At 72.1% G+C, this 57671-nt stretch carries 45 protein-coding genes and 1 tRNA gene (2 of these 46 only partly in view); 14 read left to right on the top strand and 32 right to left on the bottom strand.

The window, feature by feature from the left end; genetic code table 11:
- Positions 1 to 52, bottom strand: the start of a protein-coding gene (locus OG252_RS39860) for a superoxide dismutase (protein WP_329342303.1). It extends 884 nt beyond the left edge of the window; 52 of the gene's 936 nt are visible here — the first part of the coding sequence; the start codon lies at positions 50 to 52; its stop codon lies beyond the left edge, outside the window.
- 254 nt (positions 53 to 306) lie between these two features.
- Here OG252_RS39860 and OG252_RS39855 point away from each other — a divergent pair, with 254 nt between their 5' ends.
- Entirely contained in the window at positions 307 to 2037 is a 1731-nt protein-coding gene (locus OG252_RS39855; protein WP_329342301.1) for a S8 family peptidase, read from the top strand.
- A gap of 98 nt (positions 2038 to 2135) precedes the next feature.
- Positions 2136 to 2693, top strand: a complete 558-nt coding sequence (locus OG252_RS39850; RefSeq protein WP_329342299.1) for a hypothetical protein — start codon at positions 2136 to 2138, stop codon at positions 2691 to 2693.
- A 100-nt stretch (positions 2694 to 2793) separates the two neighbouring features.
- On the opposite strand, the gene mshC is transcribed toward OG252_RS39850, so the two are convergent.
- From mshC to OG252_RS39830, 4 genes are all read right to left on the bottom strand, one after another.
- Positions 2794 to 4023 carry a cysteine--1-D-myo-inosityl 2-amino-2-deoxy-alpha-D-glucopyranoside ligase gene (gene mshC, locus OG252_RS39845; RefSeq protein WP_329342297.1) on the bottom strand — a complete coding sequence of 410 codons (1230 nt, stop codon included), beginning with the start codon at positions 4021 to 4023 and terminating at the stop codon, positions 2794 to 2796.
- A 94-nt stretch (positions 4024 to 4117) separates the two neighbouring features.
- The gene (locus OG252_RS39840) at positions 4118 to 4948 is read right to left on the bottom strand and encodes an SCO1664 family protein (protein ID WP_266442495.1); all 831 of its coding nucleotides are present in this window, start codon (positions 4946 to 4948) and stop codon (positions 4118 to 4120) included.
- Positions 4912 to 5502 carry a DUF3090 domain-containing protein gene (locus OG252_RS39835; protein ID WP_266442492.1) on the bottom strand — a complete coding sequence of 197 codons (591 nt, stop codon included), beginning with the start codon at positions 5500 to 5502 and terminating at the stop codon, positions 4912 to 4914. Before OG252_RS39835 ends, OG252_RS39840 begins: the two co-directional genes overlap by 37 nt.
- Positions 5503 to 5559: 57 nt before the next feature.
- Entirely contained in the window at positions 5560 to 6246 is a 687-nt protein-coding gene (locus OG252_RS39830; RefSeq protein WP_266442490.1) for a histidine phosphatase family protein, read from the bottom strand.
- A gap of 62 nt (positions 6247 to 6308) precedes the next feature.
- Here OG252_RS39830 and OG252_RS39825 point away from each other — a divergent pair, with 62 nt between their 5' ends.
- On the top strand, positions 6309 to 7304 hold the full coding sequence (locus tag OG252_RS39825; RefSeq protein WP_266442488.1) for a magnesium and cobalt transport protein CorA: 996 nt from the start codon (positions 6309 to 6311) through the stop codon (positions 7302 to 7304).
- A 10-nt stretch (positions 7305 to 7314) separates the two neighbouring features.
- Here OG252_RS39825 and OG252_RS39820 read toward each other — a convergent pair whose 3' ends face one another.
- Together OG252_RS39820 and OG252_RS39815 are read right to left on the bottom strand one after the other, a co-directional pair.
- Positions 7315 to 8103, bottom strand: a complete 789-nt coding sequence (locus OG252_RS39820) for a ferritin-like domain-containing protein (protein ID WP_329342292.1) — start codon at positions 8101 to 8103, stop codon at positions 7315 to 7317.
- A gap of 238 nt (positions 8104 to 8341) precedes the next feature.
- A complete protein-coding gene (locus OG252_RS39815) occupies positions 8342 to 9397 on the bottom strand; it encodes an LLM class F420-dependent oxidoreductase (RefSeq protein ID WP_329342290.1) in 1056 nt (351 codons plus the stop codon).
- Positions 9398 to 9585: 188 nt separating this feature from the next.
- Between OG252_RS39815 and OG252_RS39810 the strand changes: the two genes are divergently transcribed.
- Positions 9586 to 10569, top strand: a complete 984-nt coding sequence (locus OG252_RS39810; protein ID WP_266442481.1) for an aldo/keto reductase — start codon at positions 9586 to 9588, stop codon at positions 10567 to 10569.
- Positions 10566 to 12779, top strand: coding sequence for an ATP-dependent DNA helicase (locus OG252_RS39805; RefSeq protein WP_266442478.1), 2214 nt, complete (start codon positions 10566 to 10568; stop codon positions 12777 to 12779). The genes OG252_RS39810 and OG252_RS39805 overlap by 4 nt, the downstream gene beginning before the upstream one ends.
- A 100-nt stretch (positions 12780 to 12879) precedes the next feature.
- Here OG252_RS39805 and OG252_RS39800 read toward each other — a convergent pair whose 3' ends face one another.
- Complete coding sequence (locus OG252_RS39800; RefSeq protein ID WP_266442475.1) at positions 12880 to 13590, bottom strand: hypothetical protein; 711 nt, start codon at positions 13588 to 13590, stop codon at positions 12880 to 12882.
- Positions 13591 to 13637: 47 nt separating this feature from the next.
- On the opposite strand from OG252_RS39800, the gene OG252_RS39795 reads away from it, so the two are divergent.
- Positions 13638 to 13826, top strand: coding sequence for a DUF5703 family protein (locus tag OG252_RS39795; RefSeq protein ID WP_005485166.1), 189 nt, complete (start codon positions 13638 to 13640; stop codon positions 13824 to 13826).
- 101 nt (positions 13827 to 13927) lie between these two features.
- On the opposite strand, the gene OG252_RS39790 is transcribed toward OG252_RS39795, so the two are convergent.
- The 3 genes from OG252_RS39790 to OG252_RS39780 form a co-directional block, all read right to left on the bottom strand.
- Entirely contained in the window at positions 13928 to 14695 is a 768-nt protein-coding gene (locus tag OG252_RS39790; RefSeq protein ID WP_329342284.1) for a chaplin, read from the bottom strand.
- Between the two features lie 228 nt (positions 14696 to 14923).
- Complete coding sequence (chpH, locus tag OG252_RS39785; RefSeq protein ID WP_266442470.1) at positions 14924 to 15157, bottom strand: chaplin ChpH; 234 nt, start codon at positions 15155 to 15157, stop codon at positions 14924 to 14926.
- A gap of 157 nt (positions 15158 to 15314) precedes the next feature.
- The gene (locus OG252_RS39780) at positions 15315 to 16640 is read right to left on the bottom strand and encodes a M20/M25/M40 family metallo-hydrolase (protein ID WP_266442467.1); all 1326 of its coding nucleotides are present in this window, start codon (positions 16638 to 16640) and stop codon (positions 15315 to 15317) included.
- A 212-nt stretch (positions 16641 to 16852) separates the two neighbouring features.
- On the opposite strand from OG252_RS39780, the gene OG252_RS39775 reads away from it, so the two are divergent.
- The 3 genes from OG252_RS39775 to OG252_RS39765 all read left to right on the top strand — a co-directional run bounded on the left by OG252_RS39775 (position 16853) and on the right by OG252_RS39765 (position 22640).
- Positions 16853 to 16937 (top strand) — tRNA-Leu (locus OG252_RS39775).
- A gap of 279 nt (positions 16938 to 17216) precedes the next feature.
- Entirely contained in the window at positions 17217 to 21092 is a 3876-nt protein-coding gene (locus OG252_RS39770) for a Pls/PosA family non-ribosomal peptide synthetase (RefSeq protein ID WP_329342282.1), read from the top strand.
- A 204-nt stretch (positions 21093 to 21296) separates the two neighbouring features.
- Positions 21297 to 22640, top strand: a complete 1344-nt coding sequence (locus OG252_RS39765) for a M1 family metallopeptidase (RefSeq protein WP_266442462.1) — start codon at positions 21297 to 21299, stop codon at positions 22638 to 22640.
- A gap of 16 nt (positions 22641 to 22656) precedes the next feature.
- Here OG252_RS39765 and OG252_RS39760 read toward each other — a convergent pair whose 3' ends face one another.
- The 20 genes from OG252_RS39760 to OG252_RS39665 all read right to left on the bottom strand — a co-directional run bounded on the left by OG252_RS39760 (position 22657) and on the right by OG252_RS39665 (position 52525).
- Entirely contained in the window at positions 22657 to 23538 is an 882-nt protein-coding gene (locus OG252_RS39760) for a peptidoglycan-binding protein (RefSeq protein ID WP_329342279.1), read from the bottom strand.
- Complete coding sequence (locus tag OG252_RS39755; protein ID WP_329342277.1) at positions 23538 to 25088, bottom strand: DUF6519 domain-containing protein; 1551 nt, start codon at positions 25086 to 25088, stop codon at positions 23538 to 23540. The genes OG252_RS39760 and OG252_RS39755 overlap by 1 nt, the downstream gene beginning before the upstream one ends.
- 77 nt (positions 25089 to 25165) lie before the next feature.
- Positions 25166 to 27343: a hypothetical protein gene (locus OG252_RS39750; RefSeq protein ID WP_329342274.1), complete on the bottom strand. Its 2178-nt coding sequence runs from the start codon at positions 27341 to 27343 to the stop codon at positions 25166 to 25168.
- Complete coding sequence (locus OG252_RS39745; protein ID WP_329342272.1) at positions 27343 to 31137, bottom strand: putative baseplate assembly protein; 3795 nt, start codon at positions 31135 to 31137, stop codon at positions 27343 to 27345. Before OG252_RS39745 ends, OG252_RS39750 begins: the two co-directional genes overlap by 1 nt.
- Positions 31134 to 34256 (bottom strand): putative baseplate assembly protein, encoded by a 3123-nt coding sequence (locus tag OG252_RS39740; protein ID WP_329342271.1) that lies wholly within the window; start codon positions 34254 to 34256, stop codon positions 31134 to 31136. The genes OG252_RS39745 and OG252_RS39740 overlap by 4 nt, the downstream gene beginning before the upstream one ends.
- Positions 34253 to 34654 carry a GPW/gp25 family protein gene (locus tag OG252_RS39735; protein WP_266442446.1) on the bottom strand — a complete coding sequence of 134 codons (402 nt, stop codon included), beginning with the start codon at positions 34652 to 34654 and terminating at the stop codon, positions 34253 to 34255. The genes OG252_RS39740 and OG252_RS39735 overlap by 4 nt, the downstream gene beginning before the upstream one ends.
- Positions 34651 to 34986: a hypothetical protein gene (locus OG252_RS39730; protein WP_266442443.1), complete on the bottom strand. Its 336-nt coding sequence runs from the start codon at positions 34984 to 34986 to the stop codon at positions 34651 to 34653. The genes OG252_RS39735 and OG252_RS39730 overlap by 4 nt, the downstream gene beginning before the upstream one ends.
- 87 nt (positions 34987 to 35073) lie before the next feature.
- Positions 35074 to 35610 (bottom strand): phage baseplate assembly protein V, encoded by a 537-nt coding sequence (locus OG252_RS39725; protein ID WP_307673645.1) that lies wholly within the window; start codon positions 35608 to 35610, stop codon positions 35074 to 35076.
- 45 nt (positions 35611 to 35655) lie between these two features.
- Complete coding sequence (locus OG252_RS39720) at positions 35656 to 36795, bottom strand: hypothetical protein (protein WP_266442436.1); 1140 nt, start codon at positions 36793 to 36795, stop codon at positions 35656 to 35658.
- On the bottom strand, positions 36788 to 37168 hold the full coding sequence (locus tag OG252_RS39715) for a hypothetical protein (protein ID WP_266442433.1): 381 nt from the start codon (positions 37166 to 37168) through the stop codon (positions 36788 to 36790). Before OG252_RS39715 ends, OG252_RS39720 begins: the two co-directional genes overlap by 8 nt.
- Before the next feature lie 10 nt (positions 37169 to 37178).
- On the bottom strand, positions 37179 to 37865 hold the full coding sequence (locus OG252_RS39710) for a hypothetical protein (RefSeq protein WP_266442431.1): 687 nt from the start codon (positions 37863 to 37865) through the stop codon (positions 37179 to 37181).
- 18 nt (positions 37866 to 37883) lie between these two features.
- Positions 37884 to 38570, bottom strand: a complete 687-nt coding sequence (locus OG252_RS39705) for a hypothetical protein (protein WP_329342267.1) — start codon at positions 38568 to 38570, stop codon at positions 37884 to 37886.
- 14 nt (positions 38571 to 38584) lie between these two features.
- Positions 38585 to 45340, bottom strand: coding sequence for an eCIS core domain-containing protein (locus OG252_RS39700; RefSeq protein WP_329342266.1), 6756 nt, complete (start codon positions 45338 to 45340; stop codon positions 38585 to 38587).
- Positions 45337 to 45621 carry a hypothetical protein gene (locus OG252_RS39695; protein WP_266442420.1) on the bottom strand — a complete coding sequence of 95 codons (285 nt, stop codon included), beginning with the start codon at positions 45619 to 45621 and terminating at the stop codon, positions 45337 to 45339. The genes OG252_RS39700 and OG252_RS39695 overlap by 4 nt, the downstream gene beginning before the upstream one ends.
- Positions 45612 to 47603 carry an ATP-binding protein gene (locus OG252_RS39690; RefSeq protein ID WP_329342264.1) on the bottom strand — a complete coding sequence of 664 codons (1992 nt, stop codon included), beginning with the start codon at positions 47601 to 47603 and terminating at the stop codon, positions 45612 to 45614. The genes OG252_RS39695 and OG252_RS39690 overlap by 10 nt, the downstream gene beginning before the upstream one ends.
- A gap of 33 nt (positions 47604 to 47636) precedes the next feature.
- Positions 47637 to 48491: a DUF4255 domain-containing protein gene (locus OG252_RS39685; RefSeq protein ID WP_329342262.1), complete on the bottom strand. Its 855-nt coding sequence runs from the start codon at positions 48489 to 48491 to the stop codon at positions 47637 to 47639.
- Between the two features lie 58 nt (positions 48492 to 48549).
- Positions 48550 to 49299: a hypothetical protein gene (locus tag OG252_RS39680; RefSeq protein ID WP_329342260.1), complete on the bottom strand. Its 750-nt coding sequence runs from the start codon at positions 49297 to 49299 to the stop codon at positions 48550 to 48552.
- On the bottom strand, positions 49292 to 50035 hold the full coding sequence (locus tag OG252_RS39675; protein WP_329342258.1) for a T4 family baseplate hub assembly chaperone: 744 nt from the start codon (positions 50033 to 50035) through the stop codon (positions 49292 to 49294). The genes OG252_RS39680 and OG252_RS39675 overlap by 8 nt, the downstream gene beginning before the upstream one ends.
- Positions 50036 to 50067: 32 nt before the next feature.
- Positions 50068 to 50592, bottom strand: a complete 525-nt coding sequence (locus OG252_RS39670; protein ID WP_266442404.1) for a phage tail protein — start codon at positions 50590 to 50592, stop codon at positions 50068 to 50070.
- Between the two features lie 64 nt (positions 50593 to 50656).
- Positions 50657 to 52525 (bottom strand): phage tail sheath subtilisin-like domain-containing protein, encoded by a 1869-nt coding sequence (locus tag OG252_RS39665; RefSeq protein WP_266442402.1) that lies wholly within the window; start codon positions 52523 to 52525, stop codon positions 50657 to 50659.
- Between the two features lie 371 nt (positions 52526 to 52896).
- Here OG252_RS39665 and OG252_RS39660 point away from each other — a divergent pair, with 371 nt between their 5' ends.
- Complete coding sequence (locus tag OG252_RS39660; protein ID WP_266442400.1) at positions 52897 to 53319, top strand: YchJ family protein; 423 nt, start codon at positions 52897 to 52899, stop codon at positions 53317 to 53319.
- A gap of 45 nt (positions 53320 to 53364) precedes the next feature.
- Here OG252_RS39660 and OG252_RS39655 read toward each other — a convergent pair whose 3' ends face one another.
- Positions 53365 to 54066, bottom strand: a complete 702-nt coding sequence (locus tag OG252_RS39655; RefSeq protein WP_266442398.1) for a FadR/GntR family transcriptional regulator — start codon at positions 54064 to 54066, stop codon at positions 53365 to 53367.
- Positions 54067 to 54209: 143 nt separating this feature from the next.
- Between OG252_RS39655 and OG252_RS39650 the strand changes: the two genes are divergently transcribed.
- From OG252_RS39650 to OG252_RS39635, 4 genes are all read left to right on the top strand, one after another.
- A complete protein-coding gene (locus tag OG252_RS39650; RefSeq protein ID WP_266442395.1) occupies positions 54210 to 54728 on the top strand; it encodes a gluconokinase in 519 nt (172 codons plus the stop codon).
- 65 nt (positions 54729 to 54793) lie between these two features.
- On the top strand, positions 54794 to 56191 hold the full coding sequence (locus OG252_RS39645) for a GntP family permease (protein ID WP_266442392.1): 1398 nt from the start codon (positions 54794 to 54796) through the stop codon (positions 56189 to 56191).
- Between the two features lie 10 nt (positions 56192 to 56201).
- Entirely contained in the window at positions 56202 to 56960 is a 759-nt protein-coding gene (locus OG252_RS39640) for an SDR family oxidoreductase (protein ID WP_266442389.1), read from the top strand.
- Positions 56961 to 56976: 16 nt separating this feature from the next.
- A protein-coding gene (locus OG252_RS39635; protein ID WP_266442387.1) for an L-idonate 5-dehydrogenase crosses the window boundary here: on the top strand, positions 56977 to 57671 show its 5' portion. The gene runs 331 nt beyond the window's last position; the window shows 695 of its 1026 coding nt (coding positions 1-695); it begins with the start codon at positions 56977 to 56979; its stop codon lies beyond the right edge, outside the window.

Below are 57671 nucleotides of genomic sequence, written 5' to 3'. Positions count from 1 at the left end.
CGGCCGTGGTGAGCAGTCTTCGACGTGCGAAGGAATGGTCTGCGGGTGCCACTGGACGTCCTTCTGCGTGAGGGCCGGCCCGTGGCCGGCCGTGCGGTCAACAGACGCTCCCACCCCATCACATGCCCCTCGCCTCCGCAGGCTACGGCCGGATTGTGACGTGACATCTGTTTCAGGACGGATTGCACACGGTACCCAATTCAACTTACCTCAAACCGAGTTGGCCAACACAGGGGTGGACGGGCCGCCGTGGGAGTGCTTGGTTGGGGCCCGAAGGCGCACCCGCACGGACGAAGGGAGCACCCCATGACCGAGCAGGGACAGCCGCCGCAGGGCCCGGGAGCGTCCGGCCCGGGGCCCGACGGATCGGGATTCAATTATCGAGGAGCCGAGCAGGAACTGGTCGTCGTCGCACGTCCCGAGGCCCGGCTGCGGGCCGGCGCCGAGGGCGTCCGCTCGGCGGCGGGCGCCGACGTGTCGGCCCTCAACATGTTCCTCAGTGATGAACAGCTCGCTTTGGAACCGCTGTTCGGCAGCGAGGAGCGGCTCCAGCAGTCCGCCGCAGCGGGCCCGGAGGACGTGCCCGACCTGGCGCTCTTCTACCGGGTGCGCGGCGGGCAGAACCGCGCCCAGGAGTTGCGGGCCCGGATCGCCGCGCTGCCGGGCGTCGACACGGCGTACGTGAAGCCGCGCGCCGTACCGGCCTCCCTCGGGCAGATCGGGGAGGACACCCGGCGGCTGAAGGAAGGGGCGCCGGTCACCCCCGACTTCACCGGCCGTCAGGGGTATCTGCGGCCCGCGCCCGAGGGCATCGACGCCTACTGGGCCTGGCAGCGGCCCGGCGGCACCGGCCAGGGCGTGACGGTGATCGACGTCGAGGGCGCCTGGCAGCTGGGCCACGAGGACCTGGCCGCCAAGCTCGCCGGCGTGGTCGTCGGCACCCCGCTGACCGACCTCGCCTGGCGCAACCACGGCACCGCCGTGATCGGCGTGATCGGCGGCGACCGGGGTGAGCACGGCGTCACCGGCATCGCGCCGGACGCGGTGACCGCGGCGGCGTCCTTCCAGGACATCGGCACCGCGGCCGCGATCCACGCGGCGGCCGACCGGCTCGCCCCCGGCGACGTCGTGCTGGTCGAACTGCAGCGGCCCGGACCGCGGTTCGACTTCGAGGAGCGCGACGACCAGCGCGGGTACATCGCGCTGGAGTGGTGGCCGGACGACTTCGCGGCCGTCCGGTACGCGACCGCCAAGGGTGTCCTCGTGGTGGCGGCCGCGGGCAACGGCGGCGAGTCCCTCGACGACGGGGTGTACGAGCGCCGCCCGGACGAGTTCCCCCAGTGGTGGCGGGGCCCGTTCAACCCGTCCAACCAGTCCTCCGGCGCCGTCCTGGTCGGCGCGGGCGCCCCGCCGCCCGGCACGCACGGCCGCGACCACGGCCCGGACCGCTCCCGGCTGGCGTTCTCGAACTACGGCGCCCGCGTGGACGCCCAGGGCTGGGGCCGCGAGGTCACGACCACCGGCGGCTCCTGGGACCGGCCCGGCGACCTGCAGGGCGGGCCCGAGGAGATCGCCTGGTACACGGACACGTTCTCCGGGACCTCCTCCGCCTCCCCGGTGGTGGTCGGCGCGCTGGCGGCGCTGCAGGGCATGCTGAAGGCGGCCGGCCAGCCGCCGATGTCCCCCGAACGCGCCCGTTCGGTGCTGCGGGCCACCGGCTCCCCGCAGCAGGACGCGCCGGGCCGGCCCGCCTCCCAGCGGATCGGCAACCGGCCCGACATCAGGGCGGCGGTCACCCGGCTGCTGCCCGAGGCGGTCGGCTCGGGCCGGGCCGAACGGTACTGGGACGAACTGCTGCCGTATCCGCGCGAACTCCCGCCCCGGCTCCGGCTGTTCGTGGCCGGCGGCTGGCGCAGCCTCAACCACCCGTCCCCCGAGATCCGCCAGGCGGTGCACACCGCCTTCGCGGGGGGACGGCCGGACGTCCAGGTCTGGTTCTCGGACGACGAGATCGTCGGCCTCGTCATCGCAGGCTGACGGTTCCTCTTCCATCCGGTCCACCCGGTCCACCCGGTCCACCCGGTCCACCCGTTCCACTCATTCCACCCGTTCCATCCATGGAAGGTGGCACACGCATGAGCATCAACCCGCAGATGAGTCAGCAGGGACAGCAGGGCCAACAGGGACAGCAGCAGGGGCAGTTCCCGAGCACGTCCCCGTACCAGCAGCAGAACCAGCCGTTCGGCATGGGCGGCGGCATGGGCGGCGGCACGCTCGAGCAGCTCCAGCAGCTGGGCCAGCAGCAGCCGTTCCAGCAGTTGCTGCAGCAGCTCGCCCAGACCCAGTTCGGCCAGGGGCAGCAGGAGCAGCAGTCACGGCAGGCCGAGCAGCAGATGCAACAGCAGTTGCAGCAGCTCGCGCAGACCGTGGTCCAGCAGGTGATCCAGCAGGTCCAGGCGCAGTCCCTCGCCTCCGGCGCGGCGGGCGGCTTCATCGACGTCGTCCACCCGCTGCAGGGCCAGCCCCAGCAGATCTTCCTGCGCATCGACGGCCAGTTCCGGGTCCTCAACAATCCGACCCCGCAGATCCACCAGCAGATCCAGGAGGCCTTCGCCTTCGGCCACCAGGTGATCGGCGTCTGGGACACCCAGTCGCCGAACGTCCTGCGGAGCGTGCGGATCCAGCGGATCTGACCGGCTCCTGAAGGGACCCACCCGGAAGAACGGGAGGGGCGCTTCCCCCGCGGGGGAAGCGCCCCTCTCTCGTGTTCCTCGGGTCGTGTGTCCTGCGGCGCTACAACGCCACGCCCAGCAGCGCGTCGACCGCACGCGACACCACACCCGGCGCGCCTTCGTCCGTACCGCCCCGCTCGCTCTGGAGCGTCACCCACCGGTCCACGGCGGTCAGCGCGGCCGGCGCGTCCAGGTCCGCGGCGAGGGCCTCCCGGATCTCCTCGACGAGCGCCTCGGCGGGCGGACCGTCGGGCCGGGAGACGGCGGCACGCCAGCGGCCGAGCCGGTCGAGGGCGTCCTGGAGGACCTGGTCGGTCCACTCCCAGTCGGCCCGGTAGTGATGGGCGAGCAGCGCGAGCCGGATGCCGGCGGGGTCGACGCCCTCACGCCTGAGCTGCGAGACGAAGACCAGGTTCCCCTTGGACTTGGACATCTTCTCGCCGTGCAGCGCGACCATGCCGGCGTGGACGTACGCCTTGGCCATGGGGAACTCGCCGGTCAGCACCTGGGCGTGCGAGGCGCCCATCTCGTGGTGCGGGAAGGCGAGGTCGGAGCCGCCGCCCTGGACGTCGAAGCCCATCCCGAGGTGGTCGAGGGCGATGGCGACGCACTCGATGTGCCAGCCGGGCCGGCCGCGCCCGAGCGAGGCGCCGTCCCAGCTGGGCTCGCCCTCACGCGCGGCCATCCACAGCATCGGGTCGAGCGGGTTCTTCTTGCCCGGCCGGTCGGGGTCGCCCCCGCGCTCGGCGGACAGCAGCCGCATGGCGGCGGCGTCCAGGTTGGACACCCTGCCGAAGTTCGGGTCGGACTCGACGGAGAAGTAGACGTCCCCCTCGAGTTCGTAGGCGGCACCCGCGTCCCGCAGCCGCTCGACGAGCGGCACGATGCCGGGTATCGCCTCGACCGCGCCGATGTACTGCCGCGGGGGCAGCATCCGCAGGGCGGTCATGTCCTCGCGGAAGAGGGCCGTCTCCTTCTCGGCGAGGGCGACCCAGTCGATACCGTCGCGCTCCGCCCGCTCGAGCAGCGGATCGTCGACGTCGGTGACGTTCTGGACGTAGTGAACCTGCCGCTTGTTGTCGAGCCACACGCGCTGGACGAGGTCGAACGCGTTGTAGGTCGCCGCGTGACCCAGATGGGTCGCGTCGTACGGCGTGATGCCGCAGACGTAGATACGGGCGACGGGACCGGGGTCGAGGAGGACCGAACCGCCGGTCGCGGTGTCGTGGATCCTCAGGTCGCGGCCCTGACCAGGCAGGGCGGGGACCTCGGAAGCGGGCCAGGCATGCATGTCATGAGCCTAACCGGACGGATGTTCCGTATACGAACCGGACCGGGCCGGATGGCCGGTAAGGCGTTCTTGCGCGCTACGGGCCATTGTGCAGCTATACCGGCGGCCAGGGAATGGCCGGCCACTCCCCGCTCGGCTCCGGATGCTTCCCCGACGCCAGCAGCGCGTCCACCCGCGCGCGCGTGGCGTCGAGTTCCACGGCTGTGATCAGGCGGGTCAGCGTGGTGGCCAGGGTCCCGCCCTCCGCCAGCGCCTCCTTGAGGCCTTTGAGGACGTCGACCGCCTCACCCGTCAGCGGCTCCCCGGCCCACCCCCACAGCAGCGTCCGCAACTTGTTCTCGGCGTTGAAGGTGACCCCGTGGTCGATGCCGTACAGCCGGTCCCCGGCGGCGGGCAGGAGGTGGCCGCCCTTGCGGTCCGCGTTGTTGATCACGGCGTCCAGCACGGCGAGCCGGCGCAGCCGCTCGTCGTCGGCGTGCACGAGCAGCGCGGTCCGTCCCTCCCCGACCTCGGCGAAGCCGATCGCCTTCCAGCCGGGCTCCGGCTCCTGAGCGTCCACGAGCGCGAGCAGCTCGGCCCCGGGCGTCACCTCGATCCACAGCTGGCACATGCCCTCGCCGTACGGCCCGTCCCGCAGCACGGTGTGCGGTACGAGCCCCCAGCCGGTCGCCTCGGAGACCTCGTACGCGGCGACCTCACGCTGGGCGAGGGTCCCGTCGGGGAAGTCCCACAGGGGCTGCTCGCCGGCGACCGGCTTGTAGATGCAGGCGGCCTCCTGCCCGTCGCGCGTGACCGTGCAGTAGAGCGCCGCGTTGGACGCCTCGCGGATGCGGCCGCGCACGGTGAGCTCGCCCTCGGCGAGGAGTTCGGCAGGTGTCGCCCCGGTCGTCACGCTCCGCGGCGGTATCCGTTCTGGCGCGGACATACGTGTCCTTCCGGGTCGAGCGGGAGGCTGCACAGCGGGCACGGCGGCCGCCCGGCGTTGACGACGTCCAGGGCCCGCTTGGCGAAGGCTCTCGCCTGCGCGCCGGTGAGCCGGACCCGCAGCATCGGGGGACCGTTCTCCTCGTCCTGGAGGAGACGCTCCTCGGCCTCGGCGAGGTCCTCCTCGGAGTCGGCGTCGAGCTCCACGAGGGCCTGCGCCTCGACGATCATGCGCTGTTCCTCGCCGTCCCAGGCGAGGGCCATGGTGCCGACCCGGAACTCCTCCTCGACGGGGGTGTCGAGAGGGCGGGTGTCGGCGACTTCGGTGGGTACCACCGCCGGGACGGCGGCGCTGCCGCCACTACGGCGTACGACCTCGTCCAGCAGCTCGTCCATGCGCTCGGCGAGCGCGGCCACCTGGGTCTTCTCCAGGGCCACGCTGGTCACCCGGGGGCCGGCCGTGGCCTGGAGGAAGAACGTACGGCGTCCGGGCAGTCCGACCGTACCGGCCACGAAGCGCTCCGGGGGGTCGTAGAGGAACACCTGACGGGACACGTCCTGTCTCCATTGAAATCGTGGGTGTGAACCGCTTCACCCTACTGCGCCCGACGATCACGGTGCGCCCGCACCACCCCCGACGGTGGCCTCGTCGGCCGGAGGCTCCTCGCGCGGCGCCAGGGACCGGAAATCGCCGGTGTCGCCGAGGCGGACGAGAAACGGCCTCAAGCGGGTGTAACGGATCGCGGTGATGGAACACGGTTCAACGGAGATCCGCTGGAAGAGGTCGAGATGAAGTCCGAGTGCGTCCGCCACCAACGACTTGATGATGTCGCCGTGGGAGCACATGAGGTAGACGGCGTCCCCGCCGTGGTCGCGCTCCACGCGCGCGTTCCACTCGCGCACCGCTTCGGCGGCGCGGGTCTGCATCGACCGCATCGACTCGCCACCGGGGAAGGCGGCCGCCGACGGGTGCGCCTGCACGACCTCCATCAGCGGCTCGTCCGCGAGTTCGGCGAGCTTACGGCCGGACCAGTCGCCGTAGTGGCACTCCCCGATCCGCTCGTCGGTGTGCGCGGTGAGGCCGGGGCGGGCGTCGAGCAGCGGCCGGATCGTCTCCTGGCAGCGCTGCAGCGGGCTGCTGACGACCTCGGAGATCGGCAGCTCGGCGAGCCGCCCGGGCAGCGCGGCGGCCTGCGCGGCGCCACGCTCGTCGAGGGCGACACCGGGCGTCCAGCCGGCGAGCAGTCCCTCGGTGTTGGCGGTGGAACGTCCGTGCCGGACGAGGATCAACGTGGGCATGCGGCCCAGCGTAGGCGTACGCCCGAGTGCGAGGGCCCGGGGGCCGAAGGAGAATGCGCCGCGTGATCGTCGACTGTGCCATTTACCGGGACGGACACCGCACGGAGGGCCCCGAGGATCTGTCCGACGCCCTGGCCGAGGCCCGGGCGGCGCACGGCTTCGTCTGGATCGGTCTGCACGAGCCGTCCGAGAAGGAGTTCGACCACGTCACCCAGGAGTTCGGCCTGCATCCGCTGGCGGTCGAGGACGCCCTGAAGGCCCACCAGCGGCCCAAGCTGGAGGTCTACGACGACTCGCTGTTCCTGGTCCTCAAGCCGGTCGTGTACGAGCCGCAGAGCGACGCCGTGTCCACCGGCGAGGTCATGCTCTTCCTCGGCGACTCGTTCGTGGTGACCGTCCGGCACGGCGAGGGCTCCCCGCTGGGTGCCGTACGGCATCGCATGGAGCAGGAGCCCGAGCTGCTCGGCAAGGGCCCCACCGCCGTGATGTACGCGGTCGCCGACGCCGTCGTCGACCACTACCTGGACGTGGCGACCGAGTTGCAGACCGACCTGGAGGAGCTGGAGACGGAGGTGTTCTCGCCCGACGGCGGCGGCTCGCGCCACACCGCGTCCCGGATCTACACGTTCAAGCGCCAGATCCTCGAGTTCCGCCGGGCGAGCGGCCCGCTCGCGCTGCCGCTGACCCGCCTCGCGGGCGTGGGGCAGTTCGGCGGGACGGTGCCCTTCGTGAACGACAGGGCGCAGCCCTTCTTCCGTGACGTCAGCGACCACCTCACGCGCGTGAACGAGTCCGTGGAGGGCCTGGACCGGCTGGTCTCGGACGTCCTGTCCGCGCATCTGGCGCAGATGAGCGTCCGGCAGAACGACGACATGCGGAAGATCTCCGCGTGGGCGGCCATGGCCGCGGTCCCCACGATGATCGCGGGGATCTACGGCATGAACTTCGAGCACATGCCGGAGCTGCGGTGGGTGTGGGCGTATCCGGCGGTGATCGGGCTGATGGCCGCCCTGGAGGTGCTGCTGTACCGGCTGTTCAAGAGCCGGGGGTGGATGTAGCGGGTCCGGTTCAGGCGAACTCGGGGGCCGAGGGCGCGGGGCCGCCCAGGGCGTTTCGGCGTTCCGGCATCCGCAGGGACACCATCCGGCGCCAGCCCGCCACGCGTTCGTACGCGTACACCGCGTGGATGCCCGCCGCGAGCACCGCCGACTTCGTCCTCGACCAGCCGAGGATGCGGCCCATGTGGGACATGACGGCGAGGCTGACGTCCCGGTAGATGCGGATCTCCGCGAGCGCGCTCTCCCGCAGTGTCCGCTGGATCGCGCGGCCGTGCCCGGCGGCCGCGAAGCGCAGGAGCTCCTCATGGCAGTAGGCGAGGTGGTTGTCCTCGTCGCTGGAGATCATCCTGACCGCGCGGCCGAGGTCGGGATGGTCGGCGAAGTGCTTGCGCAGCAGGTCCATCTGCTCCGAGGCGCGCTGCTCGGTGACCCTGCTGTGGGCGAGGTAGGTGACGATGTCCTGCACGGTCAGCGGCTCGTCGCTCTTCAGCTTCTCGTGGGCGAGTCCGATGCCGTGCTTCTCCAGAAGCATCGTGTAGTCGGTCTCGGGCGGGACGGGGACGGGTTCGAGAGCGCGTTTCTTCATCAGGGCGTTGAAGATCCGCCCGTGCTTGTCCTCGTCCGCTCCGTGCCGGGTGATCTTGGGGGCCAGTTCGCGCTCGCTCGCGGGGACGAGCGCCGCGATACGGGCGTTCTCCCAGCCGCCCTGCGACTCCCCGCTCGCCGCGATGGAGCAGAACAGCCGGTAGGACTCGTCGTTGTCGAGGATCTCCTGGAACAGACTCTTGGCCGAAAGCATCGTCAGCACCTCTCCGCAGGACTCTCCGCAGGTTCCGCAAAGAACGAGTCAAATGCGGCGAGAGGGGTGCTGCAACAGCTGTGTCGGACAACTCCGCCAAAAGGAGGACCTCCGGGGTCGCTCCTGGGGCGTAACCGGGAGGGTCCGGGCGCGTTGTTCCGCGTGACGGCCGTGGCGGGGAAGACCCCCGAGCCCCCACCACGGCCGCGGAAACCTCCGGTGGTCGAACCGGCTGCTCCTACGCGAGGCCGGCTCGCTCCAGGGCCTCGGTGCCCGCGCGCAGGGACGCGATCCGCTCGTCGAGGGTGAAGCCCGCGGGGGCGAGGGTGAGCGTGGTGACTCCGACCGCGGCGTACGCCTGCATCCGGTCCGCGATGCGGTCGACCGAGCCCAGCAGTGTCGTCCGGTCGATCAGGTCGTGCGGAATGGCGGCGGCCGCGCCCTGTTTGTCGCCGGACAGGTACTTGTCCTGGATCTCGGCGGCCTCCTGCTCGTAGCCCATGCGCCGGGCGAGCTGGTTGTAGAAGTTCTGCTTGCTGCTGCCCATGCCGCCGACGTACAGCGCGGTGTACGGGCGGAAGGTGTCGGCGAGCGTGGTCACGTCCTTGTCCTCGCCCACGGCGAGGGGCACGGTCGGGCAGATGTCGAAGCCGTCGAGGGTCTTGCCGGCCTTCTCGCGTCCCGCGCGCAGGTACTTGATCGCCGTGTCCTCGAGGTGGTCGGCCGAGGGGAAGATCAGCAGCGCGCCGTCCGCGATCTCGCCGGTCTGCTCGAGGTTCTTCGGGCCGATGGCGGCGATGTACAGCGGGATGTGCTCGCGCTCCGGGTGCACGGTGAGCTTGAGGGGCTTGCCGGGGCCGCCGGGCAGGGGCAGCGTCCAGTGCTCGCCCTCGAACGACAGCCGCTCGCGGGTCATCGCCTTCCGTACGATCTCGACGTACTCGCGGGTGCGGGACAGCGGCTTGTCGAACTTGACGCCGTACCAGCCCTCCGAGACCTGCGGGCCCGAGACGCCGAGGCCGAGGCGGAAGCGGCCGCCGGAGAGCGAGTCGAGGGTGGCGGCGGTCATCGCGGTCATCGCCGGCTGGCGGGCCGGGATCTGGAAGATGGCCGAGCCCACGTCGATGCGCTCGGTCTTCGCGGCGACCCAGCTGAGTACGGTGGCCGCATCCGAGCCGTAGGCCTCGGCGGCCCAGCAGACGGCGTATCCGAGCCGGTCGGCCTCCTGGGCGACGGCCAGATTGTCCGCGTCCATGCCGGCACCCCAGTAGCCGAGGTTGATCCCGAGCTGCATGCCGAATCCCCTTACCGATCAGTAACGTCCCTTGCCGGGAGACCTTAGCGTGCGGGCGGGGGCGGGCGCCTGGGGGTGTGTCCCGGCCGAGCCCTCGGGGACGCCCGGATCAACGCCCGTGTCCTCGGCGGAAACTGGTTATCCACAGGCCCCCACGCGACAGGTTCTGGCCAGTAATCTCGGCGTTCATGGAGCAGAGGCATCTCGGCCGCACCGGCCTGCGTGTGTCCCGGATCGGGCTCGGCACTCTCACTTGGGGCCGGGACACCGACGAGCACGACGCCGCGGACCTCTTGAAGACGTTCTGGGAAGCGGGTGGGAGCCTCGTCGACACGGCGGACGTGTACGGCGACGGGGAGGCGGAGTATCTGCTCGGACGTCTCATAGAAGGCCTCGTGCCGCGCCGGGACCTGGTCATCTCGACGAAGGCCGGCAGCGTGCCGGATCCCGACCGCCGGTTCGACGGCTCGCGCGGGCACCTGCTCTCCGCGCTGGACGCCTCGCTGGCCCGGCTCGGCACGGACTACGTCGACGTGTGGCACATCCACGCCTTCGACCCGGACACCCCGCTTGAGGAGACCCTCCAGGCGCTCGACCTGGCGGTCAGCAGCGGACGGGCCCGGTATGCCGGGGTCTCGAACTTCTGTGGCTGGCAGCTCGCCAAGGCCGCGACCTGGCAGATCTCCGCGCCGGGCACGCGGACCCGGCTGGCGAGCACGCAGCTGGAGTACTCGCTGCTCCAGCGCGGCGTCGAGCGCGAGGTGCTGCCGGCCGCCCTGGACCTGGGCATCGGCATGCTGCCCTCGTCGCCGCTCGGCCGGGGCGTGCTCACCGGCAAGTACCGGCACTCCACGCCGGCCGACTCGCGGGGCGCCTCGGAGCATCTGGCGCCGTTCGTCGCGCCGTACCTCGACGACACGGCGAGCCGCATCGTGGACGCCGTGACGACGGCGGCGGACGGGCTCGCGGTGACCCCGATACAGGTGGCCCTGGCATGGGTGCGCGACCGGCCGGGCGTGGCCGCGCCGATCGTCGGCGCGCGCAACGCGCAGCAGCTCACGGCGGCATTGTCAGTGGAGGCCCTTAGTCTTCCTGACGAGATCTGCCGGGCGCTCGACGATGTGTCGGCGCCCGTGCACCGCTATCCCGATCACGACTGGAGCACGCTGTGAGCACGGAGCCGGAGCCCGCTGAGGACGCAGAGGCCACAGAGGTCGCCGAGCCCAGGACGCCGGGCGCCGCGGCGGAGGGCACCGCCCCCGAGGCAGCTGTCGCCGAGGGCGCGACCGCCCCGGAGCCCGCGACCGGCGAGGGCGACGCCGAAGAGGCGAAGAAGCTGTCCGAGGCCGAGGCCGAGCTGGCCGCCCAGCGGCTGGAGCGGGAGCGGATCGAGAGGCGGAAGGCCGAGAAGCAGGGGCCCATTCCCGCCGGGACCAAGCTCAGTGGGAAGGCCGCGGACCTCCTGGCGGCCGTACGGGCGGTGGAGAGCGGTGAGAAGCCGGTGGCCGCCGTCTTCAGCGAGCCCGAACCCGCACCGCGCCGCACCGCACCGCAGCCTAGGCAGCAGCCGGTGTCGGCCGGCCCGGTGGTGGCCCCCGCGGCCCCCGCGCCGGAGAACATCGAGTCCGTCACCCGGGTGCTGACCGAGGGCGGTGCACCTGACGCGCTCGCACCGCAGGTCGCCGCGGCCCTCGGGGAGGGTGCCGACGAGCAGTTGCGGGCGGACCCCTGGCAGTTGCTGCGGGTCGCGGGCGTGCGGCCCGAGCAGGCCGACGGGTTCGCGCGGGCACTGCTCGGCGCGGAGTGCGCTCCGGACGACGAGCGGCGCGGCCGTGCGGTCACCGTCTGGCTGCTGGAGCAGGCCGCCCTCGCCGGGCACACCGCCCTGGAGATGCCGGCGCTCACCGCCGCGCTGGCCCAGCGGGCCGTGCCGGATCCGGATGCGGCCGTGCAGGACACGATCGCCGAGGGCGACGCCCTGGTCTTCCAGGACGCCCTGGACGAGCCCGGGGCGCCGGCCCAGCGGGAGCGGGACCCGAAGGCGGAGGCGGAGGGGGACGATGAGGTCGAGGAGCGCCCGGTGCGTGTCCTCGTCGGTCTGGAGCGGTACGCCCTCGCGGAGGAGAGCCTCGCCGACGGCCTGGCCCGGCTGGTCAACTCGGTGCCGAAGGAGGATGGTTCGGCCGCGGACTGGGAGCAGGCGGCCGCCGCGGCCGGGGGCTCCGCCGCCGAGCTGATCCGGGCGGTCGCGGGCCACGGTCTGGTCCTGCACACGGGCGGCGAGGCCTCCCTGGCCGAGCCGGCCCTGCTGCTGGGCGCGGCCCGTGGGCTCGGGCTGCGTGCCTGGGCCGCCGCGCACGGCCCGGTCGGCCGCGACCGCTTCGCGGCGCAGGTCGCCCGTGCCGAGGTACCGGAATCCGATGAGCCCGCTGTCGCCACCGTCGCCGGGCTGCTGTCCGGTGCCGAAGGGCCCGGCCGGGACGCCGACGGGGCGCTGGATCTCGACCTGCTCGTGGTGCTCGACGCGCCGCAGCTGGACGTCGAGACGGCGGCACTCCTCACCGAGTCGTTGGCGGACGGCGCCCGGCTGGTGCTGGCCGGGGATCCGGCGGTGCTGTGGTCGGTGGGTCCCGGGCGGGTGTTCGCGGATCTGCTGGCCGCGCGGATCTGCCCGCAGATCGCCTCCCGGCGCCCGGACCCGGGTCCGCTGGGCGAGCTGGTCTCCGGCATCGGCATCGGCGAGCTCAACCAGGTCGAGGCCCCCGGCAAGGAGGTCGTGATCGTCCCGGTGCGGGACGCGGGCGAGGCCGTGCACCGGACCGTGCAGCTCGTCGCGGACTCGGTGCCCCGGGCGATCGGGGTGCCCGCCGAGGAGACCCAGGTGATCACGCCGGGTCACGGCGGCGCGGTCGGCACCCGGGCGCTGAACGTGGTCCTCAAGGAGCGGCTCAACCCCGGCCCCGGGCGTTTCGGCGGCTTCGACCCCGGCGACCGGATCGCCTACTCCCCCGCGCCGGGCCGTACGCTGCCGGGCCGTGTGGTCAAGGCCGACGCCGACGGGCTGCACCTGTCGTGCGCCGGCGAGGCCGTCGTCGTACCGCAGGATCGGGTGGAGCAGTCCGTGCGGCACGGGTGGGCGCTGACCGCGCACCAGGCGGTGGGCTCGCGGTGGCCCGCGGTGGTCGTGGTGCTGCCCGGCGACGCCGTGCAGGTGCTCAGCCGGCCCTGGGTGTACACGGCGTTCGGCCGGGCGGACCGCCACCTGTCCGTGGTCCACGGCGTGGACCAGGCACTGGCCCGTGCCGTGGCCGAGATCCCGGCGAAGCCGCGCACGACCCGCCTGCCCGCGCTGCTCGCTCCGCAGATCCCGACGGCCGGCTGACCGGGCGGCCCCGCACACGAGGACGGCGGCGGTCCCGGAGAGCCTGCGTGGCCTCCGGGACCGCCGCCGCGGTCACAGCCGGTGCGCGGTGCGGGTCAGCTCACCGATCCGCGTCCAGCCGCTCCAGGTCCTCGTCCTCCGCGTCGTCGATCTCCCGCACGTCCGCGTCGTCAGCGTCGTCGGCGTCGTCCTCGTCGTCGATGTCGTCCACGTCCTCGTCGAAGACCGCGCTGACGTCGAAGCGGCACACCACCCGCTGCGGATCGATCTGCTCGAACGGTGCCTCCAGCCACTCCCCGGGCTCCGCCGTCTCGTCCGCCGCCGTCACCCAGAGCGTGGAGTCGCCCTCCTCCAGGCCGAACTCCTTGTGCCGGGAGGCGATCTCGTCCGCCTCGAACTCGCCGAACAGGATGCCGAGCGCCCCGTGCACCGTGCTCGAGGCCTCCCCGCTCTCGTCGTAGTCCGCCGCCTCGACCCGCTGGGCCTGCGCCAGCAGCCGCTGGGGCTCCACCACGGCGTAGTCGCGGCGGATCAGCACGCTGAGGGCGTTCGGCTCCTCCGGGCCGACGTACGGGGGCAGTGAGTCTTCCGCGCCGGGGATCTCGAAGGGCGTGACCTCGTCATAGCGGTCGTAAAGGAGCTCGTCGTACGCCTCCGCGGCCGCGGCCAGCTCGTTGAACGCCTCGTATACGGCCGGGTCGTCCTCCCCGGACCGGCGTTCGACCGCGGCCAGGTGGCGGTCGAGCGCGGTCTTGACCGCCTCGGCGGCGGCGCGTACCTCGGCAGCCGTGGGCTGCGCAGCATCAGACATAGTGCAGACGCTATCCGTACCGGGCCCCAGACCGCACAATAGATGCGATGCCGGAATACGAATTTGTCGACGTGTACGTACCGCGCGGGGTTTCCCGCAAGGACGCGACACGCCTGCTGACGGACCATGCCGAGTACGGACACTGGGAGTTGGACCGCCTGAGCCTGCTGCGCGACGGCAGCCGCAGGGTGCGGCTGCGCCGGCGGATCATCCGCCAGGTCCGCGCCACGTGGTGATCTGAGGCGACCGAAACGGAGCGGGCCCCACCGCGGCAGGGCCCGCTCCGTAGCACGCACCGCGGGGGAGATTCGCGGTGACGTGACTTTCTTGCCCCGGTTTACGCCGAGGCGCGCGCCTTGCGGTAGAGCGTCACTCCCGCCAGCAGCGCCCCCGCGCCCACGGGGAGCGCGAGACCCATCGGCAGGTCACTGCCGGTGTGCGCGAGCTGTGCGGCCGCTCGCGGCTGGGTGAACGACTGGGCACCCGGCTGGTTGGGGTGCGAGCCGACCGGCGTCTCGACGCCCGGGCCGGGCGGCGGTGTGTTCGGGGCGCCGGGGCGGCCCGGCTCCACCGGGTTGCCCGGCTGCTCGGGGCTGCCGGGCGGCGTCTCCTGACCGCCTTCATCAGGCTCGGTCCCGCCGGAACCGCCCTCGTTCGCACAGTCGTTGGCCGTGGTGGAGTTGCCGATCCCGATGACGTCGACGCTGTTGCCGCAGACGTTCACCGGTGCGTCGATCGGCGCCTCGACGTGGTTGCCGGAGCCGACGCCCGGCGAGCCGCCGGTGTGCCCGCCCGCCTCCGAGCCCCCGGAGCCGGAGTCGCCGTACCCACCGGAGGAGCCGCTGCCACCACCGCTCTTGACGCCGGTGTTGACGCACTTGTTGCCCATCGCCGGGTTGAGGAGCCCGACGACGTTGACCGTGTTGCCGCAGACGTTGACCGGCGCGTTCACCGGCGCCTGCACCGAGTTGCCCGACAGCACGCCGGGCGAGTTCGTGCTCGATCCGCTCGCCCCCGAGTCCGCGTGTGCCGCACCACCGGTGGCGGCGATCACGCCGGTGGCGGCGGCCACGGTCATCAAGCCTTTGCGGGTGACCTGTCGCATTGCTGAATCCCTGCCTTCGACCTTGTCCCGAATTCCCGAAGTTCGCATTCTCGACGGTCGGGTTCCCGATTCTCAAGTTTTCGAAGTCCGGGTTCCGGCATTCGAGTTCCGACGTTCGGGTTCTCGCCGTTCGAAAAGAATCGTTCCGAAAAGGCCGGTCGGCCCCGGAGCGCATGGCGCGCGCTCCGGGGCCGACGGGCTCAGCCCCTCACGGGGCGAGGCACAACGTCACTTGTTGATGCAGGTGTTGCCGAAGGCGGGGTTCAGCAGCCCGATCACGGAGACCGTGTTGCCGCAGACGTTCACCGGGATGTGAACGGGAACCTGGACGACGTTCCCGGAAAGGACACCCGGGGAGTGCACGGCCGCACCCTGGGCACCCGAGTCGGCGACGGCCATGCCCGCGCCCGCGAGAACCAGACCACCAGTGGCAACGGCAGCGGCGACGATCTTCTTGATCATTATTCTCTCCTTGTTGGCAATGCGATCCCAAGTAGCGGATCGCATCACCAGTAACGAGGAGGGGGTATTGGAGCTACGAGCTTATCGTCGCATTCACTCTTCCCAGTAGGTTCCGTACGTTCGAGCGAATACTGAAGTGTCGTTTCAGTGAGGCAAATCAGGACGCATCAATGAACCGGTCGAGCACCCGTACGCCGAACTGCAGCCCGTCCACCGGCACCCGCTCGTCCACGCCGTGGAACATCCCGGCGAAGTCCAGCTCCGGCGGCAGCTTGAGCGGGGCGAAGCCGAAGCCCCGGATGCCGAGGTCGTCGAAGGACTTGGCGTCGGTCCCGCCGGAGAGCATGTAGGGGATCGCCTTGGCGGCCGGGTCCTCGGCGACCAGCGCGGACTGCATGGCCGCCACCAGCGCCCCGTCGAAGGTGGTCTCGACGGCCTTGTCGGCGTGCACGTCCTCGCGCCGCACGTTCGGTCCGAGGATCCGGTCGAGGTCGGCGAGGAACTCCTCCTCGTGCCCCGGCAGGAACCGCCCGTCCACGTGCGCGGTGGCCTCGCCCGGGATGACGTTGACCTTGTAGCCGGCGCCCAGCTGGGTGGGATTGGCCGTGTTGCTCAGGGTGGCGCCGATGAGCTTGGCGATGCCGCCGAGCCGGACGAGGGTCGACTCCATGTCCTCCGGGTCGAGCTCGAGGCCCAACGCGTCGCCGAGTTCGTCGAGGAATGCCCGGGTTGTCTTGGTGACCCTCACCGGGAAGGTGTGCCGGCCGAGCCGCGCGACGGCCTCCGACAGCTCGGTGATGGCGTTGTCCCGGTGGATCATCGACCCGTGGCCCGCGGTGCCGGCCACGGTCAGCTTCATCCAGTGCATGCCCTTCTCGGCCGTCTGGATCAGATAGAGGCGCCGCTCCTCGCTCACGGTGAACGAGAATCCGCCCACCTCGCTGATCGCCTCCGTGACGCCCTCGAAGAGATCGGGGTGGTTCTTGACGAGGTGCTTGGCGCCGTACGTGCCGCCCGCCTCCTCGTCCGCGAGGAACGCCAGGACGATGTCCCGGGGCGGCTTGCGCCCGCTGCGCAGCCGGTCCCGTACGACCGCGAGGGTCATCGCGTCCATGTCCTTCATGTCGACGGCGCCACGGCCCCACACGCACCCGTCCGCGACCTCGCCGGAGAAGGGGTGGTGGGTCCAGTCGCTCGCGTTGGCCGGTACGACGTCGGTGTGGCCGTGGATGAGCAGCGCGGGCCGGGTCGGGTCCGCGCCCTCGATGCGGGCCACGGTGGACGCGCGGCCCGGGTGCGACTCGAAGATCCGCGGTTCGAGCCCCACCTCGGCGAGCTTCTCGGCGACGTACTCGGCCGCCTTGCGCTCCCCGGGGCCCGAGTGGTCGCCGTAGTTGCTGGTGTCGATCTGGATCAGCTCGCGGCAGAGGTCCACGACCTCGTCCTCGCCGGTGACGCTCCTGGCCGTGTCCGTCTCGCTCACGCTGCTTCCTCCCGGGCCGTCGCTGCTGGTGGTCCCCCTCATCCTCCCTCTCCTACCGCTCACCCCCAAGGCCGGTCCCGCCCCGTCACACGTCGTTCACGCCCGGCCGGGGGGCGCTCCGGTGGTGCGACGGGGGGTGACCAGGGGGCACTCGAAAGCCTGGTAATGTTTTCTCCGTCGCCGCGAGGGAAACCCCGCACGACAGACACCTTGTCCGGGTGGCGGAATGGCAGACGCGCTAGCTTGAGGTGCTAGTGCCCTTTATCGGGCGTGGGGGTTCAAGTCCCCCCTCGGACACTCGAGATGAGCGAGGGTCGCGATCACTGGATCGCGACCCTCGCTCGTTGTGTGGGCCATCTCTCCTCGGCCCGAAGATCACCAGGTCAACGCCCCTGCGCGGGGCGCGTGCAGGCCCTCGAAAGGCCGTCCCGAGTGGCCGGACAAGGGGCCCGAGCCTAGCGTCGTACTAAAATTTCCGGCTTGTTACGGAACGGAGCTGGAAACGGACAACCCCAGGCAGACCTGCGGGCCCCGCCAGCGCCCCGGAGGCTTCCGGGATCGAGACGCGAGGGCCCGATGGCAGCGATACACGAGAGCAGTGCTCTCGGCCTGCTCGACGAAGAGCTCCGAGAACGGTTCGGCGACACGGCACGCTTCTCCGGGGGGCCGGCGGCCTCGCCGCGCACCCTCGTCGACATCTTCGACGCGTCGGTGCGGTCGTATCCCGACGAACTCGCCCTGGACGACGGCACCACGCGCCTGACCTACCGGCAGCTGGCCGCCGCGGTGGAGGAGCTGCGGCGCGCGCTGGCCGGTGCCGGGGTCGGGCTCGGGGACCGGGTGGGGGTCCGGGTGCCGTCCGGCACCAACGAGCTGTACGTCGCGATTCTCGCCGTACTGGCCGCCGGGGCCGCCTATGTGCCGGTGGACGCCGAGGACCCGGACGAGCGGGCCGAGTTGGTGTTCGGGGAGGCGCAGGTGCGGGCCGTCGTCGGGGGCGGGCACGAGCTCACCGTGTTCTCGCGCAGCGACCTGCCCGCGGCGCGGCCCGGCACGGAGCACGACGCCTGGATCATCTTCACCTCCGGATCCACCGGGAAGCCCAAGGGCGTCGCCGTCAGCCATCGCAGTGCCGCCGCGTTCGTGGACGCCGAGGCGGCGCTGTTCCTCACGGAGGATCCGATCGGGCCCGGGGACCGGGTCATGGCGGGTCTGTCGGTCGCGTTCGACGCGTCCTGCGAGGAGATGTGGCTGGCGTGGCGGTACGGGGCGTGCCTGGTGCCGGTGCCGCGCTCGCAGGTCAGGAGCGGTGCCGATCTCGGTCCCTGGCTGGCCGATCAGGAGATCAGCGTGGTGTCGACCGTGCCGACGCTGGCCTCACTGTGGGAGCCCGAGCACCTGAACGACGTACGGCTGCTGATCTTCGGCGGTGAGGCCTGCCCGCCCGAGCTGGTGCAGCGGCTGGTGACGGAAGGGCGCGAGGTCTGGAACACCTACGGCCCGACCGAGGCGACCGTCGTGGCCTGCGCGTCACTGATGAGCGGCGAGGAGCCGATCCGCATCGGGCTGCCGCTGGACGGCTGGGAGCTGGCCGTCGTGGACGAGGCCGGGGAGCCCGTGCCGATGGGCGGCACCGGGCAGCTGGTGATCGGCGGGGTCGGGCTCGCGCGGTATCTCGACGCCGAGAAGGACGCGGAGAAGTACGCGCCGCTGGAGTCCCTCGGCTGGGAGCGGGCGTACCGCAGCGGTGACCTCGTCAAGGCGGAGCCTCAGGGGCTGGTCTTCCTCGGGCGGGCCGACGAGCAGATCAAGCTCGGCGGCCGGCGCATCGAGCTCGGCGAGGTGGACGCGGCGCTCCAGGCCTTGCCCGGCGTGGCGGGGGCCGCGGCCGCGGTGCGCACCGCCCGCAGCGGCAACCAGCTCCTCGTCGGCTACGTCGTCACCCAGGACGGCTGGGACCACACGGCGGCCGTGGAGAAGCTGCGGGCGGAACTGCCGGCCGCGCTCGTCCCGCTGCTCGCGCCGGTCGACGACCTGCCGACCCGGACGAGCGGCAAGGTGGACCGGGGCGCCCTTCCCTGGCCGTTGGAGGGGCTCACGACCGGTGGTCCGGCCGAGCAGCTGTACGGCACCGAGGCCTGGCTCGCCGAGCAGTGGAGCGGGGTTCTCGGCATCCCCGTGTCGAGTGCGCGGGACGACTTCTTCGCGATCGGCGGCAGCAGCCTCGCCGCCGCCCAGCTGACCACACGGCTGCGGACCCGCTACCCGAGCGCGGCCGTCCTCGACATCTACCAGCAGCCCGTGCTGCGCAAGCTCGCGCGGCACCTGGAGGAGTCCTCGCAGGACGACGGTGCCGAGCGGACCGTCGCTCCGGTTCCGGTCCGCGCCCAGGCGATCCAACTCCTCGTACTGCTCCCCCTGTTCACGCTGCTCGGACTGCGCTGGAGTGTGGTACTGGCCGCGCTCGGGAACGTGCTGCCCGCCTACTCCTGGCTGCCGACCGCCCCTTGGTGGGCCGTCGGGGCCGGGGCGCTGCTGTTCTTCAGCCCGCCGGGGCGGCTCGCGATCGCCGCGGGCGGGGCGCGGCTGCTGCTGCGCGGTGTGCAGCCGGGGCGGTACGCGCGCGGTGGCAGCGTGCATCTGCGGCTGTGGACCGCCGAGCGGCTGGCCGAGTTCAGCGGGGCGACCTCGCTGACCGGGTCATGGCTGGAGCGGTACGCGCGGGCGCTGGGCGCCAAGGTCGGTCCCGACGTGGACCTGCACTCGCTGCCGCCGGTCACCGGCATGCTCAGGCTGGGCCGGGGCGCGGCCGTGGAGTCCGAGGTGGACCTGTCCGGCTGGTGGCTGGACGGCGACCGGCTGGAGATCGGCGCGGTCAGGGTCGGCGGGCACGCCGTCGTCGGCACGCGCAGCATGCTCTTCCCGGGCGCCCGGGTCGGCAAGCGGGCCGAGGTGGCACCCGGTTCGGCCGTCACCGGCCAGATCCCGACCGGGCAGCGCTGGGCGGGCGCGCCCGCGGTCAAGCTCGGCAAGGCCAAGCGGAACTGGCCGAAGGAGCGGCCGGTGCGGGGCACGTACTGGCGTGTCATGTACGGCATGGCGGGCTTCGCGCTGACGCTGCTGCCGGTGCTGGCGGGCCTGGCGGCGCTGCTGGTGGCGCGCGTGTTCGTGGAATCCGGAGCCGGGCTCGGCGAGGCGCTCCAGGGTGCCGCGCTCGCCCTCGTCCCGGCGACGCTGGCCTTCGGGCTGGCGTACGCGCTGCTGCTCCTGATCGCCGTACGGCTGCTCAGCCTGGGCCTGCGGGAGGGTACGCACCCCACGCACAGCCGGATCGGCTGGCAGGCCTGGACGGTCACGCAGCTGATGGACCGCTCGCGGGAGACGCTGTTCCCGCTGTACGCCGGGCTGGTCACGCCGGTGTGGCTGCGGCTGCTCGGGATGCGGATCGGGCGGGGCGCCGAGGTGTCGACCGTGCTCGCGCTGCCGAGCCTGACGACGGTCGGCGAGGGCGCGTTCCTGGCCGACGACACGCTGACCGCGCCGTACGAGCTCGGCGGTGGCTGGATGCGGATCGGGCGGGCCGAGATCGGGCGGCGGGCCTTCCTCGGGAACTCGGGGATGACCGGGCCGGGGCGGTCGGTGCCGGACGGCGGGCTGGTGGGTGTGCTGTCGGCGACGCCGAAGAAGGCTAAGAAGGGCAGCTCCTATCTGGGGCTGCCGCCGGTGAAGCTGCCGCGCGCGGCGGCCGGCGGTGACCAGAGCCGGACGTACGACCCGCCGGCGGGGCTGCTGTGGGCGCGCGGCCTGGTGGAGCTGTGCCGGATCGTGCCGGTGTTCTGCTCGGCGGGGATCGCCGTGCTGACGGTGGCGGCGTTGTGCGCGCTGGGTTCGCTCGGTGCCTGGGCGCCCCTGGTGTCGGGGCTGGTGCTGCTCGGGGCCGGGGTCACGGCGGGTGTCGTGTCCGTCGTGGCGAAGTGGTCGCTCGTGGGGCGGCACCGCAGCGGGGAGCATCCGCTGTGGAGCGGGTTCGTGTGGCGCAACGAGCTGGCGGACACCTTCGTCGAGGTGGTGGCGGTGCCGTGGCTGGCCGGTTCGGTGCCGGGTACGCCGGTGATGACGGCGTGGCTGCGCGGGCTGGGCGCGAAGATCGGACGGGGTGTGTGGGTGGAGAGCTACTGGCTGCCCGAGACCGACCTGGTGACGCTGGGGGACGCGGCGACGGTGAACCGGGGCTGTGTGCTCCAGACGCACCTCTTCCACGACCGGATCTTGCGGACGGATACTGTGGTCCTCCGTGAGGGCGCGACGCTGGGTCCTGGCGGAATCGTCCTGCCCGGCAGCACGGTCGGCGCCCGTACCACTCTGGGTCCGGCGTCGCTGGTGATGGCGGCGGAGTCCGTTCCCGACGACACCCGCTGGCTGGGCAATCCGATCGAGTCATGGCGCTCCTGAAAGCGCTGCGCGGCTCGTTCGGGTCGGGTCCGGGGCCTGTCCGGCGGATCAGGTCGCAGGAAATCGGCGGCGCCTGATGAACGCCGGTGAGCGGGGGGTGATGTGCGCACCACCCCCCGCGTCTGCGGCATGATCCGCCGGACAGGCCCACAGGACGGTGCACCGGCACGACGTTCGAGCACAGCGCAGGGAGCAGACGCAGCAGTGACCGTTCAGCAGGCAGTAAGTCCGGACCCGTACTTTCCGGCCAACGGCGATCCCCGGTACCGGGTGCACCGCTACGAGCTCGCGCTGGACTACCGCCCGGGTCCCAACCGGCTGTCCGGGACGGCCCGCATCAACGGCATAGCGGGACGGTCGCCGCTCGCGGAGTTCGTGCTGAACCTCGCCGACTTCAAGATCGGCCGGGTCCGGGTGGACGGGCGGCAGCCGCACTACACGCACCGGGGCGGGCGGCTGCGGGTCCGCCCCGCGAAGCCGATCCGCGCCGGGGCCGCCTTCACTGTCGAGGTCCACTGGTCGGGCAACCCCAAGCCGGTCACCAGCCCCTGGGGCGGGCTCGGCTGGGAGGAGCTGGAGGACGGGGCGCTGGTGGCGAGCCAGCCCGTCGGGGCGCCGTCCTGGTACCCGTGCAACGACCGGCCGGCCGACAAGGCCTCGTACCAGATCTCCATCACCACGCCGTCGGCGTACGCGGTGGTGGCGGGCGGGCGCCTGCTGACCCGGACCACGAAGGCGTCGACGACGACCTGGGTGTACGAGCAGTCCGCGCCGACGTCCAGCTATCTGGTGGGGCTGGCGATCGGCAAGTACCAGACGGTGGTGCTGGCCGACCCGGGGCTGGGCGGGGTGCCGCAGCACGGGCACATTCCGGCGCACCTGCTCCCGGAGTTCTCGCGGGACTTCGCGCGGCAGCCGCAGATGATGCACGTCTTCCAACAGCTCTTCGGGCCCTACCCGTTCGCCGAGTACGCGGTCGTGGTGACCGAGGAGGCACTCGATGTCCCCGTCGAGGCCCAGGGCTTGTCGCTGTTCGGCGCCAACCACGTGGACGGGGCGCGGGGTTCGGAGCGGCTCGTCGCGCACGAGCTGGCGCACCAGTGGTTCGGCAACAGCGTGTCCATCGCCGACTGGCGGCACATCTGGCTGAACGAGGGCTTCGCGAAGTACGCGGAGTGGCTGTGGTCGGAGCGGTCGGGCGGGCGCCCGGCCCATCGGCACGCCGCCGCCGCACACCGGTTGCTGTCCTCCCTCCCCCAGGACCTCCGGCTGGCCGACCCGGGCCGCAAGTCGATGTTCGACGACCGGCTCTACGAACGCGGCGGGCTGACCCTGCACGCGGTGCGGTGCGCGATGGGCGACGACGCCTTCTTCCGAATGCTGCGCGGCTGGGCCGGGCTGCACCGGGGCGGATCGGTGAGCACGACGACGTTCACGGCGCATGTGGCGCGGTTCGCGGCCGAGCCGCTGGACGAGGTGTTCCAGGCGTGGGTGTACGACACGGCGCTGCCGCCCCTGCCCACGGCCGACACGCGGATGGCCGGGTAGGAGCGGCAGCGCGGGGTCAGGAGTTGGGCACCATCAGCTTGTCCCAGCTGACCTTGCCCGGGATGCCGTCGGCGTCCTTGCCCTTGAAACGGAGCTTCTGCTGCCAGGCCTGGTAGGAGAGGCGGTCGGCCTCGGTCCACTCGGGGCCGGGGCCCTCCTCGTACCGGCCGCAGCCCTCGTCGACCAGGCGGCGGCCCATCGCCGTGATGACCGGGGACTTCTGCCCGACGTGGAAGAAGCCACTGCCCGGGAACGGCTCGTACGACGGCTTCGACGGCGTGGGCTTGGGATCGGGGGGCTGTGCCTTGCCGCCCAGCCGGTCGGCTATGCGCTTTCGCATGCCGTCCATCGTGAAGCCGCGCGGGTCCGTCTTGCCGGGCCGCCACTCCTTGTGGCCGATGACGGACCGCTCGCTCCAGCCGTGGTGGCGGCAGAGCGCGGCGGCCACCTTCTCGATGGCCTCCTTCTGGACCTCGGGCCAGGGGTCCTTGCCGTCGCCGAGGTTGACGCACTCGAAGCCGTAGAAGTGCCGGTTGCCGTCGGTGTCGGCCTCGTTGTCGTGCGGCAGCTTCGCCTCGTTGACGACGGCGCGCAGGACGTCGCTGTCGCCGAGTCCGGCGTGGTTGGCGCGGCCGTTGCCGACGAGGTGGATGTGGCCCTTCTTGTCGATGACCCCGTGGCACAGCGGGCCGGGCAGGCCGGAGTAGCCGTTGTAGCAGATGTTCACGGAGGCGTCGGTGCCGGAGGTGACGGTGTGGTGGATCATCACGCCGTTCACCGGGCCCCAGGGCCCCTTGGTGTTGCGGTTGTGGGAGCGCCAGTTGCGCACCTCGTGGACCGTGAGGCCCTCGGCGCGCAGGATCTCCACCATCTTGGACGCGCTGATCGGCTTGGCCATCACTCGTCTCCTTCCGCGGCTGCCTCGGCTTCCGCTGTGGTCTGCGACCGGCCACCGGACGGGTCGGCCTCCGCCTCCTGTTCCTGGCGGCGTGCCTGTTCCTCCGCCGCGAGCGTCGCCTCGTCCGCCGCCGGGATGCTGCTGGCCAGCGGGGCGAAGGCGAGACGCAGGTCGACGGCACCGGCCTCGCCCTTGACCAGGGCGAGCGGGGCGAAGTGACGGGCGATGCCGGCCGGTGCCCGGAGCAGCGGACGGCGGGCCGGGTCGGCCGGCCACTCGACGCTGCCGGTGGCGGTACGGGCGGGGATGATCCAGTGATCGCCGGTGCGGTAGGTGCCGCCCTTGGCGAAGTAGACCTCGACGCCGTCCTCCAAGGGGAGCCACTCGCCCTCCTCGACCTTCGGCGCGCCACCGTGCAGGGCGGCGGTACGGCCCTTGCGCTTCGGTCCCTCGCGGTGGTCCCAGCGGCGCAGGAAGGGGTTGAGGTGGGGCAGCCGGCCGACGCCCGGCTCCGGCTCGGCGGACAGGCGGACCCGGCGGCCGGGCAGGTCCAGTTCCTCGACCCGCAGCAGGGGCAGCGCCTCCAGCCGGGAGGCGTAGGCGGTGTCGGTGAACTCGACGAGGTCACCGACGTCCAGGTCCAGCTTGTCGTCGTGGCCGAGGGAGGCCAACTGCACCCAGGTGCCGTCGAGTTCGTCGACCGGGAAGACCACCGAGCCGTTCTCGCGGGACCACTTGAAGGTGGCATCCCCGGCCTCGCCGGCGGCGTGGACCTCGACGCGGTAGAGCTGGTTCTCCGGGCCGCGGTAGCGGGCGTCGGGCTTGACCAGGCACGGGTCCTCGTCGGCGTGGTCGGGCCGTTCGCTGCGGGCGGCGAGGCGGGCGGAGGGCGCCGACTGTCCCTTGGCCCACTTGTCGAAGGCGGCGCGGACGACCTCCCTCGACGGGTCGGTCTCCTCGATCGCCAACTCCGCCAGCGACAGCGGCAGTACCTGCCATACGACCTTGACGCGGGCGGCCGTGTCCGGCATCGCCGCGCCGAGGGCGACCTCGCGCAGCGCCGGGTCCTCGGCCGCGGTCACCGACCGCTCCCACACCTTGAGGTAGACGAGGAACGGCGACTGCGCGGGCGAGGGCAGCCGGTCGCCGGGCTTCTCCGGGTCGCGGTGGCCGTCGGGCTGGTCCCAGTAGGTCCAGTACGCGGGCGGGGCCGCGGTGTCCTGCTCCTCGGCGTCCTCGTCGGGGACGGGCGTGCCGGGGGCCGGCCGGTCGGCGTCGAGGAGGATGCCGTCGACGTAGTAGCGGCCGCCGTGGATGTGAAGGGTGTCGATGTCGTGCCGGCCGCCCACGTACTCGATGCGGAAGCCCGGCGCGTCGCGCGGCCCGCCGTGCCGGCCGATGAGGTCCGCGGCGAGGGTGCGGGACTGGTGGAGCTGGATCGCGGTCTGCTCGTTGGCGTCGGCGTCGAGCTGGACGCGGCCCTGCTGGGCGATGACCGCGGTGTAGTGCCGCTCCGGGCGGAACGTGGAGCGGGAGAGGTCAGCGTGCATGAAGGGGGTCCCCCTGGTTCAGGATTCTGCGGGTTGTCGTACGGCGGCACTGCTCACGTCACGCATCACGTCACGCATCACGTCACGAAGAAGATCCCGGCGTCCGTGCCCGCGGGCGTGTACTCCGCGAGCCGCGCCCGGAGGCCGTCCTCGCGCTGCGGCCGGTACAGGTCGTGGAAGGCGCCCAGCTCGGCGCCGTCGTCCGAGCCGCGCCGGATCTCCTCGGGGATGGGGGTCCCCCCGCTCGAGCGAAGCCGAGAGTGGGGGAGGTCGGCCAACTGGCCGTACCACGGGGTCCCGTAGCGCTCGGAGGTGAACAACGGGCGTACGCCAGTGGGGCATCGGTGCCTGCGGGGCGTACGCGAGCCGGCCGGGACGTACGAGTACCGCAGGCAGCCGATGCCGCGCCGGGCCACGTGCAGTTTCCCGGTGAGGATCGAGTTCTCGGCGATCTGGACGGCGTGGGTGTGGATCTCGCCGATGACGGTCGTCCGGTGCAGGTGGAGCACGGCGTGGGCGTGGCGGCAGTCCGGTGCGGACAGGGCCTCGCGGTCGTGGCCGGTGGCGTCGAGGATGCTGTCCCTCAGGTGGATGTCGAGGGGGTCCTCGCTCACCTCGTCGCCGATGACCTCGACGGTGCCGAGGATGCTGTGCTCGACCTGGAGGCAGGCGGTGGTGCGTTCCAGGACGATGCTGGGCTCCTCCGGTGAGTGCGGTGCGCACTCGGGCTCCAGGGACCAGCCGGGCACGAGGGTGCTGTGGCGTACGACGACGGCGCCCATCGGGCCGGTGACGTTGATGCCGCGCCCGGCGACGAGGAGCCCGTCGAGGACGAGGCGGGGCCGCTCGTGCGGGGCGCAGTCCTCCGAGATGCCACGGATGTTCAGGGCGTCCGGGCGGTTGCTGTACCAGTCGAGCAGACGGATCACCGGCCGGGTGCCCTCGGCCGCCCGTATTTCCAGCCTGTCGCCGGGGTCGAGGTCGAAGTCCAGCTGCTCCTGGTAGGCGCCGCTGTGCGTGATCTCGATGATGCCCTCGGGCCTGGTCCGGTCGGCCCGGCGGTCGTGCTGCCAGGCCCGGTAGGCGTCCATGATCTGGCGGTACGGCTGTCCCGGCCCGACCCGGTAGAAGGCGGCGTCCGGACGCGCCACGCGGTCGGGCCGCTCGTACTCGCCGCCGCCCAGGTCGGCGCCGGACGCGTAGTGGTAGTCGACCCACACACCCTGCCGGGGCGCGGACCGGGAGCCGAACGCGATCCGCCCGAGCTCGGGGTCGACGGCGATCTGCCCGCGCTTTGGCCGGTAGCGCCAGTCGGACAGGTCGGCGACCACGATGTCGGACGGCGGTACGGGCTGGTCCTCGCCGTCGCGCCGGATGACCAGGCTCTTGCCGGGGCCGTAGTAGTCGGCGAGCCGGTCGTGGAGCAGGCGGCGGGTGATGAGGGCGGGCACGTTGTCGACGGTGGCGAGGTGCGTGGGCGACGGCTCCGGGACCGGCTTGGTGGCCAGGGGGGTGTCGTTGCCGAGGATGGAGAAGGTGTACAGGTTGCGGGCGCGGTCGATGCAGTACGCCGGGGACGCGGTCAGCGAGTACGGCCTGAGGCGCCAGACGAAGAGACCGACTCCGGCGGGGGTCCGACCGCCTTGCTTCTTGGTCGAGTTGGACCGGCGTACATCCACCGTTCGAGCTCCGGTGTCGAAGGGGCCGCCCGCGAGAGCGAGCGCGGAGCCGTCCCGGAGGTCGGCGAGACGTCCCCTGCCCGTGTCCCGGTAGAGCTTCACCGGCTGGTTGTGGGCGACCAGCCGGGACAGCTCGACGGCCCGCGCCGGCCAGCCCGCCACCTGCTCGGAGATCTCCTCCAGCAGGTGCAGCGTGCCCTTGCGGCGGCGGTTGGCGACGGTGGCCGCCACGTCGGCGCGCGGGGCGATCGCCTCGGCCAGCGCGTCGCGGCCGCCGTCGTGCAGGCCCTCGGTGAGGACGCGCTCGTAGCCGGGCAGGGTGCGGTAGCCGACGAGATCGCCGAGGTACGGCAGCACCCAGGGCGCCGCCGTCTCCACGAACAGGTCCTCGTAGCCCTGCTCGACGCCGTCGCGGACCCGGTCGAGCTGCTCGGCGATCACGGCGAGCAGCGCGCGCAGGGGTTCGCCCTCCTCGGCGTCGCGCAGGAGGTGCCAGCGGGGCAGCAGGGCGGCGAGGCCGTCGGGTTCCCGGGTCGTCGCCGGGGTTGGGGTGTCCAACTGGACGTCCGGGGACATCACTTGACCTCCGTCAGAATCAGGGTGTCCGCGGCGCGCGGCGACAGCAGGGCCAGCTGGGCGGGGCGGATGCCACGGAAGACGAACACCGACCGGCCCTTGGGCAGGCGTCGGGTGTCGGTGACGTCGGGGTTGAGGCGCAGGAGTTCGGCGAGCGGGATGCCGTAGCGGGCGCAGACCTCCGTCAGCGTCTCGCCGTTCTCGGCGCGAACCGTGTGGACCCTCTCGTCGTACGTCGCGGGGTGCGCGGGGACGGACGCTTTCGGCGCGCCGGGGTCGGTGAGCAGCTCGGTCAGTTCCTGCGGAGTGGCGGACGCGGGGACACCCGTGAACACGTCCACGTCCACGTAGTCGACGCCGGGCACGGTGTGGGCCGCGGCCAGGAGCTCGGAGAGGCGGGCGGGCCGCGCCAACTCCCGTCCCTCGTAGCCGAGCCGGCGCAGCAGGGCCTGGCGAAGGCGTGGTTCCACCGTCTCCCAGGCGTGGTCCGGGGCCACCTTCACCTTGGCGGCGACGAGCAGCAGGACCAGTTCGCGGGCGTCGACGCGGACGGGGAGGCCGGGGTCGCCGTACTCGGTGAGCGCTCCGCGCAGGGGGCGCAGGGTCTCCTCGCCGACCGGCACGTCGTCCGTGCCCGCGACGGTCACGTGCAGCACGCGCCGCCGGCCGTCGAAGAGCTCGCGCGCGGCGGCCCGGCCGATGCCGGCCCGAGAGCGGGCGAAGTCCTCGTAGTCGGACGGGGAGACGAGCCGGTCCAGGGCGGAGACCGCGAGGGGGATCGTACGGCGGGTCAGGCCGGGCCCGTCCGCGTCCGCGCCGCCGCCGGCCGGGCGGGGGTTGGTGACCGCGGTGACGCCCAGCGGGCGGGTGAGCGGCTGGCTGATCCGGTCGGCGGGGACGTTGGCGGCCCTGCCGGTGCCGAAGCGGTAGCGGGCGTGGACGTTGTCGTGGCCGGTGGGCAGCCGGGCGCCGTGGACGCCGTCGCCGAAGGTCACCGTCGTACGGCCGTCGGCGGTGGAGCCGGTGATGTAGACGCGCTCGCGCGGGCCGCGTCCGGCGAGGCTGTCGACCTCGTGCCAGAGGACGCCGTCGACCCGGACCTCCAACACCGCTGTGGCACCGAGGGGGTTGTCGTCGGCCAGCCAGGTGAGCGGCGACTGCCAGAGCGCGAAGGTCTGGTTGACCCGGTCCGAGTCGCCGCTGCCGATCGCCTCGTCCCGGCTCTCGCCGTGGGTGGCCTCGACCACGTTGCCGAGGATGCGGACGGTCTCGCGGCGGTAGCGGTGGGCGAGATCGGTGGTCAGGGTGAGCCGGGTCTGCACGCGGTCGCCGGGCAGCTGGGGGTCGACGGCCGGGTCGGCGCCGGCGATCGTGACGACCTCGGTGGCGGCGACGGCCCCCGGGATGTCGCTGCGCTCACCGGTGACGACGAGCGTTCGTCCGGGGCCCAACCCGTCGTGCAGCTCGGCGAGTTCGATCTCGTTGCCGTGGACGTCCTCGCCGAGGGGCTCGTCGGCGAGGCGCAGCGGCTCGCCCGCCGCGTGCACGGTGGTGTCGCGGATGTGCGACAGCAGCACGTCGAACTCGTCCAGCCAGGGGTCGGCGAGGGTGAGTTCGGTGCCGCGGCCGGTGATGCCGTAGTTGGTGTACGCCGCCGTGCGCGCGGCCACGACCTGCGTGGTGACGAAGGCGAGCTTGGCGTCGCCGGGTACGCCCTCCTCGGCGCCCTTGGCGGGGCGCCGGACCGCGACCCAGCTGCCGACGGTGATCCCGTCGTGCACGGTGTCGAGTTGCAGCACGGTGCGGTTGACGGGCTGCGGCTTGCTGGCGATGACGATCTCGACGTGGGGTTCGGCGCTGCCCACCGTGTACCTGAGGCTCACCTCGTAGTCGCCGTGGGTGAACTGCTCCGAGGCGCCCGGCCGCAGGGCGATCTGCTGCGCCGTACCGTTGTGGACGCCCACCTGGACCAGGCCGTCGTCCCCGGGCCGCGACACGAACAGGGTGCGCTCGGGCAGGCCCGAGTGGAGGCGGGCGGTGACGCCGGGCTCCTGGGAGTCGGCCGGGCGGCGGTTGAGCCAGCTCAGCTCGCGGTCCTGGCCGGAGCGTACGGACAGGTCGACCTGGCCCGTGCCCAGCGGGAACGTGGCGAACTGCGGGACCGGCAGGTTCTCGGCGCGCTGGTCGGAGCTGCTGCCCTCGACGTACTGGAACTCCGCCCGGACCGGGACCTTGCCGCCGGTGTCGTACACCACCCGCATGCTCACCAGCACCGCGCCCGTGAGCGGCCAGTCCGCGGTGCGGATGACCCGGCCCCGGTTGTCCTGGACCGGCTTGAGCGGGGCCGTGGCGCCGAAGGGGGCCGCGGTGACCCGCATCGCGAGCAGTTCCCGCAGCAGCTGCGGGGCGCCGGGGGCGGCGACCGTGCGCCAGGCGGGGTAGAGGCTGCCGAGGGCGGGGTTGAGGGCGGCGAGGAGGCGGGCGGGGTCGGTGGCGGGGCGCTGCGTGCCAGTGCCCGCTGCGGGGGCTGAGGTGCGCAGGGCGGGGAGGACTGCGCCGAGGGCCTGGAGAGCGGCGGCGCGCGAATCGCCGGGCAGCGGCGCGGGGAACTGCGCGACCAGCCCCGACGCCGCCGCAGCCGCTCGACCACCGATCCCGGCACCCACCGTCTGCGCCGGCGCCAACCCCAACGCCCGCTCGGCAAGTTCCGCCAGCACCGCCTCCAGCTGCTCGAACCACGCAGCCACATCCTCATACGCCTCGGCCAGCACCTGCGCCTCGCCGAGACGGGCGACGGGCTCCGCGAGCCGGGTCGCGAGCTGCTCGGGTGTCTTGATCCCGTCCAGATCCGTCCGCAGCGGGTCGAGGACCTGGTCGTCGATGTCGTCGACCAGCCGGCTCACCGGGCGCGGGTTGGGCACCTCAGGGGTCGGCGGCTCGTCACCCGGTTCACCCGGAACCGCGGGCTCGGCGGTCCAGCGCCGCACCTCGTCGAGGAGTTCCTTCAGCGTCGGCGGGGCCGACTTCGGCAGGGAGATCGCCGTGATCTCGTCGTCGCGGTCGATCCGCGTCCGGGCGACCGGTAGCAACTTCCGCTCACCGCCCGCCTGTTCACCGAAGACGAAGAGCAGCTGGTCCCCGGTCTGCAGGGAGTTGGCGGTCCCCTCGACGAAGAGTTCGGAGCGGCGCTCCAGGTCCGCGGGGGTCACCAGGGAGGGCCGGCGCCTGCGTACCTTCAGCTCGTTCCAGTCCCAGCGGGCCGTCAGGTCACGGCTCGTCTCGAAGGTCAGCGACTGCTCGTCGGCGGAGGCGGGCACGCTGTGGCTGCGCGCGCCGCGCGGGATCCGCACGGGCAGGGCCTCGGCGCGCGGATCGCGTTCGAGGGTGTACGCCAGGTACGTGCTCGCGGCGACGCCCGGGCGCGGCCGGTGGCCGACGAGCCGGCCGAGCAGGACCAGCGAGCGGTGCTCGTTGGCCGTACGGATGTAGGCCTCGTCGGCGATCCGCTCGGAGTGGAAGGTCAGCAGGTCGCCGAGGACCGCGGTGGCGTCGAGCAGGCCGATCGCCGGGTCGTCGGGGGTGCGGACGGTGAGGCCGCTCAGGGCCGGGTACGCCGGTGAGGCGAGCCGGTCCAGGAGGGCGGCCAGGAAGGAGCCGTACTCGCCGACGCGGTAGTCGAGGGCGGTGCGGCCGGGCGGGTTGTGCGGCGGGGCGGGCGCGAGGCGCTCGTCGTGGCCGCCGCGGCAGGCACCGCCGCAGGCGCACCCCTCGACGGTGGAGTCGATGGCCGTCATCGGGCACCTCCCAGGGATATCGCCAGCAGGCCGTTCTCCGGCCGGTCCGGGTCGTTGTCGCAGGTGGCGATCTCCAGCGGGCCGAGCCGCAGCACTCCGTCCTCCCTCTCTCCTCGGTCTTCCTCGAACAGCCGCCGCAGCCGCGTCACCTGGACGCTCTCCACGCCCGGTACGGCCGCGGCGACGGCGACCAGGCGACTGAGCCGCACGGGTTCGCCGAAGGTCAGCGCGTCCGGGTGGAAGAAGCCGTTGCGTCCGGTGCCCAGGACCCGGTACAGCTCGGCCAGGATCTGTCCGTGCTGGTGACCCGGCGCGGCGCACACGGTGAGCGCGATGTCCAGCGGTATCAGGCGGGCGGGACCGACCACGAGGTCGTGGCCGATGCGCCGGTACGCCTCCAGGGACTGCTCGACCCGGGCGAGCAGCTCGGCCGACGGCTGTGCGCTGCCGTACGCGTCGATCGCGAGGTGGGCCTCCTGCGTGCTGCCGGTCCAGCGGATGTCGGCGGCCGCCCGCTGGACGCCCGGCAGGGCGGAGGCGAGGGCCGCGTAGTCCTCGGCGGTGACCGCGCGCAGCCGGGTGCGGCGCAGGTCGAGGGGGGCCAACTGGCGTGCCTGCTCGACGGGTTCGGGCTCGGTGCCGCCGGTGGCGGGCAGCGGGTTGCGGACCACGGCGGCCGGCGGCTGTTCGCAGTCGCTCTGGATGACCAGGTGGTTGACGGCCTCCGCGCCGACGTTGCCCGCGATGCCGCCGCCGAGGCGGTAGCGCGGGGCGAGCCGGGATCCCGGGGCCGGCTTCGCGCCGTGCCGGCCGTCGCCGAAGCGCAGGGCGAGACGGCCGTCGTCCTCCAGTTCGCCGACGAAGTGCCGGTCACGGGAGGCGCTGTCGAGGAGGTCCCGGCGCGGCTCCCAGACCAGGTCGTCCCGGTGGAGCCGTACGGCGGGCAGCGCCCGGCGCGGGTCCTGGGTCAGCGCGGCGGTCGCGGAGCCGCGGAGCACCGGCTCGTCGGGGTGCAGTCCGGCCGCGTACGCCGGGCCCCAGCTGTGGGCGATCTCCCAGGCGATGTGACCGTCTAGGACCGCGCCCGCGCGGGCCCGTGCGGTGAGGATCTCCACGCGGCGCAGCTTGCCGTCGAGCAACTGGTCGCTGCGGTACAGGAGTTCGCGCAGGCCGCGCACCGGGTGGCGGCGCAGTTCGAGGCGCTCCAGGACCTTCAGACCGTAGACGACGGCGAGTTCGGCGATCTCCTCCTCGCCGAGTCCGTCGCGGTCGCGGGCGCTGCGCCACAGGTCGACGAGCCGCTGCCGGACGCGTCCCGGGATCGCCGCGATCCGCTCGGCCTGCCCCGCGGCGACGATGGCCGGATCGGGGAACGGCACCGCCTGCACGACCGGCGAGCGGCCGAGGACGGGCCGGAAGCGGGGCCGGATCCCCGGGTAGACGGACTGCGCGAGCAGGGTCCGCAGGGCGGCCGCCTGGGCGGCCGCCCTGCCGGGCACGACACTCCCCCAGCCTCCGGCCGGGGGTGCCCCCACGTGCCGCTGTCCGGCCCGCTCCAGGCCGAGTCCGGCGCGGACGGTGGCCGCCTCGCCCACGGTGGTGAACAGCTCGCGGACGTCGTCCGGTACGAGCGCCTCGCCCGACTCGGTCTTGTCCGTGAGGGAGCCGATGAGCCGGGCCGGCGCGTTGCCTTCCTCGCGGTCGTGGCAGCCGAAGGCGGGCTGGTCGCAGGGGGCGACGACGGCGGGCTCGGGCGGCACGGTGACCGTCTCGGGGAGCCCGGTGAGGGTGCGGCCGTGGTCGACGAGGACGACGTTCCCGCGGGCCAGCGTCACGTCCTCGACGGGCAGGCAGTCGCGTCCGCCGCGCGTGGTGAGGCAGAGCGGGAAGCGGAGTGCGTCCTCGGCGGCCCAGGTGACCTCGAGGACCGGCTGGTCCTCGATGCGGTCGAGGGCGGGGGCGACGGAGGTGAGGCGTACGACCTGACGGTGGGCGGGGTCGGCGTCGCCGGGGGTGCCGGTGCGCGGGCCCTTCACCTCCTCCAGGATCAGCAAGTCGCCGGGCCGGAGCGCGAGTTGGCGGTCCCGGCAGGTCTCCGGGTCGTCCCACTCGTCGCGCAGGGTGGCGGAGGTGGCCCCGGCGGGCAGGGTGCACACCTCGCCGCCCCAGGTCCACAGCCGGATCGCGTTGTGCGCGACCTTCAGCTCCAACGGGTCGGCGGCGACGACCGGTTCGAAGACCTCCACCGAGCCGCGCTCGTCGAGGTCGGCGAGGTCGTTCTCGTCGACGACCGTGCCGGGTTCGGGGCGGTCGTGCGGGTCGAGGCTGCGGACGTCGACGGAGGCGAAGCGGTAGGTGCCCGCGGCGAGCGTGTGGTCGCCGGCGGTCTCGACGGCGACGTACGCCCGCGCGGTGCAGCCGTCGTGCATCGCGTAGTCGATGAGCCGCACGTGCCGTCGTACGGAGACCCGGCGGCGCGCGGTGTCCAGGTAGGCCTCGGTGGCGACCGCGTCCTGCTGGTAGCTGATCTGGTCGCCGGTGTACGCGAGCAGCTCGACGAGGGTCGTGCCCAGGTCGGCCGGGTTGCGCTCGACCCAGTCGGGGGTGGTGAGCGCGAGTCGGTCCAGGAGCAGCTTGCGGATGGTGTCGTAGTCGCGGGCCGTGTAGTCGATGACCGGCGCGTCCGGGAAGTCCGGCTTCTCGGCGTGCTCGTCCGCGCAGTCGAAGGGAGTCGGGCAGTCGGGCCGGAAGGCGAAGGACGCGCTGTGGTAGCGCTGGTCGAAGCCGCGGAAGGGGGCGGTGCCCGGGCGTCCGTACGGGTCGGTCTCCACGAGCGAGAGCCGGTAGCGGGAGGTGTCGCCGGCCCGGTCGAGGGTGACGTAGAGCCGGTCGTCGAGCTCCGGGTCCTCCTCGCGCTCGATGCTGACGTCGACGGCGGTGATGCCGGTGACGCGGCGGCCGCCGTCGACACGGATGTTCTCGGGGCCCAGGCCGTGCGGGGCCTTGCCGAGGAAGGTGACGGTGAGCAGCAGCCCGTCGTCGCTCACCTCGACGGCGTCGACCCCGTTGAGCTGTGCGGCTCTCACCTTGGCCCGCCGGGAGGTGGTCGCGTTCGTCATGCGGCGGCCCGCCCTTCGAAGACGTCCTCGCGCACGGTGCCGGTGGCGCGGACGGCGTACGACAGGTGGACGCGTACCGCGTTGTCCGCGCTCTCGATGTCGAGGGCGATCACCTCGATGAGGTCGCCGAGCCAGCGCTGCAGCGCCGCCTGCACGGAGAGTTCGAGGGTGCTGACGAGCTCGGGGCTGTTCGGGGCGAAGACCAGGTCGAGGAGTCCGCAGCCGAAGTCGGGACGCATCACACGCTCGCCGGGGCTGGTGAACAGCAGTTGTTCGACCAGGTCGTGGACGTGCTCGGCGTGGCCGGCGTGCGCGGTACGGCCCCGGCGGTCGGCGTGGAAGGGGAACGCGAGGTCGGAGCGTGGGCGGGTGCCACGCGCGCTCGTCTGGCGGCTCATCGGATGGTGACCTTTCGCTGTGCGGCCTGGACGACGGGCGGGCCCTGCGGCACGAAGGCCGCCGTGAGGCACTGGGCCGCGGAGGTGTCGAGCAGCACGGGTGCGCCGTCGACCGTGACGCCGGTGCCGTCGGCCGTCCAGCGGACCGAGGCGCACGGCGTGGGCACACCGCCGACGGTGTGGGGGCAGCCGGTGACGACGTAACCGTGCGTGGCCGTGGCGACGGCGACCCCTTGGCTGAGCACGCCGCCAGAGGGCGTGGTGGCGGCGGTGACACGGCCGCCGTGCGGGCAGCCGATCACGGCGCCGGCATCGAGCAGACTCCCGGGCAACTTCTTTTCTCCCCGTCTTCTTTCACTCTGCTGTCGCGCGTCTGTCGCGCGCGTCCATCGCTCGTCCATCGCGCGTCTGTCGCGCCTCTATCGCTTCGAGAGCACGGTCAACTGGCCCTCGTTGATGGTCACTTCCCGGCCGCGCAGGACGATCTCGGCGCCCGCGCCGGTCGCGATGACCACGGCTTCCTTGGTGATGCGGATGTAGGCGCCGCCCTGGGCCTGGAGCAGGATTCCCTGCTCGGCGCCGGCGGTGTCGTTCATGACGATCTTGTGCGCCTGCGGTGTCTGTACGACGACCGGCTTGTTCGGCGAGTTCGCCTGCAGCTCGCGACGCGCGTCGGGCGGCAGCTCCTCGGCTGCGCCGTACCAGCACCCCGTCCACACCGGGAAGCTCGGATCTCCCTGCTCGAACTCCACCCAGACGCCCGCGCCGGGGGGTGGCACCACGAACTGCCCCGACTCGGGCCCGGTGAACGGCAGGCAGGGCAGCGCCCAGGTCGACGGCTCGTCGCCGAGGACGTCCGGGACCTCGACGGTGACACGGCCGATGCGCAGCGGGTCGTCGTTGCTGACGACCCGGCCGCGGAACTTGCCGAGGTAGCGATTGCTGGGTGCCGCCATGCTGAACTGCTCCTGGTGATCGGTTGAGTTGTCTCGTCGGCTGCGCTACGGCCGGACGTGGTCGCTGCGGGCTTCCAGGCCTTCCCTGGAGAGGGTGAAGTTCTGCTGGTACGAGCCCGGGCGCAGGTTGTGCGTGACGGACTTGACGTAGTAGTCGCCGTCGTACGCCCGTCCCGAGCCGCGGACGCCGACGAGCTGGCGCGGCTGCAGGATGTAGCCGTGCCGGTTGACGTCGAGCGAGCCGGAGCCGGAGACGACGTCGGCGGAGACCGCCGCGCGGGCGAGGAGCTCGGCCTCGGCCTGCTCGCGCTGCTGCTTGGCGGTGCCGGACAGGGTCCTGCGCTTGAGGGCCGGGGTGGGCCGCCTGCCCAGAGGCGGGCGCAGGGGGCTGATCGGCGGTTGCGGGAGGAGGGTGGACTGCCGGGTGCCCGGGTCCTGCCAACGGGCCTGGGGCTCCTCCCTGGCCGTCCCGTCGTACGCGAACGTCAGCTGGTCCACGGTCGTGTTGGCGTCCATGTTGACGTTGAGGGCGTGCTGGCGGATGCCGAGGCGGACCTCCGGGCCCCAACGGGCCGCGGACTGGCCGGGGTTGGGGCCGGGCTCCAGGTAGAACGTGTAGCCGTTGGCGCGGGCGAGCTCGGTGACGTACTGGAGGTCGGTGCCCGTCTGGTAGTGCACGCGGAGGTCCTGGTGCGGGGGCTGGGCGATCTTCTCGGTGTAGACGTCGGGCCGGATGCCGTAGTCCGAGTACCGGCGCAGGATGGCGAGGACCCGTTCGGACGGCGGCAGGTTGGGATAGCGGGCGGTGCGTTCCTCCAAGTCCATCAGGAGGGTGAGGTCCTCGCCTGTGACGGTGAGGGTGGAGTGGCCGGGCTGGTTGCTGGCACCGACCTCGTGCCGGACGATCAGGCCGTCGAAGAGCACGTCGGGGGTGCCCTTGACCGCGACCGTGACGATGATCCGGGTCTTGGGATCGAAGAACCCCTCGGGCAGCAGCCGCCGGCTGATCATGCCGGTCTTGGTGAGGTCGAAGGCGAGCTGGAAGCCGCTGCGCTCCCCCGCCGTGGCGGTGATCTGGGCGGACAGCAGCGCCTCGGTGACCTCGGCGGGAACGGGCCGGGCGAGTTTGGGCCCCATGAGGAGCGTGATGTGGACGGGGCCCTGCCCGACGGGCAGATCAAACACGCCGGTCTCCCCTGCCGCCGGGGAAGCCACCGGTGAGCGGGATGTCGATGACGCGTCCGGCCTCGTCCGTCAGCTCCCGTGGGTCGAGTACGGGGTTGGCGTCGGCGATCTGCCACCACTGGCCGACGTCGCCGAGGTAGCGCTGGGCGAGCAGGTCGGGGCGCTCGCCGGCGCCGACGGTGTGCTCCTGGGTCTCCTGCTCCTCCAACTGCTCCAGTGGAGGCAGCAACCGGCGCTTGGTGTACCGGACTTCGGTCCCGTCGGGCTGCCGGTGGATGCCGATCTCGGCGTCGTGGTAGCGGCTGGTGCGGGGGTAGGGGTGGGCGCCCGGGATGGCGTCGAGGGCGTTCTCGTAAGGCTCGATGTCGGCCATGGCGGTGTGCTCAGCCCCTTCCGATCACGGCGTTCGTTCCGGCGAGCCCGAGCGAGCCGAGGCTGCCGCCCCGGGCCGCCGCGGCGAGCCGCTCCTTCTGTGCGAGGTGCGCCATGTAGAGGTCGGCGCCGCGGTGTCCGGCGGGCAGGTCGCTGACGGTGAGGATCTTCATGCCGATGCTCAGCGAGGCCCGGATCGGGTTGAGGTTCACGTCGAACGCGGACTCGTTGACGGAGAGTTCGGTCAACCGGACCGGCATGACCCGCTTACTGCCCCAGGTGAACAGCGTCAACGGCATCTCGATCGGACTGATCTCGATGGTCCCCTGCTGCGACAGCCGGCTCGCCGCGCGCAGTTGGGCGGTCGTCGGCTGCACGAGCATCTCGAGGGTCGCGAGCTGCGGGTGGATGCCGTCGGGCGCGGCGATCTCGAACTGGTCGGTGGCGTCGATCTCGGCGGTGAACTTCCAGGTCTCCTGGGCGGGACCCTTGAGACGGAGCGCCTCGTTGCGGTCACCACTGCCGGTACCGCCGCCTCCGGCGTCGCCGCTGTCACCGGCGGTCTGCGGAGAGACGCTGCGCTCCAGGGTGTCCGGGTTGAACTGCAGGACGATGATCCGCTGGGGGGTGCCGGTGTCGGGGTTGACTACGACTATTCCGGAGCGGATGGGTTTGGGGATGTCGGCGTAGCGGGTCATGGTGTCCTGTCCGTGTACCTAGCGGAGGCGCTCTGCGAGTCGCTCCGCGAAAGGCGCGTAGTCGTGGTCGGGAAAGATGTCCGGGAAGATCCGCAGCATGTTCTGGATGCTCTCGGCAGCGCCCTGAAAGTCGATTTCGCGCATGGAGACGTCGGTATAGAGGTACTGCCAGCCGTACACACCTTTGGTGACGAGCAACGCGTCCAGATATTCGGGATACTCGAGGTCCATTTGGAAGACACCGCGCGTGGCGTGGTAGTACCAGACCTCAGGCATGCTCATCCCGGGATCGATGCGCAGCGCGGACAGCATCCCGCCACCGCCACGCGGCTGCTCGTCGAACGGACGGAGTTCGGCGTAGAGCGCGAGCTCCTGGTCGGAGGGTTCGTCCGTGGCGGGTTCCACGCCCGGGCTGAGCATGGCGGCGGCGAGATGACGAACAGAGAACTCGCCCGTCAGATACACGCCTGCGCGCTCGACCCCCCAGTGGCTCGACAGACCTTCGAATCGCAGAAAACTACGGTGCAACGACGTGTTCAGCACCACACCTTCCTCTTCTGCGATCAACGTGAAGGCTTCGGCGGCGTCCCCGATCTCCTCCTCGACCGGTCCCCTTTCCTCGTACAGCACTTCCACGGCGGGAGTGTGCTGCAGTTCGTCGAGCATCGACAGGTAGCGCCGCTCGTAGTCACTCAGATCGGACACAGGTCTCTCCGAAGTCAGTTGAAGCGGAGTTCCGCTTTCCTGTTATCAAGGGTCTGAAGGTCCGCCTGGAAGCTGGTGAGCTGCCCGGCGGGGAGGCTTCTCTTGTAATTCTTCATTCTCAGTGAGAGAGAAGCCCAGTCACGGAAGGGCGCCTGCAGGACGACGGCCTTCGCGAACCCGGGTGTCACATTGAACTTCTTGGCGATTCTTGCCGGACTCCGCCCGTTGATGTTGAAAAGCTGGTGAATGCCTGGCTTCTCGATGTTGTCACGTGCATAGGACATCGCTGCGGGCTTTCGGACCCACCGTTTGTTCTTGGGTTCGTAGCCCCCCCATTTCATACCGATCACCTTCGGGTAGCCGTAGTTCGGGTCCGTCCGGTTGTCGGAATGGAAGGAAACATCGACCTGGTACCAGATCATGTCCTCGGTCTTGTTGACCGCGACGGCCCGGTGGGCGGGCCCCTCCAACCGGTAGTGGAACTTGGTGTTGACTTCGGAGCCCGGCGCGGGGACCAGGTTGGAGCCCTTGGCCGGCCCATTGAGCCGCTCGGTCAGAAGGTGCATGCGTACCCATGTGATGTCCCTGGGCGGCAGGGAGTCCCAGCCCAAAGGATTGCCTGGGCTTGCCTGGGTGGACACCTGTCCGCGGGGAATGTCCTTGTTGATCCCCGTGGCCTCGAATCCGCGAGCCCGGATGCCGTCCTGGAAAGGCGGGATGATCGTGGGCAGGAGCGGCGGCTTCGGGTCGTCGGACTCCCGGTACTCCAACAGTGCGGCGAGACGCTGCAACTCGCCGTGCAGGTCGTCACGCGTGGCCATCGCCTGCCTGTAGTTCGCGTTGGTCACTCGCGGAGGCAGGCTTCCCTGTCGGGCGTCCACCTCTCGCAGAGCGTCTTCTGCATCGCTCTGACGCTCGTCCTGCAGACGGCCTCGCGGCGTGTTCTTCAGCGGCTCCACGTCGCGTTCCCAGGAATCCAGGTAGTCGCGAATCTCTCTCGCGGCACTACGGACCACCAAATTCGCGCCCCTGCCACGTCCCCGATACATCAAGGTGTGCGGTTCCCCGTCCATGGCGCGGAATTGCACCTCTGGCATCTTGTACTGACGTGTCGGCTCCTGCTGTTGCTCCCTGTCCTTCTCCCTCCGCCGATCACGGCGGTTCCGGAGCCGGTCCCGACTGCCGTCCTGTTGACGACGCCACTGGTCCCGCAGACGCCGCAGCCGGTCGTTCAGGCGTCCGCCGATCCTGCGGCGGGTCTTGCCGAAGAGCCTGCCGACGGCACGACGGGCTCTGCTGACGGCCGACTTGACGGTCTGGCGGGCGCGGCGGAGCGGACGGCGGCGGGGGCGGTCACCGGGACGACGGCCCCTGTCGGTGTCGCGAGGCCGGTCGTCCCTGCGGTCGGCATCCCTGCGACGGTCGTCCGTAGCGCGCCGACGCTCGTCGGGGCGGCTGGTCCTGGGATCGCGGTCCCGGTCGTCGTCGCGGCGGCGGTCGGGGCGGAGTGTGTCGCGGGCCGGGCCGCGGCGGGTGGGGCGGTCGGTGCGGTCCTTCCTGTCCTCGTCGCGCGTCCGCCGCTCCGCGTCCTTGGCTCGCCGCCTGGCCGCGTTGACGTCGCGGCCGTCCTCGCGGCGTTCGTCGTCGTCGCGGCGCTTCTTCGGGCGGGTGGTGTGGGCGGGGCGCGACTTCTTCTCCGGGGAGGAGCGCTTGCCGGGGCGGGGCTTTGACTGGGGGCGCGAGGTCTTGTTCGGGGACGGCTTGCGCGGGACCGGGCGGCGATCGGCCGGCTTGTCCGTGGCCGAGGGGTCGTCGTCCTTGGGCTTCTCGTCCTGGCGCTGCTCGTCCTTCGGCTTCTCGTCCTTCGGCTTGTTCGGTGTGGACGGCTGGTCGGGGGTGTCCGGCTGCCCGGGCTTGTCCTTCTTCGTGCGGAGGTTCTTCAGCATGCCGCCGAGCCGCTCGGCGACCTTGCCCATGAACCTGCTGACGCCCTCGATCAGGAACTCGTAGATGAGCTCGAGGAGGGCCACGACCCCGGCCGCCACCGCCTTCGCGAACGGCAGCGCGCCGTTGCCGCTCTTGACCGACTTCAGGAAGTCCATGAACAGGCCGAAGGCGGCGAGGATTTCGCTCAGCGCGCCCCACGCCGTCCGTAGGGCGTCGATGACCGCCATCACCCAGCCGGCGCCGGGGATGAGCTTGGCGACGACCTTCTCGACGACCATGACGCCGATGATGAAGGGAAGTTGGGGGACGGCCTCGTCCCAGGCCATCTGGGCCATCTGGTCGACCGTGACGCCGCCGGAGACCAGCTCCTGGAAGTCCTCCATCGGGATGCCGATGATCTCCTGGACCTTCTGGTTGAACCAGGCCTTGACCGCGGTCCTGATCTCGTTGAAGAGGTGTTCCTTGGCGCCGGTCTCGGCCGCGGCGCCCGCCTTGCTGATCCAGTCGCCGGGGTCGGAGACGATGTCGTTGAAGATGGCCGCCCACTCGCCGAGACCCGACACGACGGCCGCACCGAACTCCAGCGCGCTGACCGTGACGGACTCGGCGACGTCGACGGCCGCCAGCAGCCCGGTCTCCAGCAGGTCGAGGCCTGCGAGCAGCGCGCCGCACAGGCCGTCGAGCAGCTTCCCGGCGACCTCCTTGAGGGCGTCGGCGAACTCGTTGACCTTCTGCACGGCCCAGTCGCGGGCATCGTCGATGGTGTTGCGCCACTTGTCGCGCATCGCCGGGTAGTCGGCGAGGAGTTCGTCGCCGAGGGCGATCAGGGCGTCCGCGAAGGTGTTGATCTGGTCGATGACCCAGTTGCGGGCGTCGTCGATGAGCTTGAAGACCTGCTGCTTGAACTGGTCGATGAGGTCGGTGACGGCCTTGCGGGCCTTCTCGAAGATGCCCTTGATGGCGTTCTTGAGGCCCTCGAAGAACTCCTTCAGCTTCTCGATGGCGTCTTCGAGCCAGTTGTCGGCGTCGTCCTTGCCCTCGTTCTGCTTCTTCTCCGCGTCCTGCTCGGCGGTGGTCTGCTCCGTCTCGATCTTCTTGTTGTCGTCCTCGGTGCGCTTGTCGACGTCCTTGTCGGTGTCCTCTTCCTTCTTCCTGACGTCTTCGCGGACCTTGTCGTACTTCTTGCCCTTCTTGTCGTCGATCTCCGCGACCTTGTCGTCCTGCTCCTTGCGCCACCGGTCGCGGGAGTCGGAGATGTCGGAGCGGCCCTTGTCCCGGGCGTCGGCCTGCTTCTTGCCGCTGGCGTCGACCTCGCGCTTGAGGTCCTCGTCGTGCTGCTTGCGGTCGTCCGTGGCCTTCTTGTCCTTGGCCTGACGCTCCTGGCCCATCTTGTTCCGGCCCTCGGCGAAGCCGGCCTGGATCTGCGGGCCGCGGTCGTGTTCGGCGACGGCGGAGGCGGACTCGATGGGCACACCACCGGACACCGAGCGCGGTCCGCTCGACTTCCCGCCCTTCTTCCCGCCGGCCACCTTGCCGGTCAGGGTCTCCTTGGGGACGTCCGGGTAGAGCTGGTCCTCGCCCATGGGGCGGGCCGCGTCGTCCCGCCCGGCCCGGTGCAGTTCGGTCTTCCGCTCGTCGAGCTTGCCGCTCTGCTCGTCGGTGCGCTGCGGGTCGGAGTCGTTCTCCAGCGGCAGGCGGGGGGCGTCGCCCACACGGGCGTTCTGCAGGCCCTCGTCCTTGGTGGGCAGTCCGAGGATCGAGTCGATCAGGTCGTCGAGCGGCAGGATCTCTTTCAGCAGCTTGCCGAAGAGCTGGGCGCCGATGGTGACGGCGATGTCCCACCAGCTCGGTTCCGGCACGTTCGCCCCCGGCACCTCGCCCTCCGGCTTCTGGTCGCCGGTGATCTCGGGGGTCTTGCCGGGGGTCGCCTCGGTGCGGGCGACCTTGGCGTTGGTGTAGGTGCCGGGGGCCGCGGGCGTCGGGCCGCCGGGGACCGTGCGCGGCGAACCGGACGGTCGCTGCGTGGTCGGCGGCGCCTTGCGCAGCGTCGAGCGCTCCTTCTCGACGGAGCGGCCCACCGCGCCGTCGACGCCCTTCAGCGTCTCCAGCGCCTGGTGCGGCTTGAGCGATCCCGCCGTCGCCAGGCCCGACTCGGGCGTGGCGTTGGAGACGTCCGGGGCGGGCGCCGCCTTCTTGGGCCCCGCGCCTCCGGCCGGGGCGGAACGGCCGCCGCTGCGGCCGCCTGACCGTACGGGTGCGGGCGCGGACGCCGTACGGCCGCCGCCTCCTCCGCCGCGGCGGGCGTTCTTCGCCACCTGGCGTGCCGCCGCTCGCTTGCTTCCCGTGGGCCGGGCACGCGCGCCGGACGAGGCGCCGGATGCCGGAGCCTGGGCGGCCTTGGGCGTGTTGGTCGCCGCCTCCGGCCCGGCGGACAGGGGGGAAGGGCCGTTTCCGGGGGCGAGCCTGGGCGCTGCGGCCGGGCCCGGGGTCGAGACCCGGTCCGGCCCGGTCTCCGGTCCCGCCGAGGTCGCGGGACCACGGCCCTCGGTGACGTCCCGCGCTCCGGGCTCGGGGGCGGGGGCGGGTGCGGACACGGACGCTTGCGCCGGGTCGCCCTGCTCGGGGCGGTTGTCGTCGCGCCCGGCGCTCTCCTGAGGGCCTGCCCCGGTCTCCTTGCTCTGCTTCTGCTGCGCACCGGCGGTGTCGGTGCCGCGACCGCCACCCTGCTCCTCGGTTCCGCCCTTTCGACTGTCTCCCCCGGAGGGGGCGGAACCGGAAGGGGACGTCCCGGGCTCCTGCTTACGGGCGTCCTCGCCCGCCTTGTCCAACTGTCCGGGCGGTGCCGTCTCCCCGGGGCCGGGGGCCGTGCCGCCGCCCGGCGCACCGTCGGCGGTTCGGGCCTCCTCGTCACGGCGACGGGCGTCGGCGCCCTCCCGCTGAGCCTCCGTCTGCTTCCGGTCCCAGTCCCGGTCGGCGGACTCCGCCAAGGGTGCCGCGGTGGCGTCGCCGGCCCGCGACTCCGAGTCGGCACCACTGTCTTCACCTGCCCCGGAGTCCTGCTCGACGGACAGCGCCGCGAAGAGGTCCTGGTCCTCGGAGTCGTTCTCCGCGGCGTCCGAGTCGGCGCCCCTTGCGGCGCCGGTTGCGGTCGCGCCCTGCTCCGGGCCGCTCGGAACGGCCGGTGTCTCGACGGCCGCGGGACTCATCGGACGTGCGGGATCCTTCTTGCGCTGCTCGACGAGCGTCGGGTTCTTCGCGGCCGGAGTGGCGCCGACCAGCTCGATGTCGGGCACCGAGCCGGTGCCGCCCTGCTCGTCGGGCTCCGCGTCCGACGCCTCGGTGTCGTCCTCCGCCACCGATTCCAGCCCCAACGGCTCGTCGTCGGCGTCCTCCTCGTTCGACGGGTCGCCCACGGCACGGGCCGGAGCGGTGCCCCCACCCGTCCTGGTCCGCTCGCCGGGCTCGGCCCCGCTCCGGTCCACCGCCCCCGGGGCGGCGGCCTGCCGGGCGGGGACCTCACTGCCGCCCGCGCCCTCGGACTGCGGCGGCTCCTGCTCACCGGCCTGCTTCTCCGGCTCCGGCGTGGCCTCGTCCCGCGCGCTCTCGGACTCCTCCTGGGCCTCCCGCTCGTCGTTCTGGTCCTGTTCCTTCTGTTCCGTCTCGGCGTTCGCCGCGCCCTGGCGCTCGTCCGCCGCGTCCTTCTGCGCGTCCTGGACGGAGGCGTTCCGGTCCTCCTGCTGCTCCTGGGACCTCTCCTGCTGCTGCCCCGCCGAGGCCTCGCGATCCCGGGCAGCGCCCTTCTCGCCGGGTGCGCCCTCCTGGTCCGCAGCGTCCGCAGCGTCCTCGGCCTCCTCGTCCCGGTCGCCGCCGGGCTTGGTCCGCCCGTCGCCCTCCTGCCGGCCGTCCCCCTCCCGAGACCCGTCTGCCCGCTCCCCCGCCTCCTGCTGCTCCTCGGCCGAGGCCCGCCGACGCTCCTCCTCGATCTCCTCCCCCGCCCCGGGCACGGCCAGCGGCGCCGCCGCGGCCTGAGACGGCAGCGGTCCGGCCTGCTCCGTCTCCTCCACGGCCGCCAGCAGCCGGTCGAGCACGGGCGTGGGCAGCCGCAGCTCCAACCGGTCCAGCACGATGTCCTGCACCTGCGGCGCCATCCGCGCCAGCTGCAGCCGCACCCGCCCCGACCGGTCCTCCGGATCGCCGCGCAGGGAGCGGAGCAGGCCGTTGGCCAGGCGGTCGACGAGGGTCGCCGGGTCCAGTTGCTCCATGCGGCGACGGTCGGCGTCGACGGTCGCGTACCGCAGCCAGCCTGGCGTGGCCTGACCCTGCTCGACCTGAGCGACGTCCGCGCCGGACTCCGGCTGCTGTACGAGATCCCGCGCCGCCGACTCCGCCTCCCGCTCGATCGCCTGCTGCGGCAGGCTCACCGCGCCCAGTTCGCGGCCGGCGCGCAGGGTGCCGAGGCCGTGCGGGTTCTGGACGGTGTGCAGGAGTTCGTGGGCGAGGAGGCGGCGGCCCTCGTCGGTGCCGGGCTTGAAGGTGCCCTCGGCGAAGAAGATGTCCTGGCCGACGGCGACCGCGTCCGCGCCGAGCAGGTCCGTCAGGTGTCCCGCGTCCCGGCCGGTGTGCAGGCGTACCCGGCTCAGGTCGTGGCCGAGGCGTTCCTCCAACTCGCGTCGTACGCCGGGATCGAGAGGCTGCCCGGCACCGCTGACGATGTTCTTGGGCTCAGGGGTACGGGACTTGGCGGCACGTTCCTTGCGCTTACGGCGGCGCTGTTCGGCCGACTGCTCGGAACGGTCGTCCTGGGACTGGGCGTTGGCGTTCACCGGGTCACCTCCCCGTGACCGCTCAGGCCCTCGTGCACGGCCCGCGCCAGCTCCTGGCCGAGGCGGCGGGCGGACAGGCCGGCGGGCAGGGGCGGCAGGCCGGCGAGTGTGTCGGCGGTCAGGGGGCCGTGGGCCGCCACCGGCACGCCGTGGGTGCGGATGAGCCGGGTCAGCTCGCGTTCGAAGGCGTCCGAGACCCGCTCCGGATCCACACGGAAGCCATGCAGGGCGAGTTCACCGATCTCCACCCGGATCTCGCCCGGTTCCCTGGTCACACCCATCCCCGGACCTCCGTAGGCGTCAGGGAGCGCTCCAGCTTCAGATACTCCGTGCGGGCCGCCGCCAGCATGTGCCGCATCTGGAGGCGATCGCCCTCCTCGGCGGCCAGGAACGCGCCGGACAGCGCGATGTTGCGGATCGAGCCGCCCGCGACGGTGAGCCGGGCCAGCAGCGCGGGGTCGATGTCCTTCACGGGAGCCTGGGACGGCAGCACCCGGCGCCAGATCTCCGCGCGTTCGTCCTCCGCCGGGAAGGGGAAGTCGACGACGAAGCGGATGCGGCGCAGGAAGGCCGTGTCGAGGGACTTCTTCATGTTGGTGGTGAGAATGGCGAGGCCCCGGTAGGCCTCCATCCGCATCAGCAGGTAGCTGACCTCGAGGTTGGCGTACCGGTCGTGGCTGTCCTTGACCTCGCTGCGCTTGCCGAAGAGGGCGTCGGCCTCGTCGAACAGGAGGAGCGCGCCGCCGCGTTCGGCGGCGTCGAAGACGCGGCGGAGGTTCTTCTCCGTCTCGCCGATGTACTTGCTCACGACCTGTGAGAGGTCGATGACGAACAGGTCGAGGCCGAGCTCCTTCGCCATCACCTCGGCGGCCAGCGTCTTGCCGGTGCCGGAGCCGCCCGCGAACATCGCGGTGACGCCGAGACCGCGGCGCAGGGTCGCCGCGAATCCCCACTCCTGGTGGACGGTGGCCCGCTGCCGGACGTGGGCGACGATCTCGCGCAGCACGCCGGTCTGCCGCTCGTGCAGGACGAGGTCGTCCCAGCCGGCCTGCGGTTCAATGCGGCGGCCCAGCTCGTCCATGCCGATGCGGGCCTCCTCCAGGCCGGCCCGCCAGGCGAGTTGGGCGGGGTCGAGCCGGTCCTCGTACGGCAGCCGACGGCCTACGGTGGCGGCCGCGGACCGTACGACGTGCGGCGGCAGCTGGAACTGGGCTATCAGGGACCGCAGTTCGGTGTCGTCCAGGTCCGCGACGGGGTGGAACGCGTCGGCCCACAGGGCGAGTTGCTCCTCGTCGTCGAGACGCGGCACGGACACCCGCGCGCCGTGCGGACGGTCCGTGCGCAGCGGGTCCTCGCTCGACACCACGACGGGTACGGCGGCCCCGGCCAGGAACGCCTCGGCGGCCGCCCGCTGGTCACGGTCCAGTTCGCCCGCCTCCACCAGCAGCGCGGCGGGCAGCAGGATCGCCTCGCGCTGCCACAGCCGGGCGAGCGCGTCACGTTCGGCGGGGTCCGCCGGGATGTCCTCGGCGCCCATGGTGTACATCCCGAGCCCGGACCGGGCGGCCGCCGCGGCGGCGATGTCGGCGCGGCTGCGCAGGTCACCGCCGGTCACCTCGACCACCGGTACGTCGTTCCCCGTCACCCATCCCTCGGCGACCCGGCCCGCGGCCAGGTCGTACGACGGCGGCAGGCGGTCCGGCGCGGGGGTGCGGCGCAGGCGGCCGTGCAGCCGGGCGTCCAGGTAGGGCGAGCCCAGCAGGAAGTGCAGGACGCGCTCGTCGAGCCGCAGCCGGGACGTGGTCAGCCGTGACTCGTCGTCCAGTTCGACGATTCGCCAGCGGCGCAGCGGCGCGACGGGGGTGAGGGCGCTCCAGTGCGGCTCGGCCAGCGCGGCCAGGGCGAGCGCGAAGGTGGGGAACGCCCGTTGCGGGTCGCCCGAGGCCGCGGCGCAGCGGGCGGCGGTCGTGGGGTCCAGTTCGTCGGCGGCGGTGAGGAGGATCAGGTCGCGCTCGAAGGGGGTGAGGCCGAAGCAGGCGACCAGTGCGTCGAGCGGGTCGGCCGAGGGCTCGGTGACGGACGGGGCCGTAGGCACCGGGGCCTCGGTTCCCCGGCCGTCCTCCCCCGCCGCGTGGGCGTCGACGCGGGACAGCACACGCCGGATCTCCGCCATCAGCGCCACGCCGCCGTCCCGCGCGCCCGCGCCGTCGGCCGTTCCCGTCGCGCCCGTCGCGCCCGGCGTACCCGGCTCGTTCGTCCCCATGTCCTCACCTGCCCCCGTCGTCCCCATCTGGTCTCAGTTCTCCGTGCCTTCGCCGTCGGCCCGGCGAGCGGTGCGCTTGCGGGGTTCCGGCTGCGCGGACTTGCCCGCCTGGGCGGCCTTCCGGGTCCGGGCGGCCGGCGCCTTGGCCACCGTCTTGGCCGCGGTCTTCGCAGGGGCTTTCGCGGCCTGTTTTGCAGACGGGGACGCAGGCGCAGGCGCAGACTCAGACGCAGGCGCGGGCCTTGAGACGGGATCCTCGGTCTCCGTCTCCGGGACCGGCGCCACGAACGGCACCACTCGGACGTCGGACCGTTCCACCGGCTTCGCCGGCACCGGCGTCTCGCGCCCGTCGATGAAGACGAGGGCCGCCTGGTAGACCACGGACAGCGAGTACGGGGTCTGGTGGAGCATCCCCCAGAGCTTCGACGTCTCGTCGATGTCCATCACCGTCGGCGTGAGCCGCACGCGCTGTGCCGCCCCGGCGAGGTCGCTCCCGGCCAGGTAGGGCCGCTCACCGGCCTGTTCGACGACGTCCTTCGGCAGGATCGGTGTCTCGTGCAGGGTGCGCACCACGGAGCCGATCAGCCGTTGCCCGACCAGTTCCGTCTCCTCGCCGTACGCGCTGATCAGGTAGTGCAGGTCGAGTGCCGCGGCGGGCCGCTTGACCAGGGTGCCGTCCGACGCGCGCGTCGGCAGGTCGTTGTTGCGCTGCGAGGTGTTGGGCGTGACCTGGTAGAGGAACACGGAGATGGTCGGCTCGGCCTGCGCGTCGGCCGGCGGTTTGCGCGGCTCGACCTTGACGGCTTCGCCGAACTCCGGCCCCACGTTGTTCTCGATCAGCAGGGCGAGGGCCTGGGTGACATGGGCGATGGCCAGTGCGTTGCTCATGACGTCAGTCCCTCGGTTCCATCCAGCCGAATTCGTCCCACTGCTGCCTGTGCGCGGCTCACTCGCGCCCCCGTGCCAGGTACTCCGCGAGGCTCACGGTCGCCCCCGCCCGCCCCGCCTGCGGCGTCCGCCGCTGCCGCGCGCCGCCGGACGGCGACTCGGCCGCCGTCACTTCCAGCCGGCCGATCTGCACCTGCACCACCTGCTCGGCCGCCCGCGCGGGTCGCCGGGCCGCGGCCTGGCGTACGGCGTCCCGTGCGGCCGTCGTGTCCGCGGCGGCGGGGCGCAGCGCCGCGGACACGACGGCGGGGGGAGCGGCGTCCGCACCCGGGAGGGTGGGCACGGACGCCGCGGGCCGGTCGGCACCCCGGTCGGAGCGCCCTTGTCCCGCCGCGCGCCGCCCGGCGGCGGAGGGCACCTGCCGCGGTACGAGGGGCGCGGCGGGCCGCAGCAGGGGGATCTCCGGGGCGGCCTGCGCGGCAGGACGCGAGGCCGGTTCGGCGGGCGCCCGTTCGGTGCGTACGACGGTCCGCTCCCGTTCCGTGTACACCCGGGCCTCGCCGGTCGCGGCCGGGCGCGGCGCGTCCGGTGGCGGCAGGACCGTCGGCGTGGTGGAGGGCCACAGCAGCCCGTCCTCGTCCGGCGTCGCCGCCTGGGCCCGTACCGCCTCGACCCGTTCGAAGGGGCCGGGCAGCCGGGGCCGCACCCGCCCGGCGCCGGGGCGCGGGGTGGCGGCCGGTGCGGCGTGCCGGGCGATCAGCCGGTCGAGGAAGTCGGGCCCGGACCGCTCGGCAGAGGAGTCAGACATCCGCACACAGCTCCAGGTAGTAGCGGCGCCGCAGCGGGCTGAGCGCCAGGATCTCCGGCTCGCTCCAGCCGTACGCGGTGGCGAGCAGATGGACGTCGAGGAGCACGTCGCGCGCCCAGGCGTCCAGTTCGGTCCACAGGTAGGAGGCGATGTCGAGCTCGGCCCGGGTGGCCTGCCCGCACTCGGGGCAGGCCACGTTGAGCGTGAGGTCGGCGCCCGGATCGGCCGCCTCGACCGCCTCGGCGATCCGGCGCTGCACCGCCGCGGGCAACTCCCGCGCCGCCGGCTCCCCGGCCGGCACCGCGCTCCCGTCGTGCGTCGCCGAGACCAGGCACCGCGCGAGCAGCGCCGTACGCGGGTCCGCCGCACGGGCCACCGCCGCCAGGTCGGCAGCGCCGGGCAGCCTGAACTCGACGTCCCAGCCGCCCTGTTGAACCCGCACGACGTGCTCGCCGCGCCCGCCGAGCGAACCGGCCAGCTGCCCGGCGTCCAGCTCGAACTCCATGTCCGCGCCGCACGCCGCGCACTCCAGCCGTACCTGCATCCGCTCGCCGAACAGCGCCCGGCGCAGCGCGAACAGGTCCGCCTCGCGCTCGCCGACGGGCACCGAGGGCAGCCGTCCGGCGTCGACGTCGGGCCGGGCCGCACGGTGCAGCAGCAGCGCGCGCCCGACCGGTGCCTCGGCCAGTCCCGCCTCCCAGGCGGCCAGCAGTTCGGCCGCCCCGGTGATCGCCATGTCCTCCCCCGATCAGATCGACTACGCCCGGTTCATGCCGGGTTGAGGAACGACGGTTCCTCCGGTTCGGGCACCTCGTAGTCCCGCTCCCAGCCCTCGCACTCGAGCTTCAGCGACTGGATGGCCACCGCGTTGGCGTTGGCGTCGAGTTCGCCGAGGACCTGGTACTCGCTGGGCCAGGTCCGGTAGAGCTTGTGCGAGACGGCGACCTGTCCGGCCTCGTTGAGGACCTGGATCACGAGGTCCTTGCGGAAGTCGGCCAGGGACACCTCGGAGCCGAGCCCCGCGCCGACCTGCCAGACCTTGTTGGCCCAGCGGTCGAACTCGGGGTCGTGGGTGACTCCGCGCTCCAGGGTGACGCCCTCGAACTCGGAGCGGCCCGGCGACTTGCGCGGGGAGGAGGGATCGCCGCCGTGGCGGTGCTTGACGACCTCCGTGGTCCGCTTCAGCGGACTGATCTTGCTGATGCCGGCGACCGTACGACCGTCCCACAGGACCAGGAACTTGAAGTTCTTGTAGGGGTCGAATCGATGCGCGTTGACCGTGAACTCAGCCATCGGATTCCTTCAGCTTTCCATGATTCTGCGGCGTCGGGGAGTGGCCCCTGGACGGGGATGGCCCCTAGAGCTCGAACTGGCCCGACGTCTGCTGGATCTTGACGACGACGAACTCGGCCGGCCGGACCGGCGCGATGCCCACCAGGACGTTGACGACGCCGTTCGCGACGTCCTCGTCGGTCGTGGTCTCGTGGTCGCACTTGACGAAGTACGCCTCGCGCGGGGTGCTGCCCTTGAAGGCGCCCTGGCGGAACAGCGTGTGCAGGTACGAGGAGGCGCCGAGCCGGATCTGCTGCCACAGGCTCTCGTCGTTGGGCTCGAACACGACCCACTGCAGGCCCCGTTGGAGGCTCTCCTCGACGTGCAGCGCGAGCCGCCGCACGGGCACATACTTCCACTCGCTGTCCAGCGCGTCGGAGCCTTCGAGGGTGCGTGCGCCCCACACCAGCGGCCCGGTCACCGGGAAGGTCCGCAGGCAGTTGACGCCGAGCGGGTTGAGCAGCCCGGTCTCGCGGTCGGTCAGGTCGACGGTGAGCGAGTGCACGCCCGCGAGCCGCGCCTCGGTGCCGGCCGGCGCCTTCCACACGCCGCGCTCGGAGTCGGTGCGCGCGATGACGCCCGCGACCGCGCCGGACGGCGGGAAGGAGCGCAGCCGCCCGGTGAGCGGGTCGGTGAGCTGCAGGTGCGGGAAGTACAGGCCGGCGTGGTTGCCGCGGACGGCGTCGAAGGCCGAGAGGCCGGCCCGTGCCGTGTCGACGCTCACCCAGGTGCTGGGCGCGTCGACCAGCAGGAAGATCCGTCGCTCCTGGCACAGCCGCTGGGCCGCCGAGACGACCGTGAGCATGTCCTCGGTCTTCTCGTACGAGGCGAGCTCGGGCAGCGCCAGCAGGTTGACGTCGGCGACGCCGCGCAGGGCCTGGATGCCGGTCTTGTCGGCCTCGGAGCCGATGAGGTCGCGCGGTCCGGGCGCCTCGCCGTCCTCGCCGCCCTCCAGCGGGAAGACCGGCGGGTTGACCGAGGCCTCCAGGCCCAGGTCGTTGGCGCACTCGCCGACGAAGCGGACGACGTCCTCGGGGTCGGTGGAGCCCGCGACGACCTGGACGCGCCGGCCGAAGGAGGTGACCTCGGCGCCCGCGAAGGCGTGCTTGCCCGGGGCGTCGGGCAGCGCCCGCAGCTTGCGTTCGAGCAGCAGCGCCAACTCGGCCACGCCGGACGGGGCTTCGCCGTCGCAGTCGGGGTCGTAGAGGGTGAACTCGCGCTCCACGTCGCCGATCTTGACGGTCAGGTCGACGGCCAGGTCGGGCAGTTCGTGCCCGAACGGCTTGGAGACGGTGCCCGACGGGTCGGGGCGCCCCTCGCCGACGGCCTCGACGCGGATGAGCCGCGACCCCGCGTTGATCACGGTCGGCGCGTACCGCCCTCCCCCAGAGGCGTCCATGGACAGCCCGGTGAAGCTCTCGCGGGCGTCGCCCTTGGCGTCGTAGACCCGCAGGTTGAAGGTCGCGTCGGGGTCGGGGGTGTCGTAGTCGACGGCGACGCGCAGGCCGTTGCCCCACACGCCGGGTTCCTTGGCGTGGACTTCGAGCACGCGGCTCTCGCTGTGGCCCTCGGTGGACTCCAGGACGACGCAGGCGGCCTTGCCGCTGCCGGCCTTGGCCACCCGGACGATCACGGCGACGGTGCCGCCGTTGCCGAAGAACTGGTGCACCGCGTAGGCGAGGGCACTCTTCGAGCCGAGCCCGCCGAAGCGCCGCTCGAACTCGGTGAAGCCGGTGACGCGCACCGGCTCGTTCAGCGGACCCCGCCGGGTGTGTCCCACGAAGGCGGTCACCGACGTGGTCACGGCGGAGATGGTGCGGGTGCTGCTGGGAAGCTCTTCGACATAGACGCCGGGATACGTCGGCCTGGCGGCGTTCACTGCATTCGTCGGCATTCCCCCTCCAATCCCTTTTCGGGCACCGATCGACAGGCACCAAGAGACGGCAGAAAGGAGAGGTTTCGTCACGGTGCAGGCGGAAGGTCCCCGACGCGCGAAGGCGCGCCGGGCCGCGGACACCGCATCAGCTTCCCCCGTCAGTGCCCGGACGGACGGCCGCCCGGGTCAAGCGCACACGCTTGTGACTCCTGATGCTCAAGTGCTCAACCCACGGTGGAGTGCGAAGAGTTGGACAACAAGGCGTCTTCACGCCACGCCTCAGGTGGGTTCGATGGAGGGTGCCGCGCATGACTCGCACACGATGTGCGCAAGCCGCAACAGGTGCTTCACAGGTTTCCCACAGGCGATGTTCTAGCAGAATGGCGGTCATGCCCCGACGTACCCCGCATCTCCGGTCCCAGAGCCCTTCCGCCCCTGCTCACAAGCCCTCATGCCCTTGCGATCTTGGGGAGACGTACGCAGAGTGCTGTGGCCGATTCCACCGGGGTGAGACCGCGGCACCGACCGCGGAATCGCTGATGCGTTCGCGCTACAGCGCTTTCGTGAAGCGCGACGAGGGATACCTGCTGCGCACCTGGCACCCCCGGACCCGGCCGCCCCGGGTCGAGTTCGATCCCGGCATGCGCTGGACCGGTCTGGAGATCCTCGCCACGAGCGAGGGATCGGCGTTCCACACCACCGGAACCGTGACCTTCCGCGCCTCGTACCGGGGCGGTTCGCTGCACGAGCGGAGCCGGTTCGAGCGGGTGGACGGCGCGTGGGTGTACGTGGACGGGACCTTCCTCGACTAGGGCCAGGCCTGTCCGGGCCCTCGACCAGGGCCTGTCCGGACCCGGTTACGGCGCCAGGATGTCCAGCTCCTGAAGCGCGCCCACCGTGATCTCGCGGGTCAGTGCCTCCGCGCGGACGGCGTCGCCCGCGCGGACCGCTTCCGCGACCTGGACGTGCAGGGTGACGGCGGCCGGGTCGGGGTCGTCGAACATGACCTCGTGGTGGGTGCGGCCGGCGAGGACCTCGGCGACGACGTCGCCGAGACGCGCGAACATCTCGTTGCCACAGGCGTTGAGGATGACGCGGTGGAAGGCGATGTCGTGGACCAGGTAGCCCTCGAGCTGATGGCCTCGCGAGTGGGCCACCATGCCCAGGGCGCACTCGGTGAGTTCGGCGCACTGGTCGGCCGTGGCGTACTTGGCGGCGAGCCCCGCGGCGACCGGTTCGATCGCGGAGCGCAGGACGGTGAGGGAGCGCAGCTGGCGGGGCCGGTCGGCGCCGGCCAGGCGCCAGCGGATGACCTGGGGGTCGAAGACGTTCCACTCGTTCGCGGGACGGACCGTCACACCCACGCGGCGGCGGGACTCGACGAGGTGCATGGACTCCAGGACGCGGACCGCCTCCCGCATCACGGAGCGTGAGACGTCGAAACGCTGGGCCAGCTCGTCGGTCCGCAGGACACTGCCGGGCGGGTACTCGCCCGCGGTGATCGCGGGGCCGAGGGTTTCCAGTACGCGGCCGTGCAGCCCCCGGCCCGATGTGCTCATGCACTCAGCGTACGGGGCAGATCACAGGAACAAAAAGTCAGACTTATTTGTCACAGACTCTTGAATTCGTCGTACCTAATAGGTTTCAGTGTGGCCGACGTCAGATGTCGACGTCGGATGTCGAGGAAGACAGCGAGGCAGTGATGCGTACCCCTCACGTCGTCGTGGTGATGGGCGTCGCCGGCACGGGCAAGACCACGATCGGTCCCCTGCTCGCGGCCCGGCTGGACGTTCCCTACGCCGAGGGCGACGACTTCCACCCCCAGGCCAACATCGACAAGATGTCGGCCGGCACCCCTCTCGGGGACGCTGACCGGTGGCCGTGGCTCGACGCCATCGGCGCCTGGGCGCACGAGCGGGCCGGGCTCGGCGGGGTGGTCAGCTGCTCCGCGCTGAAGAGGTCGTACCGCGACCGGCTCAGGGCCGCCGCTCCCGGTGTCGTGTTCGTGCACCTCGCGGGCGACCGGAAGCTCATCGAGGACCGCATGACGCACCGTCAGGGCCACTTCATGCCGACCGCGCTGCTGGACTCCCAGTTCGCCACGCTCCAGCCGCTCCAGGCGGACGAGGCGGGAGTCGCCGTGGACGTCTCCGGAAGCCCCGAGGAGATCACCGAGCGGGCCGCCGAGGCACTGAGCGTCCTCCCCGACGTGCCCCAGTAGCACCCCTCCCCAACTCCCCCCAGTAACACCCCTCCCCCCTCCCCGTACTTGCAAGGGAATCCCCTGTGACCAGACTCAGTGTCGAGATGCTGGCAGCGGACGCACCCGAGCCGATCACCTCGGCCGGCCACGCTCAGCTGGGTATCGCCGTTCTGGCGGGCATTGCCGTCATCGTCCTGCTCATCACCAAGTTCAAGCTCCACGCGTTTCTGTCGCTGACCATCGGGTCACTGGCGCTCGGCGCGTTCGCCGGAGCGCCGCTCGACAAGGCGATCACCAGCTTCACCACCGGGCTCGGGTCGACCGTGGCCGGCGTGGGCGTGCTGATCGCCCTCGGCGCGATCCTCGGCAAGATGCTCGCCGACTCCGGGGGCGCCGACCAGATCGTCGACACCATCCTGGCGAAGGCGAGCGGCCGCACCATGCCGTGGGCGATGGTGCTGATCGCCTCGGTGATCGGACTGCCGCTGTTCTTCGAGGTCGGCGTGGTGCTGCTGATCCCGGTCGTGCTGATGGTCGCCAAGCGCGGCAACTACTCGCTCATGCGCATCGGCATCCCGGCGCTCGCCGGCCTGTCCGTGATGCACGGTCTGGTCCCGCCGCACCCCGGCCCGCTGGTAGCGATCGACGCGGTCAAGGCCAACCTGGGCGTCACGCTGGCGCTCGGCGTACTCGTCGCCATACCGACGGTGGTCATCGCCGGTCCGCTGTTCGCCCGGTACGCGGCCCGCTGGGTCGACGTCCCGGCCCCCGAGCGGATGATCCCGCAGCGCGCCTCCGAGGAACTGGAGAGGCGTCCCGGCTTCGGCGCGACCCTCGCCACGATCCTCCTGCCGGTCGTCCTGATGCTGTCCAAGGCACTGGTCGACATCGTCATCGACGACCCGACGCACGACGTGCAGCGCACCTTCGACGTCATCGGCTCTCCGCTGATCGCCCTGCTCGCCGCCGTGTTGGTGGGCATATTCACGCTTCTGCGGCCCGCCGGGTTCGCCAAGGACCGGGTCTCGCAACTCGTCGAGAAGGGCCTCGCGCCCATCGCGGGCATCCTGCTCATCGTCGGCGCGGGCGGCGGCTTCAAGCAGACGCTGATCGACTCCGGCGTCGGCCAGATGATCCTGGACATCTCCAAGGACTGGTCGATCCCCGCCCTGCTCCTGGCCTGGCTGATCGCGGTGGCGATCCGGCTGGCGACCGGTTCGGCGACCGTGGCGACGATCTCGGCGGCCGGCCTGGTCGCCCCGCTCGCGGCCGACATGTCGACGACCCACACGGCCCTGCTCGTCCTGGCCATCGGCGCCGGCTCGCTCTTCTTCAGCCATGTCAACGACGCCGGATTCTGGCTGGTGAAGGAGTACTTCGGCCTGACCGTCGGCCAGACCCTCAAGACCTGGTCCGTCATGGAGACGATCATCTCCGTGGTCGCGGGCGGTGTGGTCCTCCTCCTCTCGCTGATCATCTAGGAGTACGGCGATGAGTCACCCCTTGTTCGACATCGGCGGGCGGACCGCCCTGGTCACCGGCTCCAGCCGGGGCATCGGACTCGCGCTGGCCCGCGGCCTGGCTCAGGCGGGCTGCCGGGTCGTCCTCAACGGGCGGGACGGCGAGCGGCTCACCAAGGCCGCCGCCGAGCTGCCCGGCGAGGTGCACACGGCCGTGTTCGACGTCACCGACGGGCCGTCGGTGGCGGACGGCATAGCGGAGGTGGAGGAGCGGGTCGGCCCGCTCGACATCCTGGTCAACAACGCGGGCATGCAACTGCGCGCCCCGCTCCTGGAGTTCACCGACTCCGACTGGCACCGGATCCTGGACACCAACCTGACCAGCGCCTTCCTGGTCGGCAGGGAAGCCGCCCGCCGGATGACGGAACGCGGCCACGGCAAGATCATCAACATCTGCTCGCTGCAGAGCGAGGTGGCCCGCCCCGGCATCGCGCCCTACGCGGCCACCAAGGGCGCCCTGAAGATGCTCACCAAGGGCATGTGCGCGGACTGGGGCCCGTACGGCGTCCAGGTCAACGGCCTCGGCCCCGGCTACATCGAGACCGAGCTGACCCAACCCCTGGTCCAGGACGAGGAGTTCAGCGCGTGGGTACGGCGCCGCACCCCGGCCGGCCGCTGGGGCCGTACGGAGGACCTGGTGGGCGGGGTGCTGTTCCTCGCCTCGCCCGCCGCGGACTTCGTCGGCGGACAGGTGCTGTACGTCGACGGCGGCATGACGAGCGTGCTGTGACCTCCGGGAGGCTTTGATGCTGGGTTGCGTGATCCACGGACAGGGTGACCTGCGGGTCGAGGAGTTGGCGGTACCGGACCCCGGCCCCGGCCAGGCGCTGGTGGCCGTGCGGTACGGCGGGGTGTGCGGGTCCGACCTGCACTACTGGCGGCACGGCGGAGTCGGCGACTTCCGGCTCAAGGAGCCGATGGTGCTCGGCCACGAGGTGGTCGGAACGGTCGTCTCGTACGGTGCCGGCGCGTCAGGGCCGGTTGCCGGTACGGCAGTCGCCGTGCACCCGGCCACACCCTGCGGGGTCTGCCCGGAGTGCGCGGACGGGCGCCGGAACGTCTGCCGGGACACGCGTTACCTGGGCAGCGCGGCACGGTTTCCGCACGTGCAGGGCGGGTTCGCGGCTCACATGGTCGTACCCGCCGAGCAGGTCAGGGCGCTCCCGGCCGGCCTGGAGCTGCGCCGGGCCGCGCTCGCCGAGCCCCTGTCCGTCGCACTGCACGCGGTGCGACGGGCCGGGACGGTCGCCGGGAAGCATGTCCTCGTCACCGGCGCCGGGCCCATCGGCTGCCTGGTCGTCGCGGCGGCGAAGGCCGCCGGGGCGGCGCGCGTGACGGTGACGGACCTGGTGCCGCGGGCGCTCGAGTACGCACGGGTCGCCGGTGCCGACACCGTCGTACGGGCCGATGATCCGGACGACGCCGGGTGGCCGGCGGAGGT

It is taken from the genome of Streptomyces sp. NBC_01352 (assembly GCF_036237295.1).
Taxonomy (GTDB): domain Bacteria; phylum Actinomycetota; class Actinomycetes; order Streptomycetales; family Streptomycetaceae; genus Streptomyces; species Streptomyces plumbiresistens.
This window is presented reverse-complemented; position numbering and strand designations above follow the sequence as displayed.

What these genes read in the sequence shown, in the direction of transcription:
- OG252_RS39725 (WP_307673645.1), bottom strand. Translation starts at nt 35,610, where the DNA reads ATGGCGGCACCCAGCAATCGCTACCTCGGCAAGTTCCGCGGCCGGGTC.
- OG252_RS39840 (WP_266442495.1), bottom strand. Translation starts at nt 4,948, where the DNA reads ATGTCCGCGCCAGAACGGATACCGCCGCGGAGCGTGACGACCGGGGCG.
- OG252_RS39695 (WP_266442420.1), bottom strand. Translation starts at nt 45,621, where the DNA reads ATGGGTGTGACCAGGGAACCGGGCGAGATCCGGGTGGAGATCGGTGAA.
- OG252_RS39740 (WP_329342271.1), bottom strand. Translation starts at nt 34,256, where the DNA reads ATGACGAACGCGACCACCTCCCGGCGGGCCAAGGTGAGAGCCGCACAG.
- OG252_RS39675 (WP_329342258.1), bottom strand. Translation starts at nt 50,035, where the DNA reads ATGGCGATCACCGGGGCGGCCGAACTGCTGGCCGCCTGGGAGGCGGGA.
- OG252_RS39650 (WP_266442395.1), top strand. Translation starts at nt 54,210, where the DNA reads ATGCGTACCCCTCACGTCGTCGTGGTGATGGGCGTCGCCGGCACGGGC.
- OG252_RS39755 (WP_329342277.1), bottom strand. Translation starts at nt 25,088, where the DNA reads ATGCACGCTGACCTCTCCCGCTCCACGTTCCGCCCGGAGCGGCACTAC.
- OG252_RS39655 (WP_266442398.1), bottom strand. Translation starts at nt 54,066, where the DNA reads ATGAGCACATCGGGCCGGGGGCTGCACGGCCGCGTACTGGAAACCCTC.
- OG252_RS39820 (WP_329342292.1), bottom strand. Translation starts at nt 8,103, where the DNA reads ATGCTTTCGGCCAAGAGTCTGTTCCAGGAGATCCTCGACAACGACGAG.
- OG252_RS39690 (WP_329342264.1), bottom strand. Translation starts at nt 47,603, where the DNA reads ATGGGGACGAACGAGCCGGGTACGCCGGGCGCGACGGGCGCGACGGGA.
- OG252_RS39685 (WP_329342262.1), bottom strand. Translation starts at nt 48,491, where the DNA reads ATGAGCAACGCACTGGCCATCGCCCATGTCACCCAGGCCCTCGCCCTG.
- OG252_RS39735 (WP_266442446.1), bottom strand. Translation starts at nt 34,654, where the DNA reads ATGAGCCGCCAGACGAGCGCGCGTGGCACCCGCCCACGCTCCGACCTC.
- OG252_RS39800 (WP_266442475.1), bottom strand. Translation starts at nt 13,590, where the DNA reads ATGTCTGATGCTGCGCAGCCCACGGCTGCCGAGGTACGCGCCGCCGCC.
- OG252_RS39745 (WP_329342272.1), bottom strand. Translation starts at nt 31,137, where the DNA reads ATGACGGCCATCGACTCCACCGTCGAGGGGTGCGCCTGCGGCGGTGCC.
- OG252_RS39665 (WP_266442402.1), bottom strand. Translation starts at nt 52,525, where the DNA reads ATGCCGACGAATGCAGTGAACGCCGCCAGGCCGACGTATCCCGGCGTC.
- OG252_RS39830 (WP_266442490.1), bottom strand. Translation starts at nt 6,246, where the DNA reads ATGCCCACGTTGATCCTCGTCCGGCACGGACGTTCCACCGCCAACACC.
- OG252_RS39850 (WP_329342299.1), top strand. Translation starts at nt 2,136, where the DNA reads ATGAGCATCAACCCGCAGATGAGTCAGCAGGGACAGCAGGGCCAACAG.
- OG252_RS39710 (WP_266442431.1), bottom strand. Translation starts at nt 37,865, where the DNA reads ATGACCCGCTACGCCGACATCCCCAAACCCATCCGCTCCGGAATAGTC.
- OG252_RS39810 (WP_266442481.1), top strand. Translation starts at nt 9,586, where the DNA reads ATGGAGCAGAGGCATCTCGGCCGCACCGGCCTGCGTGTGTCCCGGATC.
- OG252_RS39640 (WP_266442389.1), top strand. Translation starts at nt 56,202, where the DNA reads ATGAGTCACCCCTTGTTCGACATCGGCGGGCGGACCGCCCTGGTCACC.
- mshC (WP_329342297.1), bottom strand. Translation starts at nt 4,023, where the DNA reads ATGCATGCCTGGCCCGCTTCCGAGGTCCCCGCCCTGCCTGGTCAGGGC.
- OG252_RS39770 (WP_329342282.1), top strand. Translation starts at nt 17,217, where the DNA reads ATGGCAGCGATACACGAGAGCAGTGCTCTCGGCCTGCTCGACGAAGAG.
- OG252_RS39760 (WP_329342279.1), bottom strand. Translation starts at nt 23,538, where the DNA reads ATGGCCAAGCCGATCAGCGCGTCCAAGATGGTGGAGATCCTGCGCGCC.
- OG252_RS39680 (WP_329342260.1), bottom strand. Translation starts at nt 49,299, where the DNA reads ATGTCTGACTCCTCTGCCGAGCGGTCCGGGCCCGACTTCCTCGACCGG.
- OG252_RS39855 (WP_329342301.1), top strand. Translation starts at nt 307, where the DNA reads ATGACCGAGCAGGGACAGCCGCCGCAGGGCCCGGGAGCGTCCGGCCCG.
- chpH (WP_266442470.1), bottom strand. Translation starts at nt 15,157, where the DNA reads ATGATCAAGAAGATCGTCGCCGCTGCCGTTGCCACTGGTGGTCTGGTT.
- OG252_RS39790 (WP_329342284.1), bottom strand. Translation starts at nt 14,695, where the DNA reads ATGCGACAGGTCACCCGCAAAGGCTTGATGACCGTGGCCGCCGCCACC.
- OG252_RS39670 (WP_266442404.1), bottom strand. Translation starts at nt 50,592, where the DNA reads ATGGCTGAGTTCACGGTCAACGCGCATCGATTCGACCCCTACAAGAAC.
- OG252_RS39715 (WP_266442433.1), bottom strand. Translation starts at nt 37,168, where the DNA reads ATGGCCGACATCGAGCCTTACGAGAACGCCCTCGACGCCATCCCGGGC.
- OG252_RS39660 (WP_266442400.1), top strand. Translation starts at nt 52,897, where the DNA reads ATGCCCCGACGTACCCCGCATCTCCGGTCCCAGAGCCCTTCCGCCCCT.
- OG252_RS39750 (WP_329342274.1), bottom strand. Translation starts at nt 27,343, where the DNA reads ATGTCCCCGGACGTCCAGTTGGACACCCCAACCCCGGCGACGACCCGG.
- OG252_RS39815 (WP_329342290.1), bottom strand. Translation starts at nt 9,397, where the DNA reads ATGCAGCTCGGGATCAACCTCGGCTACTGGGGTGCCGGCATGGACGCG.
- OG252_RS39795 (WP_005485166.1), top strand. Translation starts at nt 13,638, where the DNA reads ATGCCGGAATACGAATTTGTCGACGTGTACGTACCGCGCGGGGTTTCC.